This window comes from Bacillus sp. X1(2014), from assembly GCF_007678255.1.
The window spans coordinates 1-57,671 of record NZ_VEED01000005.1; the positions used below are offsets into that span (position 1 = coordinate 1).

A 57,671-nucleotide genomic window follows, 5' to 3' on the forward strand; every position below is an offset into this window, starting at 1 on the left:
GGTAGTTCAGTTGGTTAGAATGCCTGCCTGTCACGCAGGAGGTCGCGGGTTCGAGTCCCGTCCGGACCGCCATTTTTATCCCAGTAGGTAACCTACTGTTTTTTATATATTTTTTTTGGCTCAGTAGCTCAGTCGGTAGAGCAAAGGACTGAAAATCCTTGTGTCGGCGGTTCGATTCCGTCCTGAGCCACTTTTTATTTATATGGAGGGGTAGCGAAGTGGCTAAACGCGGCGGACTGTAAATCCGCTCCCTCAGGGTTCGGCGGTTCGAATCCGTCCCCCTCCACCATTATGGCGGTTGTGGCGAAGTGGTTAACGCATCGGATTGTGGTTCCGACATTCGTGGGTTCGATTCCCATCAGCCGCCCCATTAATTTTACTAGTTAGGCAGCATAGCCAAGTGGTAAGGCCGAGGTCTGCAAAACCTCTATCCCCGGTTCAAATCCGGGTGTTGCCTCCAAATTTTAAAATGCGGGTGTAGTTTAGTGGTAAAACCTCAGCCTTCCAAGCTGATGTTGTGAGTTCGATTCTCATCACCCGCTCCAAATTGGGCCTATAGCTCAGCTGGTTAGAGCGCACGCCTGATAAGCGTGAGGTCGATGGTTCGAGTCCATTTAGGCCCACTATATTTGTTTATTCCGCAGTAGCTCAGTGGTAGAGCTATCGGCTGTTAACCGATCGGTCGTAGGTTCGAGTCCTACCTGCGGAGCCATTTTTTTAAACTAATCGATATTCATTTTATAACAACCACCTTTAAAAAAGTAACCATTTTTTGAAGGTGGTTTTTTTGTGTTTTGATCTGTTATAACAGAATGTTGATTTCACTGTGTTTGAAAAAGAAACGGTAAAATTCCGTTTAAATTGGGAAATACCCATATTTCCTTTATAATAAAGGAAGTTTTTCCGTTTATATCATCCAAATCTCTGGATTTCGTCTTATTTAGAGCAGTTAATCGGAATATCTCCGCTTATATCCGCTTCTTAAGCTTCCTCGATATACATTAGCCGGAAATTCTTCGTCTATGAGTTCTCAAACCTACACGAAAATCAACAATGAATAATAACAAGAGCCTTGTGTTTAAACGGGCTCTTGGTGACGGTTCGATTTGCACTAGGAACCATTAGATGGCATCAAAATAATAGATATTTAGGTTCATATAAAAAAAAGCCAGCATATAAGCTGACTTTTTCAAACAAAATTAGATTAACTTCAGTCCACTTACAAAGATTAGTACAGCAACAACGGTCCGCAGCGGTCTCGTTGGAACCTTTGCAGAAATGCTGCTGCCAATCAATACTCCAGGAATGGAGCCCATAAGTAAATTTCCCACAAGCATATAGTTAACATTTCCATAACCGATATGAAGCATCCCTGCTACTGTAACCAAAAGAAACGCGTGAGTAATATCCGTACCGACCATCTCTGATGTCTTCATTCGATAAAGATAGATCATTGCCACAGCGAATAAAGAACCTGACCCTAAAGAAGTGAGTCCAACGATAAATCCAAAAATGCACCCAATTAAAATAGTTAGCATCTTTTTTTCACTCAAAGGTTTTAATTGCCAACGATTTGGTCTTAATTTTTTCTCTACAAACGTTCTAATAATGATAGCTAGTGAAACAAAGATCAGGATATAACCGAGGGAATGCCTAATAATCTGTTCTTGATTGTGGTAATACGATTCAAAATAATGAAGGGAACCAATTGCAATGACTGCACTTGGGATACTTCCCATTGCTAAATATTTAACCATCTGAACATTAACTGTTTTTTGTCGCCAATGTTGTACAAGTCCGAACAGTTTCGTGATTGAATTATAAACAAGGTCTGTACCTACAGCAATTGAAGGATTAACCCCAATTAAAATTAATACCGGGGTTAAGAGTGCTGCTCCGCCGACTCCAGTCAGCCCTACCAAAAAACCTACAAGTAAACCCATCAATGTAATCCCTATACTCATATCGCACGCCCTAACAATTCCTAGTATTTATATAGGATTATATACATTTATACGTATCTTGTAAATAACAAACTATTATTAGATTCAGATAATTCGAGGATTACTTTTTAGACCAATAACTAGGTGATTGAATACAAACAAAAAACCATGCTGTTGAATCAGCATAGTTTTAATAGTTTTGTATATTCCATGATAAATCCATGGGGGAGATTATTTAACACTTCTTATGAGAAGCCTCCGCCCATGATTAGAGCCACTCCTAATAAAATGACTAAGAGTAAGACAATATATCCGATGATACTAATAATCGTGATAATCCAACCGAGCACTTTTCGATTTGTTTTAATTAAGTAAATCCCTAACGCAATCGCACCAAAAAAGAATCCGAGAATTCCCCAAAGGACGGGGCTTTTCCCATGCTTACGAGAATCAATAATTAAATAAATGGTGATGACTATGTTTAAAAGCAATCCAAATGAACCTTCCAAAATACACGCTCCTTACTATGTTCAATATTTTACACTAAGAATAAATTATAACAGAAAAATTTAACTAGATTGGATTTTTTTATAAATGGAATAAGCCCAAAAGGTGGGTGTTTGTGTTCGGGAAGAGGACCATAGAAGAGTTCTCAAAGGTTGCACAAGAGAACCCTCCCTGTGGCTTAACGCATCGATGCTAAGATTTCTTGCATTTTTTGTGTTACGAGTGGGTAAAAATTATTTTTGGCATCTGTGGTGGAATTGCCACCGAAGAATCCAGTACCTGGACAGGTTTTAACTGGATGTCCCTCACTGTGATCTAACACGCGTTCTCCGGAATTAATATCCCACCAATGATGGTAGGTGATTGTGTCAACAGAAGGGGTTAATCCATATTTCAACATAAGTAGTGCCGCAACCGTAACAACTGTTTCTTGTTGTTCAGCTGTCATATGTTCTGCATCAAAGTTTCCAACGTTTTCAATGGCGATCGCATCTGCTTCAATTGTGTGCATTGCTTCTTTATTTAGTAATCCAAAGGAACCTTCGGGCGCTTTGTTAAAAGATCTGCCTACTACCACAGTGCCATCCGGAAAGGTGGTTAATTGTTGACTGATCTCACTCCATTTCATCCCCGAAATATGATACTCCTCCATCCCCTTCATCAATGCGAAATGGTTCGATCCATTGAATTGTTTGTAAGAGGGTTGATAGGTATGATGTTGCTGAATTTTGCCCACTTTTCTAGTGAATTTGTGGTTAAATATCCAATCTTTAAATTCCTCTCGGTTCATCCGAATGAACTTTCCATCCATGGTCAGTTGCTTAGGAGGAATTTTTAATTTTTGCCCGACATAAATCTGATCGGAGGAGAGTCCATTCGTAGTAGCTATCAAAGAAACGGATGAATTAAAGGCTTGTGAGAGTTTCCAAAGTGTATCGCCAGCAACTACTTCATACATAATCGGAACCCTTAGTTTTTGACCAACAAGGATTAAATCCGATTGTAAACCGTTGATTAGTTTTAGGTCTGAGGCAGTCGTCCCATAGGTTTTAGCAATTTTCCATAAATAATCGCCCGGCTTCACTTCATATAGATTTCGTGGATTATTAGCTGCAAGGGCCGAAGATAAATTAATTTGCAGAAGGAAGAACAAACTAAAGAGAAGTACAGATAGTTTTTTCATGGATGAATTCCTTTCATGATGTGGTCAAGAGTTACCTTAATAGTGTGTAAAACCCCAATTAATTTATGCAATGTAAGAACTTACTGTATGTAACAAAAAAACAGACCAGTTCAGTTCTGTCTGTTTTTAGTGGGTATGGGGGTTATCTGTAGATTGCGAGAAATAAATTGCTGATAGATGTAGCTAACAAGTGCAAAAGAAGTGGAGATGAAAAAAATGTGTTTTGGCTTAAAATTTACTAATTTGTATATCTTTAATTTTTGAGCCAACCAAGTGAAAGGAAAGGATAGGAAGGAATCCATCACTACATTAACCAAAGCAAAGAGGCCAAATTTTCCGAATGTCTTACGAAAATCCAAATCGTTCCAACAAAGAATGGTCCTAATATAAAGCTAAGGTCATTGAATGCTTTAGTTTTGAGCCCGCCTTTTGTAGTCCACCATTTAAATGGGACCGATAAAATGGTTACGATTAGTACTAAAAATGAAGCAAATGTTGCCACTGGCGTAAACTTTTTAAACTCATCTTTCGGTATAAAAGGAACGGTTAACCAGGGAATCAAGAAAAGCCCTAGTCTAAGAATCGTAGCCAACATTTGTTATCACCCTACCTGTTTTTTTATATGTTGCTTATTAAAGGAAGTTGTATACACTTTTTCTTCATAAAAATGGTTATTCATCTATGAAGGAATTTTGTAGAATAGTGGAATATTTCCTGCGAAATTTTCAAGCGAGGTTCGACACGCTTCATGCAAGTTTGGCTTAGGAAATTCATTTAATTCAAGACTTGTGCCTGTTTCAATCAAACGTTTGATGAGTATAGCATATTAGTTATTTAGTCGAATGAGTGTAAGTTTGGTGTAAGGACAAACCCAAAAAGATTTGTCCTTAGTAAGACGACCGACACTAAGTAAAATTTCAAAGACAGGAAGTTAATGACTGGTCTCGCTAATCCTAATTAACTTTTTCACTTTTTCCCGAGCCCCGCTGCGCCAACTTTTCACTGCTGATTGGGATACTTTTTCTAGTTCGGCGATTTCTTTGATCGATAGTTGATCACAGACGGTGTACAGGAGCCATTTCTTTTGGTTCGGTGTCAGCATTTCACAGTAGGATAGCAGGATTTCTTTCTGTAATGGATCATCAGAATAGGAATCTTCTACTAGCTCCCAGAATTGCTCATCTAGTTGCGCATTTCGTTCATGATCCTGGTGTGATTTTTTCAATTCCATGAGGAGGCAGCCTTTGATGTAGGTGTAGGCATAGTTGGTGAAGTTTCCTTTGTTAGGGTCGAAGCGTTGGCTTGCTTCCCAAAGGGCAATGAGACTGTGTTGATAGAATTCGTCATGGTTTTTGTAAAGGTGGAGCGAGTTCATGATTTTGTGGAGCATGGGTTCGTACTGGTCGACTAATTGTTCAAAGCTTTCCAAGGGAGAGTCCTTTCAGAAAGCGCGCTTTTCGTGTATTCCCGGGTATCTCTACCATAACGGGAAAGCTTGATTGTATCGAACGGAGGTTTTTCACATTTGGAGCGGTTTTTAGGCTAATAGAGGCTATTTTGGTTAGCAAATTTCATTTTTGGAGCCATTTTTTGTTGTTTCAGTGAGTTTTGGGGTGAATTGCAAAAAGATTAAAATTAGTAGTTTCGCCGAAGATTAGAGACAAAATTCCTAGATAATTATTGATGGTATTTTTAATTGGTATATAATAGAAATGGTAAAAATTATTCATAAATAGTAAAAAAACGGGGGCAAAAATACTATGAAAAAGGTACTAGCTGCATCGTTAGGGTTAATCTTTCTACTTGGAGGGTGCAGTTCGAAAACAGATGAAGTATATCAAAACTCGATACAAAACGGTCTAGATGCTATCGCAGAAGATAACTTTAATAAAGCTGAAGGTCTTTTCGAGGTAGCTTTAGATACGAAAAAGGATGATGTGAGGGCAAATGCATACGTTAACCAGGTACAATTGATATTAAAGGCAGATGATTTAGCCAAACAAAATAAAATCGAGGCTGCTATTCAATCACTTGATCAATCAACTAAAGTTAAAGAAGGCTCAAAAGTAATCTCTTCTAAATCAAAAGACATTAAAGTAAAATTAACAACTTTACAAGAAAAGCAAAAGAATTATAATACCCGTTTATCTGATGCAAAAAAACTAAATGAATCAGGGGACTACCAAAAATCGAATGAAAAACTAGATGCTTTGCTTAAAGAAGATTTGACTCAGTTTACAGCCCTTAAAGATGAAGCTGTAAGAATAAAAGATTCTAATGGTGAAGCAATTAAAAAGGCAGAGATAGCCCAAGCAAAAAAAGAGGCCGAAGCTAAAGCTGCGGCAGCTGAACCAGCCATTAATGGGATTACAGCAAAAGAAGCTATTAAGCTGTCAAAAAGGTTACCAAGCTACTCTGATTTAGTCGCGAATGGTGATAGATTCGATGCACCAGAAATATACGACGGTGTTTGGGTGATAAATATAGGTAGACCGAACGGATTAGCGGAAGGTTCGATTATTGTAGATAAAGATAGAACTGTTTCATTCATGTATCCTAACGGTGATGTGGATGAAGTGACACCCTATTAAATTCATAATTTAGGTTAAAAAAGGCGTTCCTACACTAATAGGAATCGCCTTTTTTTGAAATGTTTTTTTAAAATAGGGCTTCGGTTAACCATTTGTGAAGTGTGAGTGCGATTTCGTTACGTTTATCGGTATAGTTATGGTCTGTTTCAAAAACTTCACATTGAAGATGTTTCGCGCCATCTTTTTCAAGGATATTCATGAGCGGGTCATGAAAATATGATTTTGGTAGTTCCTCATCAAAAACAGCCGCAGTTAAGAGAACCTTTCGATCCTTTAGTAGAGGGGAGAGTAAAAAGGTATTCCATTCATGTTGATGGAAACGGACCTCTTCCATAATCGATTCAACAGAACCACCATTTAGGAAAAAGATACCTTGCCGTAAAACTTCCGTTATTTGAGCCTCGAAGGAAGGGTCTTGCTCGAGCATTTGTACAAATAAACTAAAGTTGGCTCCTGAAAGGGAAGCAACAGCTTTAATCGATGGCTCTAAAGAGGCTGCCTTTAGTGCTAAAAAGCCGCCGAAACTGTGTCCCACTAGCGCAATTCGCTCGACATCAATCCTATTTTCCTTGGCAATTTCCTTTTGTTTGATATACTGAAGCGCTGCACGAACATCTTCTAACGAATGGGTAAAAGAAAAGCTGCCTTGACTTCCCCAGGCGCCGCGATAATTAATAACCAAGACATTCCAGCCTTGCTGTTGAAGCTCGGAAGCCGTATCAAGATTCATCATAACCCCAGGAAAACCATGCAATAGTACGACTGTGGCATGCGGTCCTATCCCTTCCGCAATATACATTCGTCCAATGATAAGATCTTCTCCACTTGGAATTTTCAACAGATTTAGCATGCTTGGATTTTCTTTTCTTATCAATTCCATCCCTCAGTCTATAGGAAATTTTAAAAACTATGTATATTCTAAACTATTATGAACAATATCGCGAACGAATCTGACAACATCCTGTTATTGGGGACCTCGCGCCGCTTTTCGAGAATTATCGGCCAGTTATAAAATATATCGGCCACTTTCACCAATTTATCCGCCGCTTGCCTTTCTCCCCATTTTAAGCCCATGGCCAAATTTTCCTCCTTTGTCAGTATCTATTGTTTGACGAATGTCTTATATTAATATATTATGAGTTCGAGATAATAAAACTAAAGATATCGCAAAAGGAGATTTTAATAGATGAACATATTAGTAGTAAAAGCAAACAATCGTCCAGCCTCTGAAGCTGTTTCTAGTAAAATGTATGAAACTTTCATGGAGAACTTAGAAGGCGTAAATGTAACAACTTACGATGTATTTGCAGAGGATATGCCTTACTTTGGTCAAGATTTATTCAATGCGTTTGGTAAATTACAATCAGGCGAAGAGATGACAGATGTTGAACAACGTATTTTAGCAGCTAAACAAAAAGCAATGGATGCTTTATCTGCTGCAGATGTAGTCGTATTTGCGTTCCCGCTTTGGAACTTAACCATCCCTGCTAAATTACAAACGTTTATCGATTATGTATACGCAGCTGGTTTCACATTCAAATATAGCGAAACTGGTCAATTAATCAGCTTAATGACAGACAAGAAAGCTGTTATCCTTAGTGCACGCGGCGGCATCTACTCTTCACCTGAAGCTGCACCTATGGAAATGGCTGCTACTTACATTAAAAATGTTGTTGGCGGCGTGTTCGGAATGCAAATCGTCGATGAAGTAATTATCGAAGGTCATAATGCTGCTCCAGACAAGGCAGAGACGATTATTGCCGAAGGTCTTGCAAAAGTTGCAGAGGTTGCAAAGAATTTTTCAGCAGTAAAAGCCTAAGTCGAAAAAATAGATTATAATTTTTGCTCTTTCCATTTTATCGGAAAGAGCTTTTTGCAGTTAAGGTGCAAAAAAATAAGGCTAGTGCCAAAAGATTTGGCATATTGTTTCCAAAAAAGGTTAGCAAAATAGCGTTTTTAATTTTGGTACAGAAATTGCAAGTTTATAAGTTGAAAATAGTGATAAGCAAATTCGTACATTTTTTAGGGGATGAAAGGAGTGAATGCGGAACAAGAAAAAATAACAGAGGAAGCAACTTTTCTAGAAGGATTTTAACAAGTAAGAGAGAATAATCAATCTATTGTGTATAGGGCTAAAAAAATAGTCTAAAGCTCATTCTTAACGGTGAAAGCGCTTTAACATTTTCGAAAATTTAAAATATTCACATTGACATTGTTTATTCTGACCCGTATACTCGTGTTAGAAACATGTTCAGTGGGTTTTTGAAAGGTGGATAAGGGCATGCAAACACTGGAAACAGTGATTGTTACAGGTTATGCAAAAGCTCCACAGGGAACTTCCATGTATGAAATGTATAAGCATGCGGGAATTGTCCTTGAAGTAGATCTGAAAGATCATAAGATTATCGGAGCTGAATTCACATTCGTAACTGAACTAACAAAAAATTATTTTCAAAAACTGCTGATAGGCTACTGTCTAGAAGACGGTGTTGAGCAGTTGATTAAACGAATTCAAAGTTTTTATTTTGCTCCATCCCAGCAAGCGATCATTGTGGCTCTTCAAGCTGCAGTTCAACGTTACTGGGATAATGTGAAGCAAATTAATACATAACGTTTGGTTATAATAAAGTGGGAGGATGACCTCTTCCCATGGTCTTATTAAAACCGGGCAAACATGAACTCTTTGTAAGGAATGTTCTTTAGAACGACATTCTTTATAGAGATTTATGTTTTGCTCGGTTTTTTATTTTACCGAACTGTTAACATCCACAAAAGTCGATGGAGAGGCAGGGATTAAAAACATGAGCAAGCTGATTACATGCGAAGCAGCTGTAAAAATGGTTAAAAGCGGCTCACGAATTATGGTTGGTGGATTTGGACTTGTCGGAAGTCCGCTTAGTTTAATAGCCGCTTTGGCTCAGTCGGAATTGAAAGACTTAGAGATTATTAGTAATAACCTTGGTGAACCAGGTAGAGGTCTTGGAGTGTTAGTACGGCAAAAACAAGTAAAAAAAGCGATAGGATCTTATTTTACATCCAACCCGGAGGTGGTTAGATCCTATCAGGAAAAGGAAATGGAAGTGGAGCTTCTCCCTCAAGGGACGATGTCTGAAGCTATTCGAGCGGGGGGCGCAGGACTAGGCGGGTTTTATACGCCGGTCAGCGTAGGAACAAAAATCGCTGAAAACAAAGAGGAGCGTATCCTTAACGGTAAAAAATATGTGTTCCAAGAGCCTCTCAAAGCCCACTTTGCTTTCATTAAAGCGAAAAAAGCGGATCAATTAGGAAATCTCATCTACAACAAATCAGCAAGGAACTTCAATCCGATGATGGCAACAGCTGCGGATGTGGTTATTGCAGAGGTGGATGAGATTGTGGAGGCAGGGCAAATTTCTCCTGAAGAAATTGTGACCCCTCATTTATACGTTGATTTTATCGTAGTGAAGGGCGGGGAACTAGCTTGAACGTGAAACAATACATTGCTGCAAGAGCGGCAAAGGAATTGAAGGATGGCGATATCGTCAATTTAGGCATAGGAATTCCAACGCTGGTGGCTGATTACATTCCATCAGATGTTCAAGTTTTTTTACACTCGGAAAACGGCATCCTTGGAGTAGGTCCTACCCCTGATCCAGAACATATTGACCAAAATCTTGTCAATGCGGGGAAACTGCCTGTCACAGTATTGGAAGGGTCATCCTTTTTTGACAGCGCTTCCTCTTTTGCGATGATTCGCGGTGGACATGTAAGTGTTTCAATACTTGGTGTGCTGCAAATCGATGCAATTGGGCGGATCGCCAACTGGGCCGTGCCAGGAAAAAGTGTTCTTGGTGTAGGCGGGGCGATGGATTTATTGGAAGGCTCCAAAAAGGTAATCGTAACAACGATGCATACATCTAACCAGGGAGAGTCAAAAATCGTCAAGGAATTAACCTATCCGATCACATCGGAACGAATAGTGGATTTAATTATTACCGATTTAGCGGTTTTCGCTGTAAAGGAAGATGGACTCCATCTTATTGAGCTGTCACCTGGAGTTTCTCTTGAGGAAGTTCAACAGAAAACGGACGCACCTTTTCAAATTGCTGAATCTTTCAATAAAGGCAAAGAGGTGACCGCATAGTGGTTGTAATCGTAAATGCATTTCGGACTGCTATCGGAAGCTTCGGCGGATCATTGGCAGATACGCTTCCAGAGGAGCTTGTCTCTCTCATCATGAAAAATAATCTTTCTGCTTCCGGTTATGGCGCCAATATTGTCGATGAGGTCATTGTCGGCCAAACAAAGCAGAGTGCGCATGCACCGAATATTGCAAGAGTCTCAGCATTACAGGCCCATTTTCCAGAATCGATTCCTGCTTATACCGTTCATCGTCAATGCGGTTCAGGTATGCAGGCAGTCATTAACGGGGCGATGTCGATTATGACAGGTCAGGCGGACGTCGTTTTAGCAGGAGGTGTCGAAAGCATGTCACAAGCTCCTCATTATATGATCGGTACTCGATTCGGCCAGAAGATGGGAGATATAACGCTGTATGATTCAAATACGGAGAGTCAGCCAAAATCGCAGCCGGAGGAGATATATGGACGTTTCACGATGGGGCAAACAGCTGAGTGGCTGGCTGAAAAATATAAGATTAGCCGCCGTGAACAAGATGAATTTGCCTTCATGAGTCAGCAGAAAACGAAACGTGCAATTGAAATGGGCCATTTTGAAGAAGAAATCATTCCTGTTCCTGTAAAGGAAGGAAAAAAGGGAATCAGACATTTTGCAGTCGATGAGTACCCAAGATTGACGGACATTGAAAAGTTAGGAACACTGCGTCCTGTGTTTCAAAAGGATGGTACGGTAACAGCCGGAAACTCCTCCGGCAGAAATGATGGGGCCTCGATGCTGCTGTTGATGTCAGAAGAAAAAGCCAAACAACTTGGAGTGGTCCCATTGGCAAGGATTCGTTCCTTTGCTGCAGCGGGTGTATCACCAAAAGAAATGGGAATCGGTCCGGTTCCAGCATCCCAAATTGCGTTGAAAAAAGCAGGTCTTCGTTTGGAAGATATCGATTTAATTGAATTAAATGAAGCATTCGCTGCTCAAAGTCTTGCTTGTTTAAAAGAATGGGGCATAAAAGGAGACAACGTAAATGTCAACGGAGGGGCGATTGCCTTAGGCCATCCACTTGGGTCCTCCGGTGCAAGAATCGTTACTACATTATGTCATGAGCTTGAAAAACAAAAACGGCAATATGGCCTTGCGACAATTTGTGTGGCGGGGGGATTAGGATTGGCAATGGTGGTGGAAAGATGGATGGAATAAAAAATGACTACGTGTTTCATCGGGATTTAAAAAAGGAGTATCCGATTATTACCCACGGTGAAGGTGTCTATCTCATCGATGAGAACGGAAAAAAATATTTGGATGCTTGCTCTGGTGCGGTTGCAGCTAACTTAGGCCATGGGATTACTTCTATAGGGGAGGCCATGGCAGAACAAGCAAAAAAAGCAGCTTTCGTCCATACCATGCGCTTCGAGACGAAGGCATTGCATGAACTGGCCGAAACCATCGGAAAAATGGCCCCAGATTATTTAAATAAAGTGTATTTTACAACCGGAGGCTCAGAAGCAAATGAAAGTGCTTTGAAGCTGGCGCGGCAATATCATCGTGATGCCGGCAGAACCCAAAAACATATGGTAATTGGGCGATGGCAATCGTATCACGGTAACACCATTGGCTCTTTATCAGCCGGAGGAGACGTTAAAAGAAGACATGCATACACTCCTAATCTTTTAAACTATGCCCATGTCTATTCTCCGTACTGCCACCGATGTCCATACGATCGTCAAAAAGAGGATTGTCTCTCCAAACAAAACTGGACATGTGTGACGGATATTGAAAGAACCATTTTAGAGCTTGGTCCTGAGAACGTGTCGGCATTTATCGCCGAACCGATTGTTGGAAGCCAGCAAGGTGCTGTTCCACCGCCGCCGGGGTATTTTGAGAAAGTTCGAGAGCTGTGTGATCGTTACGAAATCATCTTAATCATCGATGAAGTGATGACTGGATTCGGCCGTACGGGTACCAACTTCGCGACAGAACAGATTGGAATCATGCCTGATATCATCACATTCGGAAAAGGGGTATCAGCGGGATATGCTCCGCTTGCTGGAATGATTGTTCATGATCGGTTAATTGATGGGCTCATACAAAACAGCGACGGGAAATTCATTCATGGTTACACATATAGCGGGCATCCTGTGGCTGTTGCTGCCGGTCTTGCTGCATTAGACGTATATGAGCGAGATATGGTGCTGGAAAACGTCAAAGAACAAAGTTACTACCTAGTCAAACGTCTTTTGGAAATGAAGCAAAAACATGCTTATATATCTGATGTTCGTGGAAGAGGGCTTTTAATCGGTATGGAGCTTGTGAAGGATTGTAGGCAGGATCTACTGTTCGATCCATCTGAAAAAGCTGCTGAAAGATTGAATGGAATTGCGATGGAACTCGGTGCGGTTTTTTATCCCGGTTCCGGTTCAATTGACGGCACAAAGGGGGAGCACCTCATCATCAGCCCTCCTTTAAATGTTACGAGAACAGAAATTGAAGAGATTGTAAGAATTTTAGATGAATCATTCACGATATTCACAGCTCAATTAAGAAAGGATGAGATGTATGAAATTACAAAATAAAACAGAAGAAATTCAAATAAAAGCACAAAAACATTTATCACCGGTTATGACCAGGGTAACGGAGCTTGTCATTGAAAAAGCACATGGCGCCAAATTTTGGACGACTGACGGAAAGGAATATATCGATTTCGTTTCAGGAGTAGCTGTCAACGCAGTCGGGCATACGAACGGAAAAATGGTGGAAGCCATTAAAAAGCAAGCTGAAGCCTTGATTCATCTAGGTTTGAACTATGGTTATTATGAAACGGCAGCGAATTTGGCGGAAAAGCTTGCTCATATCACACCAGGAAACCTAGACACGGTCTTTTTCTCCAATTCGGGAGCTGAGGCCATTGACGGTGCTCTTAAACTAGCAAAGGCGGCCACAGGCAGACCCGCCATCATTGCTTTTGAAGGATCGTTTCATGGCCGTACATTAGGAGCAACTGCTATTACGGCATCAAGCTCTAAATACCGCCGTTATTATGAACCGATTTTAGGCGAGGTGTACCACGTTCCCTATCCGTATCCCAGCCAGCTGAAAAACATTAGAGAAGAAGAAGCGGAAGAGTACTGCTTGAATCAGCTTCAAAAATTGTTCGATTTACGCGTGGATCCTTCACGTGTAGCGGCTATCATCATTGAACCGGTAATGGGTGAAGGCGGCTATTATCCAGCACCGCCAAGCTTTTTGAGGGAGTTAAGAAAGATTACAGAGGAACACGGAATTTTGCTTATCTTTGACGAAGTACAAACAGGATTTGGCCGCACAGGTAAAATGTTCGCGGCAGAGCATGCGAATGTGACGCCTGATATTTTAGTACTGGCAAAAGCCCTTTCCGGCGGTATGCCTCTTGGTGCCATTGTAGCAAGTCGTGAGCTTCATGAAAAATGGCCGACGGCCGGTCATGGTTCGACATTTGGAGGAAATCCAATTTCTTGTGCTGCGGCATTGGCAAACATTGAGGTTATTGAAGAAGAGAAGTTGGTAGAACGCAGTGCAAAACTTGGTGCCGAGATTGTCGGCCGACTTCATAACTCGGTCGGACATTTACCAGGCATAGTTGAAGTCCGAGGAGTCGGCATGATGATCGGTATTGAATTCGATTCGCAGTCTGCTGCAATATTTGTACCGAAAATCAAATCAAAAGCACTGGAAAATGGCTTGCTCATTATGAACTGCGGTGTAAGCGGACAAACCATCCGATTGATGCTGCCTCTTAATATTCAAGAAGATGTGCTTGATATAGGATTATCGATTTTAGAAGATGTGATAACCGAAACCATTTCAGGAAATTAATTTTCGTTTCCTCGAAATACCACCAAAAAGGAGGTCAAGTTTATGTCTAGTCAAATCAAAACAGAGATTCTTCAAGGAGATCTTTATATAAATGGAAAATGGGTTAGTGCCCCCGATCAGTCCTACTTTGAAAGCATAAATCCGGCAACGGGGGAACTAGTCGGGATATGTGCGGCCGCCACAACAGAGCAAGTGGATGAGGCTGTCACAAAAGCGAATGAAGCGTATTTAAAATGGAAGAACACCCCTATTCCAGAACGAGCGGCTTATTTAACAAAAGCAGCCCATTTGTTTGAAATACGTAAACAGGAACTTGCTAGAGTGATGACCATGGAGATGGGCAAAGTATTCCCTGAGTCTTTGGGCGAAGTTGGAGTGGTCATCGCGACTGCTCAATATATGGCAGGCGAAGGACGACGCCTTTTTGGAGAAACGGTCCCTGCGGGCTTCCCGGACCGGAATGTAAGAATGGTTCGTGAACCTCTTGGAGTCGCGGCGTGCATTACCCCCTGGAACTTCCCAGTTGCACTTGCTTCCTACAAAATCTTTTCAGCTCTGATTGCTGGTAATACCGTTGTATGGAAGCCAGCTTCAGAGGTTGCCCTATCGGCAAAGATTTTTGTGGAAGTGTTAGATGAAGCAGGATTGCCAGCAGGGGTAGTGAACTTAATTACCGGTTCAGGAAGAACAGTCGGTCAAACACTCGCAGAGCATTCGGATGTTAAAATCATTTCGTTTACGGGCTCAACAGAAGTCGGACAAAAGCTGGCTGAAATGAGCAGTAAAACGTTAAAACGTATTTCATTGGAATTGGGCGGGAAAAATGCCGTGATCGTCTTGAAGGATGCGGACTTGGACAAGGCGGCAGACGGAATCGTAAAGTCAGCGTTTACAACAACTGGTCAACGCTGTACAGCGGCAAGTCGAGTAATCGTCGAGCATCCAGTAAAGGAACTGCTCGTACAAAAAGTAGTAGATTTAACAAAGTCTATGAAAATAGGAAATGGACTTGAAGAAGGGAAACAAGTGGGCCCTCTCGTAAATGAAGACCAACTTCATACAGTCGAAAAATATGTAAAAACAGCGATTGAAGAAGGTGGGAAAATTGTGTCGGGTGGTCAGCGTGTCAAAGAATTGGGCGGCTATTATTATGAACCGACCATCATCGAGAAGGTAAAACCAAATGATACCATTGCACAGGAAGAAATATTTGGTCCGGTTCTTGCCATCATTGAAGTAGATTCATATGAAGAAGCCATGGAGGTAAATAACGGGACGATTTATGGGCTGTCGACTTCCATTTATACAGAGAGCCTTCATTATGCGAACCGTGCTGCAAAGGAAGCAGTAAGCGGACTTGTCTACATTAATAATGGAACGTCTAATGCCGAGATGGGAGTGGCGTTTGGGGGGATGAAGATGTCCGGAAACGGTCACCGTGAAGTTTCCCATCATGCATTTGATGTCATGACTGAATGGAAGTCCATTTATACGAACTATTAATGAACAGACCATTTCTTTTATAAGGTGGGGAAATATGAGAAAACATCGTATTGGTATTGCATTCTTTTACCATGAATCCCACAGTTTCAGCCCGATGAAAACTGAAATCGAACAGTTTCGAAATGAAGGTTACTTTATCGGCGATGAAATTTATGATGCCTATACAGGAACGAAAACAGAAGTGGGTGGGTTTCTGGATGTCTTGAAACAGGACGAGGATGTAGAAATCGTACCGCTGCTTTGTGCAGCAGCGGTCCCATCCGGCGTAGTATCAACAGAAGCGTACTCCATCATTGAAAAACAAATGCTGGAGTCCATCCAGCAGGCGGGAAGGCTGGACGGATTATTGCTTGCCCTCCATGGAGCGATGGTCGTCGAGCACCTCCATGATCCGGAAGAGCATTTACTGGGGAAAATTCGTGGGCTTATCGGTTCGAATGTTCCGATCGCAACGACCCTGGACATGCACGCCAATTTAAGTGAAAAAATGATTGATTATACACCACTTCATTTTGGATTTAAAACATATCCGCATATTGATATGTACGAACAAGGTGTTCATGCGGCAATCGCTTTGTTAAATCAATTAAAGGAAGGTGTGACTTACTACGCTTCTTTTGAAAAGTTGCCGATGATGCCTCCCTCTATCAATATGAGAACGGCAGAAGGGCCGATGCACAAAATGATAGAGTGGGCGAAACAAGCCGAAGAGGAAGCAGGTATTTATCATGTGTCCGTATTTGGTGGCTTTCCTTACTCGGATATTCCCATGGTCGGTGCAAGTGTACTTGTTGTTTCGCTCGATCCGCAAAAAGGAAAAGAGACTGCCCAAAAGATAGCTTCATTGTTCTGGAGCGTAAGAGAAGAATTTATCATGGATTTGCCCGGTGTAAAAGAAGGGCTCGCTTTGGCCATGTCGATTGAAGACGACAAACCGGTCGTGCTGGCGGACATCTCGGATAATCCTCTAAGCTGCGGAAGCGGGGATACAACAGAGCTGCTTCGGGAGATGGTGAAGATGAACATTCCCGACACGCTGTTTGGAGGACTTTACGATCCAGAATCTATTGAGGCTTGCCGCAAGAAGGGAGCCGGAAATAAGGTAATGCTGTCCCTTGGAGGGAAAGTATCGCCTGAATTTGGGGAGTCCGTACAGGTCGAAGCAACGGTAGTGGCTTTATCAGACGGTGTATTTCACAATTCTGGACCGTTCAACCAGCATTTAAGAGTCGATTTAAAGGGGGCGGCACACATTCGCGTTGGCAAGATGGATATCCTCCTCATAGGAAGACCGATGTCAGCGAATGATCCGGAAATGTTTCGTCATATTGGTCTTGAGCCGCAGGCAAAAAGAATTCTTGGGCTAAAGGCTAAAAATCATTTCCGGGCAGCGTTTGAGCCGATTGTTGGCCGTATCATTTATGTGGATGCACCGGGTGTTGCATCCAACCGTTTAACAACTTTTACGTATCGTTATATTCCTAAGCCAATTTGGCCGCTCGATGATATCCAATATGAGGGAGAACGGAGGGGGACAGAAAAATGGACACATTAAACAAAACCTATTATGTCGAAGTACCAGTTTCATTGAATCCAGAACAGCTAAATATGATGATGGAGCTTGAGCGAGATGCGTTTCCAGGATTAGGAGCAGTAGATGAACAAGCCCTTGTCCCGCTGACACGCTACGGGAAACTCATTCAATACCGGCAGCAAAACGATCCCAGGCCGATTGCGATTTGCGAAGTGATGAGAGCTTACAATGATATTCATAAAGCCTACATTTTTGGATTTTATGTCCGCTCTGACCAGCAGGGGAAAGGAATCGGAAAATTATTCTTGCAGGATATTTATCCGATTTTAAAACAAGATGGATTTCATAAGGTTTGCTTAACGGTCAACACTCAAAACAAGGCAGCCGTCAAGTTATATGAAAAATTAGGGTTTGTCATTAAAGAGACGAGATTCGATGAATTTGGTGAAGGGGAAAATCGTTATTATATGGAATACGCCATTTCTTAATAAACAGAGTATTCATTCAAGGGGTCATAAAAAATCAACCAATTTAGGGGGAGTTTAATCATGAGAAACACTTTATTCAAACCGAAAAGACATTGGAAAGAAATCGAGCTTTGGAAGGATGTAACGGATGAGCAATGGAACGATTGGGTTTGGCAGCTGACGAATACGATCAAAAATTTAGAAGACTTAAAGAAAGTAGTTAACTTAACACCAGAAGAAGAGGAAGGGGTTTTAATCTCAACAAAAACAATCCCATTAAACATCACGCCATATTATGCATCGCTAATGGATCCTGATGATTCAAGATGTCCGGTTCGAATGCAGTCTGTTCCGATTTCTGCGGAATTGCATAAAACAAGATATGACTTAGAAGATCCCCTTCACGAAGATGAAGATTCACCAGTACCTGGGTTAACCCATCGTTATCCGGATCGCGTGTTGTTCTTAGTAACGAACCAGTGCTCCATGTACTGCCGTTACTGTACAAGAAGACGCTTCTCCGGACAAATCGGAATGGGCGTACCAAAGAAACAGTTAGACACAGCCATTAATTATATCGCATCGAACCCACAGATCCGAGATGTGTTAATTTCCGGAGGAGACGGGCTCCTTATTAATGACAATATTTTAGAATATATTTTAAAGAATTTACGTGAGATTCCGCATGTAGAAATTATTCGTATCGGTACAAGAGCACCTGTCGTGTTCCCGCAGCGTATTACTGAAAATCTTTGTAATATCTTGAAAAAGTATCATCCAGTTTGGTTGAATACACATTTCAATACATCTATTGAAATTACGGAAGAATCGAAGCGTGCATGTGAAATGCTTGCAAATGTTGGTGTACCTGTTGGTAACCAGGCGGTTATTTTAGCAGGCATTAACGACAGTGTACCGATCATGAAACAGCTTATGCATGACCTTGTTAAAATTCGCGTTCGTCCATATTATATTTACCAATGCGATTTATCAGAAGGAATCGGCCATTTCCGTGCACCAATCAGCAAAGGATTGGAAATTATGGAAGGACTTCGCGGCCATACATCGGGTTATGCTGTTCCGACATTTATTGTTGATGCCCCGGGTGGAGGAGGCAAAATTCCATTGCAGCCGAACTATATCATTTCTCAAAGTGCTAATAAAGTCGTATTACGAAACTTTGAAGGTGTCATTACATCTTATCCAGAACCAACAAATTATCAGTCAGGCAGTGCAGAGGATTACTACAAAAAGGTATATCCTGAAGTGTTCGAAAAGTTTGAAAGTAATGGCGTCCTATCGATTATTGATGATACGAAGTTTAATCTTACACCTGAAGGGTTAAAACGGTTAGATCGCCGCAAGACGTATAACGAAAGCACTGAGCATAGTTCATTAAAAGATAAACGTGAAAAACGTGATGAGTTAAAAGAGAAAAAATTCCAATCACAAATGAAGAAATATGAAACAGTGGGAGCAAAGGAGGAATAATTTTGATTTGTCAATGGTGCGAATCTGACACAGCACGTGAATCGAGCAACAAAGTGTATTGGGAACTTCCAGATGGAACAAATGCGATTGAAATTCAGGACACACCAGCCATTCATTGCTTGGATTGCGGTATGACCTATCAAACCGATCAAACGGTGAAAGAAATTGAGGATCATCTATTTTTAATTGATTGCTCAAAGCTTGAAAAAAGTATGACGTATGAAACACTTATGACCGCTCCACGCTTATTGAAGCGAAACTACTTTGATTTTTCGAAATAATTGGCAAAGCCATCTCCCGTTTTTCAATCGTAAACGGGAGATGAATTTTATCTTAAGGACAAGTGATTACAAGATGAAATTCGAAGGGAAAATGAAATAGTTTTGTAGTTTTAGAATTAGAATTACTATTCCGTTATAACTTTAGGAGGGGCTAATGTGAAGAACCCTATTTTACTCGTAATGGCCTTATGTTTAATTTTTATGCTTGCTGCATGTGGAAGTAGTGAGAAAAGCACGAGTAATGGAGGAAAGGATGCGAACGAAGATTCAGGCAGCCTGGCGGCTATTAAGAAAAATGGCGTGATTGAAATTGGAATCGAGGGTGCGTATCCTCCATTTAACTATTTTGATAAGAGTAATAAGTTAATAGGATTTGATGTCGATATTGCGAATGAAATTACAAAAAGAATGGGAGTGAAGCCGAATTATGTAGCGACTCCTTGGGACACGATTATCGGGGGATTACAATCAAAAAAATATGACATTATTATTTCGAGTATGGCGATCACGGAAGAACGGAAACAAAAAGTAGACTTCACGGATCCCTACTATCATACCGGTGCCCAACTATTTGTAAATGAGGATTATTCAGAAATTAAAGATCCCAAAAAAGATATTAACGGTAAAAAAATCGGTGTAGCCATTGGTACGACATTTGAAAAGAAAGCCACTGAGCTTGGGGCCACGATTGTGAATTATAAAAGCGATCTTTTAACCTTCCAAGACTTGGCGAATAAACGTGTGGTAGGGGTCATTACAGATAAAGCAGTTGGTTCTAGAATGATAAAAGAAAAAGGATTTAAGGTTAAAGCTGTTGGAGACATGCTGTACAGGGATGCAGCTGGAATCACATTAAACAAGCATGAAGAAGCATTAAAAGCTGAAATCAATAAACATCTTAAGGATATGATGGAAGATGGAACATACGAAGAAATTAGTAAGAAATGGTTCGGTGAAGATATTCGCTAAGGAGAGATAGGATGCTTAATTTTAGTTTAGTTGGCGAGTTTATCCCGTTCTTGGTAAAGGCGGCAGTTGTAACGATTCAACTGTCGTTAGTATCCATAATCATAGGCATGGTTTTTGGTCTTCTCATTGCATTAATGAGGATTTCTAAAATAAAAATCTTGTCCTATGTTGCTCAATTTTATATTTGGATCATTCGTGGGACGCCCATGCTAGTTCAATTGTTTCTTGTTTATTTCGGATTACCGCAAATAGGAATTGAGCTAACCCCATTTATTTCTTCTGTCATTGCATTAGGGTTGAATGCGGCTGCCTACATTGCTGAAATATACCGTGGCGGCATTATGTCCGTTCCAATTGGACAAATGGAGGCTGCAGAATCATTAGGGATGAGATACCCTGCCATTATGAAAAAAATTATCCTGCCACAGGCTCTTCGAGTCAGTGTACCTTCCCTTGGAAACCAAGCTGTCATGATGCTGAAGGATTCATCGTTGGCTTCACTTGTAACAGTATCCGAATTAATGATGGTGTCGCAGCGATTTGCGGCTACGAATTATGCGTTTATTGAATTTTATATTGTCGCGGCTGGTTTCTATCTAGTAATGACAACCATTTTTACGTTTATTTTGAACAAGATTGAACAACGAATGTCCATAAGTGAACGCTAGGAGGAAATGAAGTGGAAGCTAGGAACATAGAAATGGCGAGCCCATTATCTCCCATTATTCATATTGAAAATCTCCATAAGAGCTTTGATCAATTAGAGGTATTAAAAGGGATTGACCTTCAAATCTATAAAGGGGAGGTCGTTGCATTAATTGGTGCAAGCGGTTCTGGGAAAAGCACCTTACTCCGCTGTATCAATCGACTCGAAACGGTAACTAGCGGAAATGTCATCGTCGACAATATCAAATTGGACAACTCTATAAAAAACATTAGTAAAGTTCGTCAGGAAGTGGGGATGGTGTTTCAGCAATTTAATTTATTTCCACATATGACCGTATTAGAAAACGTAACGGTTAGTCCCATTCAAGTATTGAATAAGGGTAAAGCTGAGGCAGAGATGGAAGCGATCAAGCTTTTGGAAAAAGTGGGCTTGAAGGATAAAAAGGATGTATATCCAAAAAAGTTATCAGGAGGGCAGCAGCAACGTGTCGCCATTGCAAGAGCACTAGCGATGAATCCGAAGATTATGCTTTTTGATGAGCCTACATCCGCATTAGACCCGGAATTGGTTGGGGAAGTCTTGCAAGTAATGAAGCAATTAGCTTTTGAAGGCATGACCATGGTCGTCGTCACTCATGAAATGGGCTTTGCAAAAGAGGTGGCTGACAGGGTCATCTTTATGGCCGACGGAGTTATCGAGGAACAAGGTGATCCCAAGGAAGTCTTAATCCAACCGAAGAGTGAGAGACTCATTTCATTTTTACGATTAGTCAGGTAAAAATTGAGGTCTCCAAAAAATATCTCAAAGGAAGTAAACCAATATGAAGGAAGAAATGGATCGTCTTAGTTTATTAAATCTTCACATAGACAATGAGACTAGTAAATTAGCTATTCAAGCTAAGGACACATATGATCAATTAAAAGAATTTCTTTCTGAACATCCCCATTTAAAACAGAAAAATAGGCATATCACCATTATTGGTGGTGGAATTGTTGGTCTAATGTCCGCCTTTTTTTTGCAAAAAAGTGGATTTACGATCACTATTTTAGAAAAAAAGTCATTTGGTGCAGCAGCTTCTGGAAGGAATGGAGGCGGAGTGCTGTCTTTAGGCAGAGAGTTATCCGAAATACCTTTCGCCAGATTGGCCACTGAGATTTGGAACTCGCTTCAACAAAAAAAGATTGACACGAAATATGTTTCATCTGGTCATGTAATGGTCGCGAGAAATGGAGTAGAACAAGAAAAACTCCTTGCGGCACATGAAATATACACTACAGCGGGGTTAAAAGTTAAGGTTCTTTCTCCAGATGAGCTGAAATGCATGGTTCCGGATCTAACATCCGAAACAAAGATGGGTTTATTTAGCAAATCTGATGGGCAAAGCTATCCTTTTACAACGATGACTAGTTTACTAAAGTATCTAAAAGAACATGGAGCTACTGTAATCAATCATTGTGAGGTCCTTGACTTTCAGACTAGTAATCGAACCATAGAGTATGCCATTACGGAAAAAGGAAAGTTTCAAGCGGATGCCTTTCTGCTTTGTTGTGGGCCTTGGACAACGGAAGTATGTAAAAAGTTAAACGAACAAGTCGTCGTCATTCCAAGACGTTCTCAAATTCTTGTCTCCGAGATTGTTAATAAAAGGAGGATTCACCCATTTGTTACAGGGAATTCTTTATATTTACGGCAAACTCACGCTGGCAATATTTTATTTGGCGGGGGAGGCTCTTGGGAAACGAATGGGTTCGATGTTTCGAATACGAACTATGCATTGGAGTTCCTTTCAAGTAGATTACTAGAACTTTTCCCTGCCTACAGTCATAAACAATTGATTCGGGCGTTTGCTGGGACAGTCGAACTGACAGAAGATCATCTTCCGTATTTTGGGAAATTAGATACATTCGACAATGCCTTTATCTCTGGAGGTTATAACGGTCATGGATATGGTATGTCTGCCGTCATGGGCAACCTCATGGCAAATAGCTTAACGTATCAACTTAATGGAAGAGTAAACCCAATTCACGACCCTATTCTTTCTCGTTTTTCAGTGGACCGGTCGAAAAAGAAGGCAGGGAAACTTAATGTGTAACCATTCTTTCATCATCTGTCGTTGTGAAGAAGTTTCAATAGAAGATATTCAAGATGCCATCGCTGCCGGAGCCTCAAATAGTCAGGAAATGAAAATGTCCACCCGTGCGGGGATGGGAATGTGCCAGGGGAGGTTATGCAGACCATTGTTGAAGGCATTGCTTCCAGACAATCATAAGGAAAGTGTTCATAGCCCAAGTCAACTAACCTTTCATCAGCCAGTACGTCCTGTTTCCTTAGCCAAAATAGTGCAAAAGGAGAATTCGATATGAGAATTCAGCATCCTATCCTTCCCTCACGCTCGACAAAAACCATCTCGTTTACTTTTAATCATAAAATGTTTCAAGCAAGAGAGGGAGATACAATAGCTATTGCTCTATGGGCCAATGGAGTTAAGACGTTAAGAAATAGTGAAAAGAATCATGAACCAAGAGGCATGTATTGTGGAATCGGCCAGTGTTATGAATGTAGAATCTATCATCCGAAAATAGGGTTACTCAAAGCCTGTACCACGCGCGTTCAAGAAGGGGCTCACTATTTTTCTAAAGAACCGTTTAATGAAATGGACTAAGGAAGGAAGGGGGGAGAAATGAAAGTAGATGTGGTAGTTGTAGGTGGAGGTCCTGCTGGTTTATCTGCAGCCATTGAAATTGGAACAAGAGGCGGTAAGGTCGTGGTTCTCGATGATCATCCAACACCAGGAGGAAAATTACTAGGACAGCTGCATCAAGAAGGGAATCATTCTAAATGGTGGAAAGGATTTGAATTGGCGCAAGAGTTAAAACAAAAGGCCCTAGCTGCCAACGTTCAAATTCTATCCGAGAGACAGGTTTGGGGATTGGAACCAGGATGGAAGGTGCACATTTCTGATCTGGTTCAGAATGAATCAGGAATGGAAATTCAAGCAGATTGTGTATTACTAGCTACGGGTGCTGTTGAAAAGCCAATACCTATCCCTGGTTGGACATTGCCAGGTGTGCTATCCATTGGTGCAGCCCAAGTTATGACAAATGTATATCAGGTATTGCCTGGAAAAAAAGTAATCGTTGTGGGAATTGATATTTTGTCACTATCGATTGCACGTTCTATGAAGCTAGCAGGCGCGGATGTAGAAGGAATTTACATGCTTCCACAAAGCCCATTCTCCAATTTTGCTTCTCCGCTTTTACATCTAGAAACTTTAAACGAGATGACCGATTTTGCTCCTTCTAAAATGATTAGACTTACAGGCAAGTTATTAAAATCTAAAACAGGGCGAAAGCTTGCTGCCCAATTTTATCCGCCTATGGGAATAAAGATGTGGGGGATTCCGATTCACTTAAGACACACAATTCTTTCGATTAATGGGAACCATGAGGTCGATAGTGCAACCATTACTAAGGTTGACGTTAATGGTAACCCAATTGGACAACAAAAGGATATCCAAGCAGATACAATCTGTATTTCTGGAGGACTTAGCCCTTTATATGAGCTGGCTGCTACGGCAGGGTGTAAGTTTGTTACTTTGGAAGGATTATCAGGTACGGTGCCATTACATAATAAAGAGCTCGAAACAACCGTTCCTAATCTCTTCGTTGCTGGCAATATTACTGGAATAGAAGGGGCAAAAGTAGCCATGGCACAGGGAACGTTAGCAGGTAAATCTATTTGTAATAAATTGAGGATTGGCAATCTTAAAATGGCTGATATGGAAGAAGCGCTTTCTTTTGTGGAACGTAGTAGAAAATTATCAGATATTCAGTTCCATCCCAAAGTTTCAGAAGCAAGAGAGCACCTGAATGATCTATGGAAAACATTAATTAAAGACGTGAGTCGGGAGGACAAGAATGGGAGCAATCAAAAGCTATACTAATGACCAAAATAATCAGAAATATCAGAATAACGAAGAAAGTAAAGGGCATATTCAACGCAAACTAAAGGCACGCCACATGACGATGATTGCTATTGGCGGGTCAATCGGGACAGGGTTATTTTTAGCGACAGGGGCGTCCATTCAAACAGCTGGACCAGGTGGAGCGCTAATCGCTTATGGAGCTATCGGCATCATGGTCTACTTTTTAATGACAAGTCTCGGAGAAATGGCTACCTTAATGCCGATTTCGGGATCGTTTTCAACTTATGGCAGCCGGTTTGTCGATCCGGCCTTTGGTTTTGCACTTGGTTGGAATTATTGGTTCAACTGGGCGGTTACATTAGCCGTTGAAATCGCTGCATCAGCTATTATTATGAAGTTCTGGTTGCCGGATGTACCGAGCATCGTGTGGAGTGCACTGTTTTTAGGACTGATCTTTTTATTGAATGCATTGTCTGTTAAAAGTTACGGAGAATCCGAGTATTGGTTCTCCTTAATAAAAGTAGTGACCGTCATTGTTTTCATTGGAGTCGGTTTGCTCACCATTTTCGGTATTCTGGGTGGACAGTTTATTGGCTTTAAAAACTTTACTTTAGGAGATGCTCCGGTTCATGGCGGCCTTATGTCCATTTTAAGTATTTTTTTCATTGCAGGTTTTTCCTTTCAAGGAACGGAACTCGTGGGGATCGCTGCAGGAGAAAGTGAAGAGCCGGAGAAAAACGTACCAAAGGCGATTCGACAAGTATTTTGGCGGATTCTTCTATTCTATATCGTTGCCATTGCTGTCATTGGCCTTATCATTCCTTATACAAGTCCAAACCTGTTAGGCAGGGATGTCGACAGCATCGCTGTCAGCCCTTTTACCCTTGTATTTAATAAAGTGGGCATTGCATTTGCGGCATCTGTGATGAATGCAGTTATTTTGACATCGGTCTTATCGGCAGGGAGTTCCGGTTTATATGCATCGACACGCATGCTTTGGTCCATGGCAAAGGATGGTCAGGCACCTAAGTTTTTACAAAATATAAATGATCGCGGGATTCCGATGAATGCCCTAGTCATGACGACGATTATCGGAGGTTTGGCCTTTTTAACGTCCATATTTGGAGATCAAGTGTATACATGGTTATTAAATGCGTCAGGCTTAACTGGATTTATAGCATGGGTTGGAATTGCAGTCAGCCACTACCGTTTTAGAAAAGCATATATGGCCCAGGGCAGGGACTTGAACGATTTGAAATTTAAAGCGAAATGGTTCCCATTCGGTCCAATTCTCGCTTTTGCAATGTGTGTCTTTGTGATTTTTGGCCAAAATTATCAAGCTTTTATAACTAGTGAGATTGATTGGTATGGAGTAGCCGTGTCTTATATTGGTTTACCGATCTTTTTGGCGTTATGGCTCGGGTATAAACTCGTTCATAAAACGAAGGTTGTTCCACTAAAGGAATGTTCTTTTGAAGAGATGCTAATATCTAATTTCGATCAAAAAATTGATTAACTTTAACTCTGCTAACAAAAAGGCTTCGCACTTAGTGAAGCCTTTTTGTCATGCTTAAGGTTCTTTTAATGATTACTTAAGATTAATAACGGAATTCAGTTTAACTTGAATTAGGACTTTTGAGGTTCACTGTAAAGGTTTGTAACATTTTTATCTATCGTGTAAGAATCTTAATATAATTAGCAAAAATGTTACCCATTCTTTAAATGTAATCCCAACCCTCTATGTTAAGATAATGCAAAGTCAATTTTTACGGGAAGTATTTTTTTTGATATTACATATAAGTGGAAAAACATTACCTATTCTTATATGAATAGTTGAATGTAAAAAAGGAGGTCTTTTTTTGAAACGAAAATTTCAGGCATTGTTTCTTGCCATTACGATGCTTTTCACTGTTCCTTCTGTCAGCTTTGCGGACGTAGCAGAAGGAGATGTCATTGTTACATTAGGGGAAGACCTAACCGAACAGCAAAAAAGTGAAATGGTAGCAGAGTTAGCGGCACCGGAAAACGCACAAATTATTACCGTATCCAATAAAGAAGAGCATGATTATTTAGGGGAGTCCATACCTAAGGCACAAATTGGTTCCATTGCTATTTCATCAGCAAGCATCACAACCGGTCCCAAAGATTCCGGGGTAGAGGTTCAAACGAGCAATATTACATGGGTTACAGATGAAATGTATACAAATGCCCTGACTACTGCGGGTGTAAAGGATGCAACGATTAAGATTGCCGCTCCGTTTTCTGTTACAGGTACAGCAGCTTTGACAGGAATTATGAAAGCTTATGAAACGAAAACTAATGAAGAAATTCCTGAAGAAATCAAAAAAGTGGCGAACGAAGAAATGGTGAAAACTGCACAGTTAGGTGATTCCATTGGAGCAGACAATGCTGCTGCTCTTATGGGAAAAGTTAAGGATGAAATCGCCAAGAATGAACCGAAAACAGAAGCTGACTTGCGTACATTAATTGAACAAGTTGCCACGGAGCAGGGGATTACTTTAACAGATGCAGAGTTAGATATGTTAGTAGACTTCTTCAACAAACTGAAGGCTATGGATATTGACTGGAACCAAGTAAAAGAACAATTAATGGTTACGACAGAAAAAGTCTCGACATTTTTGGAATCTGAAGAAGGGCAGTCATTTTTACAAAAGTTGCAAGATTTCTTAAATCACTTACTTGATCAGATTGACGTCCTCTTTGCTTAATGTGTACAGCGGCTTCTTTATTTGCAACGTTCAATCGGAATTTATTTGTGAAATCGAACGAGAATAAATATATATTTATAGCAAAAAACGACTCTCTATTTTATCTTTGAGAGTCGTTTTTTAATAACTCACCATATATTCCATTACAGTTAACTGTGCTGTAGGAGAATATAAATAGGAACATTAGTTCGTAAAAATGCAACTAAAGTAACTGTTTTAATAGATTCCGAATTGTTAAACTATTGGTAACTCCCAAGAATATACAGAAAACTAATTCTGTCAGGAGGGATACAAATGGAGCGAAAAGTACATTTAATTCCGTACCAAGTGAATGAAGAGGTTGAAGTGGTGTCTGAGGTGCCAAAAGGGATTGAGCTGATTGCGGCTCCAAAAATCTGGGAGAAATCGAAAGGTAAGGGGATCACGGTTGCAATCCTGGACACAGGCTGCGATGTCACCCATCCTGATCTGAGTGAGCGGATTATCGGCGGGAGGAATTTCACTGATGATGATAATGGAAATCCTGATGTATACACTGACTATAATGGCCATGGAACCCATGTAGCTGGCACAATCGCTGCCGTCCATAACGGTACAGGAGTCATTGGTGTTGCCCCTGAAGCAAGTTTATTGATTTTAAAAGTGCTTAATAAAAATGGATCAGGGCAATACGACTGGATCATAAAAGGAATTAACTATGCCGTTGAACAAAAGGCGGATATCATCTCGATGAGCCTCGGCGGTTCTGAGGATGTACCTGAGTTGCATCAAGCGATTCAAAACGCAATCGCTAAGCAAATCCTAGTCGTTTGTGCTGCTGGTAATGAGGGAGATGGACAGGAATCTTCCGATGAATTCGCCTATCCTGGCAGCTACAATGAAGTCATCAGCGTCGGAGCCATTAATCTGCAACGCCGTTCTTCTCAATTTTCAAATTCGAATAATGAAGTCGACTTAGTAGGTCCTGGTGAAGAAATCCTATCCACGTATTTAAACGGAAGTTATGCAATCTTGAGCGGAACTTCGATGGCCACACCGCATATATCCGGTGCACTTGCCCTAATAAAAGATATGGTCAACAAAAAATTTGAGCGAAATCTAACCGAGTTTGAGCTGTATGCCCAATTAATCAAGAGAACGGTTCCTCTAGGAAACTCACCAAAACTCGAAGGTAACGGTTTGCTGTACTTAATAGCAGAGGACTACTTATCGGATGTGTTCAGCCAAAAATTATCTGCTCAAGCGTTGAAAATATAATGGAAAAGCTAGATTTGCTTTACAGTGAATGGGAAACAGCCAAGTCAGCCTTTTTAAATTTTAAAGAAAATCGACCTTATTATGATGAAGAGAAAGATAAGGAAGTTAGAAATCAATACTATCAGAGCATTTCATTCACGGATGCTAATCTGTCAGACAGCCTTCATATATTGCTTGAAAAAACACATACAGATCAGTTAAACTACAGGCCGCACCGCTATGTGTACCCTTGGGTTGATTTGCAGGAAAACGGTTCATTAAAAAGCCTTTATTCTGGAAAAGGGATGAATCCACTTTCTGTTATAGAGGAAGACGTTCGACTCCATGAAATGCAAGCAAAAGGGTTAATTGGCAGCTTTTCTGAAGATCTATTAAACTGTGAACATGTAGTTCCTCAATCATGGTTCGATAAAAAAGAACCGATGAGAGGAGACTTGCACCATTTATTTGCCTGCGAACCCACCTGCAATAGCAGTCGCAGCAACCATCCTTACTATGATTTCCACGATTATGTCCCTGAAGGATGGCTTCTAGGAATCAAAGATGGCTGCGGCAAGGCGGAAGAAAGTAAATTCGAACCAGAATACGGCAAAGGAATCGTTGCCAGAGCAACACTTTATTTCCTAATTCGCTATCCAAACACAATAAAAAAAGAACTAGAGAATGTCTCTTTATTGCTAAAATGGCATCAAACCTTTCCGGTCTCCATCTATGAAAAGCATCGCAACCTAGCAATCCATGAACTTCAAGGCAATCGGAACCCATTTATTGATTTTCCAGAGATGGCAGAGAGTATTGTAACCATATAAAAAAGAAGTGATTGGTTGGAAACTCATTTGCAATATTGAATTGCAAATGAGTTTTTATTCTATTGTACTATTCTCTTCTTACTCTTTATATTTACTGAAACATCCGTGCGGGTTTCTTTAGCCAGAACAAACTATTTTTTCAATTTTTCAATCCAAGACGTTCAGTTATTCATTAAATCCTCGCAGTACTCCCGGATTAGTTTCGATGCTTTCGTCTGGCTTATATCAAGGTCTATTGCGACTTTCCTGGACGATTTGTGAGTTTGATAAGCTCGTCTGATTAAAAATCGTTTTGTTTCGTCAATCGCTTTATCCAGTGAAGTGGGGAGGGCGAGCTGGGTGACTTGTTCAACGTTGTCGGTGATCATATCCGGCAAGTCGGCTACCTGGATGATTGAGTCGCTAATGACGACTAACCGTTCAATCAAGTTTTCGAGTTGGCGTACATTTCCTGGCCAAGAATAATGGATTAATAGATTCAGGCATTCTTCCGAGATGACTTTGTTGTCCTGGTATTTTTTATTGAATTGGTGTAAAAAGTTATACGTGAGCGGAATGATATCTTCTTTGCGCTCACGCAGTGGCGGCAGGTGGATGTCGATCACATTCAGCCGGTAGAATAAATCTTCCCGGAATCGTTTGTCATTGACCATTTCAATTAGGTCCCGGTTTGTTGCGGCGATGATACGGATATCGACTTTTTTCATTTCGCTGCTGCCGATGGGAATGAACTGTTTATCCTGGATGACTTGTAAAAGCTTTGCCTGTAGGGCGAGTGGCATTTCCCCAATTTCATCAAGAAAAACTGTACCGCCGTTAGCAGCTTCGATCAATCCCGGTTTTCCTGTTTTGTTTGCGCCAGTAAATGCCCCTTTTGAATAGCCGAATAGTTCCGATTCGAGCAGCTCTTCCGGAATGGCCGCACAGTTAATTGTCAGGAACGCACCGCTTTTCCGCTTGCTGATCCGGTGGATGTACTGGGCTAGTACGCCTTTTCCTGTTCCTGATTCTCCCTGGATTAAAATCGTCGAATCAGTAGGCGCCACTTTTTCGCAGAAAGCTAGGATTCGGTTGATTTTGCTGCTATTCGTAATGAACTGGCCCGCTTTATCTTCCGTTTGAGTCGTTATTGACTCATCACTCATTCCACTTGCTTTTCCCATTTTATATGTCTGCAATTCGGTCGATGTGATGACGACTAGTTCGATTTCACCCTCGTCATTTAAGATTGGAATCGCCGACGTCATCAGTTCAGCCCCGATATACGTCTGCTGCCTCATGTAGCAAGGCTTTTTTCTTTTATACACTTCAGGCACAATGGAGGGTTTCCAGTAGCCTTTTTCAAATAATTCAACATTGTATTTGCCGATCACATCACTCGGCTTTAGCCCATAATGGCGCTCACAGACCTGGTTCACATATAGAATCCGCTTTTCGCCGTCTAGTACGAAAATTTCATCTTTGGAATGATCGAGAATTTTTAAAAGAGTTTGTAACGTCATCTCAATATTGCCTGTTGCATCAGGACTTTTCATAGCATGATCCTCTCTTTTCTAAAGGTGTGAGTTAATTTTGACAAAAATGTGACCATATTGAGTTAATTATAACTCAATATGAAAGCGTTTTTTATAAAAATCAAAATTTTTTGTGTGTTTGCACTGTTTTGAAAAGTTGGCACAATAATTGCATATGTAAAATTGTCAGGAAGCAAGGTAAGCATGTTGTTAATGTTGTTAATTGTTGTACTATTTTTAATCTTGAATAAGAGTCTTTGCCAGCAAGTACTTAATAATCAATTATTTATGAAGGAGAATGAATTATGGCTTATAACACAGTAGAAAATGCAACCAATCGGACATTTGAAAGAACATTGACTTATGACAAATACACAGATCCGAAGGTACTTGAAAAAGAAATGGATCTTGTTTTCTCTAAATCTTGGCAGCTTGTGGGGCATGTCAGTCAGTTAGAAAAAGTAGGTGCCTTCTTTACCACTGAAGTAGCTAATGAACCAATTATCGTGACTCGTGGCCAGGATGAAGTCATCCGCGCTTTTTATAACGTCTGCCCGCACCGTGCAACAAAGCTTGAAAAAAGTGAATCAGGTAAGAAGAAAATTTTACAATGCGCCTACCATGGCTGGACATTTAAATTAGATGGGAAATTAAACAAAGCACCTAACTTTAAAGGTGAAGATGCGGCTTGTGTACAAGACGCTTGTCTACGCTCAGTCCGCATGGAAATCTTGGAATCATTAATCTTTGTAAACTTGGACGATAACGCGAAGCCGCTTAGCGAATCTTACGGTGATTTCTTCGATCGCTTGAGTAAATATCCGTTTTTAAGTGAGTTAAAAAGAACAAACCAAACTTCACGGGTGATTAAAGCGAACTGGAAAGCGTTTATTGATAATTATTTAGAGTGTGACCACTGCCATGTTGCACATCCAAGCTTCGTTGCAGCGCTTGACATGGATGATTATCAAATCATTACCTGTGAAAATTATTCACTACAAGGATCCATTGTTAAACCGGATAAAAATTATGGAACTGTCGATTTAAATCAGGCGGAAATGAAAGGCGGATCTTTCTTCTGGCTGTGGCCAAATCTAATGTTGACCATTTATCCGGGTCCAGGCAATATGGCGACGATTCAATTGGTTCCGATTGATCATGAAACAACTTTGATTCTTTATACTTATTATTTCCGTGATGAGAATTTGACTCAAGAAGAAAAAGACTTAGTTGCTTTTGCTGAACAAGTTCGCCTGGAGGATGTTGAACTTGTCGAGTTAGAACAAATTGGTTTCCGCTCCCGTGCATTTAACAAAGGAAGATATTCGTCTTCAGAAAAAGCAATTGTTCAATTTCATGAAATGGTATTGGAGGCCCTCAATGAGTAATTTAGCGAATGAAGTAAAAGCGACAAAGCAGTTTCTGATGATCAATGGAGAAAAAGTGGAGACAGCGAAATATGCTCCTTTATATTCACCGTATTCTGGAGAAGAAATCGCCCAAATCGCGATGGCGGATAAACATCTGACAGTACAGGCGATTGCGGCGGCCTACGAAACGCGAGGAGTAATGGCAAAAATGCCTGCGTATCAGCGGGCAGAGATTTTAGAAAATGTGGTGGCGCTGTTAAAAGAGAAAGCAGCAGAAGCGGCAGAAGTCATTTCCCGTGAATCAGCGAAACCAATCATGTTTGCGAAAGCGGAAGTGGCGAGAACGATTGAAACGTATAAGTTTGCAGCAGAAGAGGCAAAAAGAATTCACGGAGAAACGATTCCATTTGACGCAGCTGCTGGAGGTGTCGGCCGAATTGGTTACACGTTAAGAGAACCTATTGGGGTCATTGGGGCGATTACTCCATTCAACTTCCCGATGAACCTTGTTGCGCATAAAGTCGGACCTGCAATTGCAGCTGGTAATACGATTGTCTTGAAGCCAGCATCACAGACTCCTCTGTCTGCCCTCTTTATTGCGGAAATTTTTGAGGAAGCCGGTCTTCCAGCAGGTGCTTTGAATGTAGTAACTGGTCCTGGCGGCACGGTTGGGGACGCGATTGTCGAAGATGACCGTGTAAGCATGGTTACATTCACAGGTAGTCCAAGCGTCGGCATCGGGATTCGGAACAAGGCCGGCTTGAAAAAGACTACGCTTGAACTGGGTTCAAACGCCGCCTTAATTATTGATAAGGATATTGACATCGATTCGATTATTGACCGCTGCATCATGGGCGCTTTCTCTAACCAAGGGCAAGTATGTATTTCCTTGCAGCGTGTGTATGCGCATGAAGAAGTATATGAAGAATTTGTTGCGAAGTTCACGGAAGCTGCAAAGAAGCTGAAAATCGGTGACCCGCTTGCTCCGGATACGTATATTTCAGCTTTAATCTCTAAAGGGGAAGCAGAACGTGTACTGGGCTGGATCGAAGAATCGAAAGGCAGCAATGCAACGATAGCAGCGGGCGGCAAATTGCAGGATGGCGTTCTTGAGCCAACCATTATTACCGATGCGGACCATTCATTAAAAATTTCTTGTCAGGAAGCCTTTGCTCCAGTTGTCGTTGTTAACAAAGTGCGTTCAGTTGAAGAGGCGATTGAGCAAGTGAATGATTCTCGCTTCGGTTTACAGGCAGGAATCTATACAAACAATGTGAAAAATGCATTGTTCGCTTCACAGGAATTGCATGTGGGCGGCGTCATTATTAATGACGTGCCGACCTATCGTGTCGACCAAATGCCATACGGCGGTGTGAAGGAAAGTGGGACAGGCCGTGAAGGAATCAAATACGCTGTGGAAGAAATGACTGAACTGAAATTGGTCGTTTGGAACCAGGGCTAAAAAACGAGGGAGATTATTGTGAAGCAATATAAAATAGCAGTTATCGCCGGAGACGGCATTGGCCCTGAAGTCATTAGTGAAGGTGTCAAAGTATTAAACAAAGTGGCCGAACTTGATTCGGGTTTCCAATTTGATTTCACTTACTTTCCATGGGGCTGCGAATTTTACGCAGAAAATGGAAAAATGATGGATGATGATGGTATCGAGCAGCTAAAAGAGTTTGATGCGATTTATTTGGGAGCAGTCGGGTTTCCCGGCGTCCCAGACCATATTTCTCTGTGGGACTTATTGTTAAAAATCCGAAAAAGCTTCGATCAGTATGTGAACATTCGGCCTGTAACCCTGTTAAAAGGGGCGCACTTACCGCTTGTCGATGTGAAACGCGAGGACATCGATATGCTATTCATTCGTGAAAATAGTGAAGGTGAGTATTCAGGCGCAGGTGACTGGCTGTTTAAAGGGCAGGAACACGAAGTCGTTATGCAAAACGGTGTCTTTTCCCGTAAAGGCACGGAGAGAATCATTCGTTACGCGTTTGAAACGGCGAAAAAAGAAGGCAGGTCGTTGACGAGCATTTCTAAAGCAAACGCACTTAATTACTCGATGGTTTTTTGGGATCAGGTATTTGAAGAAGTGAGAGCAGATTATCCGGAGGTCAAAACGGCTTCTTATCTTGTCGACGCGGCGGCGATGCTTATGATTAAAGATCCAAAACGCTTTGAAGTCGTTGTGACATCGAACTTGTTCGGCGATATTTTAACGGATTTGGGAGCTGCAATCGCAGGAGGGATCGGACTCGCTGCTGGAGCGAATATCAATCCGGAAAGGAACTTTCCTTCGATGTTTGAGCCGATTCACGGATCCGCTCCGGATATTGCTGGACAGCAGATTGCAAATCCACTTGCCTCCATTTGGTCCGCAAGCCAAATGCTCGACTTTTTCGGCTATGAAGCATACGGAAAACTCGTGTTGGATGCAATTGAACAACTTTTGGTAGAAAATGAGGTTATGACACCGGATATGAATGGCACTTCTTCTACATCTGATGTAGGAAACCGTGTCATAGACCTGATAAAATCTTTCGTTGATTCCCAAAAGGTGAAAAGTTGATAGACTGATAGATTCATCTACGGTATTATGTATTTCATAAAAGGCCTCACTTGGCCTTTTATGAAATACCCATTATATTTTTGCTTTTAAAATGTAAAGCGTTTTCAAATTTGATGCTAATATCACTTGTTTTTTAATAGTCTATAATCTACTCTATTAGAATTCGGAATAAGCAATGAGTATAAAGTCTGAAAATTCATACTAATTTTTCGTGAGGGGGAATTCTGAGTGAAAGTTTTAATTTGGATCCTTGCAATAATTCCTATCATTGGTGCGTTCACGGTCGTAAACCGGATCGAGCCTTATATATTTGGGTTACCCTTCATTGTTTTTTGGGCGACTGCCTGGCTCGTTTTAACTTCAGTATTTTTATTTATTACTAATATTTTATTAGATAGACAGGAGGAAACTAAATGATTAGCTCTATCATCATTCTCATAGGTACTTTTCTTCTGGCTTTCTATTTAGGGATTCGTGCCCGCAAAGGACAACAGCTCGAAGAATGGGCTGTAGGTGGCCGTAATTTTGGTCCTATCGTCATGTTTGTGTTAATGGCCGGTGAAATTTTTACAACGTATGTATTTCTTGGAGGAACAGGCGGAACTTACCGAATGGGAGGCCCCATCATCTATATCTTTAACGCCTTCTGTTATATTGTGCCGTTCTGGATTTTGCCTCCAATTTGGCGATATGCCAAAAAGCATCGAGTGATTACTCAATCAGACTTTTTTGCAAAGAAGTATGACAGTAAACCACTTGGGTTATTAGTCGCCATCGTCGGGGTCGTTTCGATGATTCCTTATATCGTTTTACAGTTAAAAGGACTTAAAATCATTGTGTCAGAGGCTTCCTATGGTGCGATTTCACCAAATTTAGCTGTGTGTATTGGGGTAGTTGCCGTCACGATCTTTGTGTCATTGTCCGGTATTCACGGTTCAGCCGCAACAGCCATTTTAAAAGATATTCTCCTTCTCTGTGTTATTCTATTTTTAGGTTTCTATCTGCCGTTTCATTATTATGGCGGAATTAAGCCGATGTTTGAGACATTGGATGCGGCAAAGCCGGAGTTCTTATTAATGCCTGACGAAGGCTACAGCATATCCTGGTATATTTCAACCTGTTTAACGATCGGATTAGGACAATATATGTGGCCTCAATGTTTCGGTGCCAGCTTATCATCGAAAAATGAAAGAACGTTGCGACAGAATGCAGCTATTTTGCCGCTTTACCAAATTATTTTGGTATTCATTTTATTCATTGGCTTCACGGCCCTTTTACAAATTCCAAATTTACAAGGTGCAGATACAGATTTATCTCTCTTTAAAATCGCTAAAGCAACATTCGACCCTTGGGTGGTCGGAGTCATAGGAGCCGCTGGTATCTTAACAGCTTTGGTCCCGTGTTCGATGTTATTACTAACGGCAGCGACGATTTTAACGAAAAATATTTATAAGTCGATTAAACCGAATACCACCGATGAGCAAATTGGACGCTACACGCGTATGTGTGTCCCTATCGTGGCTCTAATCGCCTTATTTTTCACTTTTTTCGGCGGAAACAGTATTATTGCATTGCTGATCATGGCTTACAGCTTTGTGCTGCAATTATTCCCACCACTGCTTTGCAGCTTATGGAGGAAAAACCCTGTTACTAAAACAGGCGCTGCTGCAGGGATTATATCCGGTGTCATCATGGTTGCTTATGTAACCCTAACCAGTTCGACTATGGCGACATTCTTTCCGACAGCCCCATCGTTTATAAAAGATCTCGATGTCGGTATAGCGGCCCTTGTCATTAACATTGTTTTCATGTTCGCGGTCAGTGCTATTACTAGAACATCAGTAAAAGTAGAAAGAGAGATGGATACAAAAGCGGTATAATCGCACTCGATTAGCCGGTCTTTTTCCGGCGGGTTGATTTTATAGTTGCAAACAAAATGTAAAAGGTTGAACAAGAAGTATTAAAAGTTTAGTTTTAAAAACCTAATCATTTATCCTCAACTAACCTACAAAGGATGTTTCTTTGTAGGTTTTTTCAATACCAAAGTAAAATCTATATTGATTATTATTGCTGAGAGGAAACGCAATTTTCCGTGTCTTTTTCTTTATAAATCGGTTGCTTGAGTTCGCCGTTGCGTATTTATTTTAAAATTTCTTCATTATTATAGTTTTTTAAAGCCCATACAACATTATCGTTTGCATAGAGAATGACTTCATCTAAACCTACTTCTACAAAATCCCCGTTTACAAAAGCAGCCCAATGTATATTTTTCTTCGGAATGGAGTTAATACCGTTTATGGATATAATATCACCCTTAGATTCTTCTAAGTCAAATGTCCTTTTCGTCACTTCGTATAATGTTTCTCCTTCTTGAAATGAAACTTCTTTTGAAACAATAGTCTCTTTTTTGTCGTTCATAATTCTGAAAGTGCCCGTCGTTTCTATAGCAAGTGTTGGGGAATAGATAAAAAAGAGAAATAATGGTAAAAGTATCGCTATCCTTTTTATAAACATTTTTTAATCTCCTTTAAGCATATTTTATTCGTATTGTTAGCAATTTGGCCGAAATTATTGATTTAAATTGTTAAATTTAAGGGGGCATTTTGAAAGCGCATATTTGCCATAATTGTGGTTATTCCTTTTCATCCTTATATGGGTAAAATTAATTTGCCTGATGAGGCCCGAGTTTTATTTAAGCTGATAGATTTAAGAATTATCAGGTAGCTGAGAAGGTAATTAGGGTGGTTGGAGATTTTTCGGATTAATTGCGGTGGCCCTTACCATAAGTAAATGAGGTTTTTTAGGTAATTCTAATATGATGATTAATTTTTGAATGATAAGCCATTTGTCTGAAAAACCTAAAATAAACATAAATAATGCAGTTTTATTTGTGTCTTAAAAAAGAAGATGCCCAAAGTAACTTTGGTTAAGTAAGTTAGACACTGTTTTTTAAAGATATTTCTCTTATTTCTATTTCAATAGTAAGAGAAATATCTTTTGAAATTTCAAATCTAAGAATACAATTCAAACTATTTATTAACAATTTCAATGCCCTTTTTTAGGTACTTATTTAAAACGTCCTTTTCTAGTTTAGAGTCGGTTATAATTAAATTCACTTCATGAATATCCGTAACTTTAATTAAGGAGATGTTATCTATTTTACTGCTATCTGCCAAGATAATACTTTCTTGGGAGATTTGCATTAACTTTTTCATAACCTCCACTTCACCTAACACATAATCTGTAACCCCTCGAGTTAGGGATACCCCACTTACACTAATAAATGCTTTATCAACTATAAAATTAGAAAGTATACTTTCCGTAAACTCCCCATAAAATGCGTATTCCTTATTATCCAGAATTCCACCCGCTAAAATAACTGTATAACCTTCCATTCTTGCCAGCTCGTTGGCAATTATAAGGGAATTTGTTATAATAGTTAATTTAGTAAAGTTCTTTTTCAGTTCCTTTGCAATTTCAATATTTGTAGTACTGTTATTCAAGGCAATTGCTTGCTCTTCCTCTATATATCTCATAACAATAGAAGCAATTTCCCTCTTTTGTTCTATATATTCTTCTCCTCTTTTTAGGTAGCTTGATTGCTGGTTCTTTTTTTTCAATACTGCCCCGCCATATACCCGTGTTAATGCACCCTCCTTTTCCAAGGTTTCAAGGTCTCTTCTAATAGTTTCAATGGATACATTAAATAGTTTGATTAGTTTAGAAACCTTAACACTACCATCTTCATTAATCATCTGCAAAATACTGTCTTTTCTATCTTCTGCTAACACAAATTTCCCCCCTAATTTGATTCAGTGTTATTAACTTTAGAAAAGGGTTATTAATTACAGCAAAATACCAAATGAAGTTGATCACTTAATTTTGGCTATGCCGCCTTGTCCCCTGGCGTGAGGGAAAGATTAAATCTATCTTCCCCTGTTAGCCATGCGGTGGAATTGAAATTCATTCCTATTGTGTCGGGTTAATTAAGCATTTCCAAGTTCATTTACCTTTTTAATTCTTTTCACCAAAATCGAACTAACAAATACTCCAAGCAAACACAAGACAGCCATTGTTGTAAATACTAATTTATACCCTGTTAAGCCAGGATTCGAGTCTAAAATCGATCCATATATAGTAGCCATAAAAGCACCAGGCAAATAACCAATAAAGGAACCCAAAGCCATTGCTGAACCTGTAATTTCACGAGGTACTTTTACTTCTTCCATAGAAGCAAAATAAACAGCTCTCATACAAAAAATACTAGAAGCAATGGATATGGAAATGACAAAGGCTATATACACACTTATTTTTCCATGCGGCAAAAGTATATTAATGGAAAGGAAAATAAATGTGATTATCAACATTATTCTGATAAACTTTGCAGCGGATTTAGTTACTTTATCCGATATATATCCTCCTATTGGTCCACCTACCATTTTTAATACATAGCCGTTAATTATCCCATATGCAGAAGCAAGGGCTATTGGTATTGAATAAATATCCTCTAGAAAGGGAACAAAATATCTAATTCCAATGTAAACAGTGTATACAGAGAATATATTAAAAGCAACTATCCATATACCGATGTTTTTAAACGCTTTCATCATACCCTCAAAGGCAATTTTGTTTCTCTCGGAGCTCTTTGCGACTTTGCTAATTTCGTCATCTTCAATTGCAAAATAAGAGAATATTCCAAGAACAATAGCAAGTCCTGCGAAGAATATAATAGCGCCTTTAAAACCTAATGCTCCGCTTCCTAACATTGTAAAAATCCCTAGCCCGGCAAATGCAATAATTGTATCTATTAATCCCCTGCCCGATTCAAGAAACCCAAACATTCTTCCTTGATCCGTTTCAGATCCCATTAAACGAATTGTTTTTAACATTGTTGGCCAAAAAAGCATATCTGAGCATATCGCAAAGCAGCAATAAAGAATTAATAATGTTGGGAATGAGGGAAAAGTCGCCATACCTAAACCTGCTAAACCATTAACTATTAGTGCGAACGGTATCATTTTTTTCTTCGAGAATCTGTCGGTTATAAATATAGCCGTTAAAAAGCCTATAGTGGTTACTATACCTGCAATACTATATAACAATCCTATTTGGGTATGCGACAGACCCATAAACTTTTGCATTTGAATATAAAAAACAGAATCAATAAAATACAGTTTATAAATAGCACCTCCACCAAGCATTAACGCAACAAATGACAGCTGCTTCTGATTTAAAAGCTTCTTTTTCTCCATAATAATCCTCCCTTTTTCCAAATAAGTTTTATATTCTGATAATAGCACGACCTGTGTGCGATTGGAAGTATTATTATGTATTTATGTGTATTTTAACCATTAATCCTTGTATTTAAGTTGTTGTAATTGATTATAATCTGCAAATATATTGTGATTTCTCGTCCTAATAGGGTTTAATACATAATTTTTTTACTCGAACTCAACATTAATACACAAAAATGCAATTAAATCATTGTAACTCCAATATAACTGGGATATAATTATGAAAACATTACAAGCAAAATACTATAAATATTGAAAGGGTGAAGGGTTTTATGAAAATAGGATTAGAAACAGAAAGCTATCACTTGTTATTTGTTACGGGAAGAATGGATGTATTTAGTTTTATTAAAAAAGCAGCTGACTTAGGTTTGGATGGCGTTATGCTAAATATTATTCCTTGGCCGGAACGTGAAGAAATATGTGTGTTGGAATCATTTGATCCCGAATACTTAGCTAGAGTTAAGAAAGAAATTGATAAATATAACTTATATGCAGAAATTGATACAAATGGAACAGATCCTGAACATCTAAGCAAGGTTATTGAAACAGCACATAGAATAGGTGCTGATGTAATTCGCACATATGTATGTATGGGTGAGTATGATGCACAATTGTTAAAAAAAGCACCTAGCGAAATTAAAAAAGTTGTGCCGCTACTAGAGAAATATCGGATAAAGTTGGCAGTAGAAAACCATGAGGAGGAGACCTCAAGTGAAGTAATAAACATTATAAATCAGATAAATTCCCCATGGGTTGGAGCCCATTGTGATGTTGGAAATGGCATGATGGCCTGGGAAGATCCAGTTGAAGCAGTTAAAATGTTAGCACCCTATGCATATACAACCCATTTTAAGGATCATATCATTATAAAGGATGAGGACGAATATAAAGTATGCGGGGTGCCGATCGGGGAAGGAAATATTGACCTGGAGGAATGTTTTAAAATATTAATGAAGGGCTCAACTTTAACTAGAATAAATATTGAAATGTGCTTTCCGTATGCCGTTTCCTTTAAAAGGGCTGCAGGAACTGGAGGCGTATATGAAGTTGGAGAAGGTGCATTTAAGGTTGATGAAGCACCATATGACCCAAATTTAATTAAACCGAAAGATTATTATTATCCTCCCGATTCCCTCTTGGAAAAGATGATAGAAGACCAGAAACTTGGTGTTGAAAAAAGTGTAAAGTTTGTACTAAATTTAAGGGATAAGTATTGTAGATAGTAGGTGTGCTCTCAGATAAATGGATATTCCACCAAAACTGCATCCAGTAAAAGTGGATATTCCCCCTTTGTATATGAACAGAATGATATTAAAGGAATTAAGAGAATAGGAAAAAATAGTTTTAGAGGGTATGCATAAAGTAGATGAAATAATTGGAAAAGGCATCCAGGAAGCTAAAATCAACTAAAAACTATGAAGGAGGATAAAAAATGTTAAAAATAGTTAATACAGAAAACGCTCCAGCAGCAATCGGGCCATACTCTCAGGCAATCTTGTTTGATAATCTATTATTTACATCAGGCCAAATTCCATTAGACCCTGAGACTGGAGAAATCGCGGGTGATACGATTGAAATGCAGGCTGAGCAAGTAATGAAAAATATTGCAGCAATTTTAGAAGACCAAGGCACACAGTTCACTAAAGTAATCAAAACAACATGCTTTTTGGCGGATATGAGTGACTTTAATAAATTTAATGAAGTGTATTCAAAATACTTTACAGGTAATCCTGCCCGTTCTTGCGTTGCAGTTAAAACTTTACCAAGGAATGTACTATGCGAAGTTGAAGTTATTGCATGTAAATAGCATTGAGTACAGTATCTACGTGTCAATCTCGTAATGATTCAAACAGATAAACCTTGGGTAGTCAGTAGTCCTGTTCATTGATATTTACCCAGGAATACGATCGCCCAGTGATAAGTGCAGTAGAAAGAAATATTAACATAAAAATTTAAATAAAAAGAGGATGCCTGAAATTAAAGGGCATTCTCTTTTCAATGTTTAAAAACCGCCGCTTAAATAGATGCGGTGAACCATATCATAAATAGGTAGGCAATCGAATAATTTAATAAAGTTAATTTACAAAAAAACTGCAACCCTCATTCAAAGCCAAAAGCCAGGTAGATCCCTATTATTTATATTTCTATAAATTACACGATTCTATCTCCTTCATTCCCTGGCGTTCTATTCCATAAAAACATTGTTTCAGGATTCATTAAAAAGCTGTAATATACAAAGGTTTGAATCATATTTGTATGTTACAGCAAGTTTTTAACACTCCATTTAGGTATAATGGATAAACAAGCCATGGTGTAAGACTAGCAATAAATAAATGGCAAGTTCGCCAAAGAAAGGTATCCTATTATGTCAAAACGTAAAAAATCCATCTTGAAACCACTAATTTTGTCAATCCTCTCTTTCCTTATTGTTCTAGTTGTTGTTATTTATGTTTTTGATAAGGACAGGGACGGGAAACAGTCCACAACGGAGAACCCTCAACAATCCGTTGAACCTTCACCCAATACACCAGCAGAAATAGGTGAAAGCAAAAATCAGAAACTGCATGACTATATTAATGAACTTTTTTCCTTGGCAAAGGAAGGAAAAGTGGGCGGTATCCCTTTCGATTCGGGTAAGGCTAAGAAGCAGGAAGTGCATAATAAATGGGGAGAACCGAACCAAACAACAGAAACTGCAAGTGGTAGATACGAAGAATATGAGAAACGACATGCCGTCATTGGATATCTGGGTGAAGTTGTCTCGGATATCAGATCATATGATCCTAAATTACAAAAAATCCGGCAAAATGACATCAAGAAGGCAGGCGGCGAACCTGACCAGATTCGCTACTATAAAGATGAAACACAAGACCAAATTATTCTTGTTTATCAGGTTAACCCTTTAACAGAGTTAAAGTGGATCTTACCAAAACCAACTGAGCAGGAGCCGAATCCAAAAGTGGATCATATTTCAGTCTATACACAACTAAAAAATCAAGCCGAGCAATCTACTCCACCTGACCAGCAAAAGACTATAGCTGACATGAGTTTAGATGAGAAAATTGGGCAAATGATCTTCGCAGGTATAACTGGCGCCACCATGGATACAAATACAAAAAGTTTAATAACGAAATACAAGGTTGGCGGGATTATTTTTTACAAGGATAATTTAATAGACCCGACACAAGCCGTGCAGCTTTTGAATCAAATGAAGTCTGAAAATGACCAGAAGGTGCCGCTTCTATTAGGAGTGGATCAAGAAGGTGGGCGTGTTACCAGGCTCCCTGGTGGATTAATTAATTTTCCAACCAATAAAGAAATTGGGGCAATTAATAATTCTCAGTTTTCCTATCAGGTGGGGACGATGTTAGGGAAGGAGTTAAAAGAATTTGGTTTCAATCTTGATTTTGCTCCTGTGCTGGACATCAACAGCAATCCTAAAAACCCGGTTATTGGGGATCGATCATACGGGAATAATTCTGAAATTGTTAGTAAGCTTGGTATTCAAACCTTTAAAGGTATACAGTCGCAAAACATTATCCCAACCATTAAGCATTTTCCAGGTCATGGAGATACGTCTGTTGACTCCCATCTGGAGCTGCCAATTGTGAATAAAAGCCTTCAGCAACTAAAAGAGCTCGAATTAATCCCGTTTGAGCAGGCAATCAATAGCGGTGCTGATGTAGTTATGGTTGCCCATATCTTACTGCCCAAACTGGATGCTGTTTTTCCATCTTCTATGTCCAAAAATATAATAACAGGGATCTTGAGGCAACAGTTGGACTATAGCGGTGTTGTCATAACGGATGACATGACAATGAAGGCGATTATCGACCATTATACGATTGGCAGGGCTGCAGTTGAATCGGTCAAGGCTGGCAGCGATATTATTCTAGTTGGACATGGTTATAACGATATAGTGGAAGCCATTTCTTCTTTAAAAATTGCTGTCCAAAAAGGGGAAATTACTGAACAAAGAATAAATGAAAGTGTAAGTAGAATTTTGAAGTTAAAAAAGAAATATGAAATAAATAATACGAAAGTGAAAAATGTGAATATAGAGGAAGTAAACCAATCAATAAAAAAACTCCTGGATGAGTATTCAAGATAATTCTTAATATTTTTCAACCAGGAAAAAAACACCGTTTGGACTATAGGTCCAAACGGTGTAACTACATTAAAAGTGTTTAATTTAAGGAGCAATTATTTATGCGCCTTTTTTTAGTTTTGAGTGTATAGATTTTGCCGGATTAAACAGATACTCTTTAATCGAATTGGTTTGATGCTTCGCTTTTGCCACAAAAAAAGGATTCAAAATAACAATCGTTAATAAGTTTGCTGTTAATCCCCAAAATCCTTCGTAAATTCCATGTGCGCTGTTTGTTGCGTACACGGTAAAGGTTGTTGCCAATCCGACGAGCAATCCAATCGTTGTAGCTTGTTTCGTTTGATTTTTCCAGAATAAACTAACAACAATGGCTGGGAAAATTTGAACCATACCTGACACACCTAAAAGCTGCAAGGATACGAGTGCGGTAGGGAATAGTAAGCCAAATAATAAGGCAAGACCAATGACAACGAAGACCATTGACCGTGTGATGAGTGTTAATTTGGCGCCTTTTACGTTCGGGTTGATTAAATCACGATAGATATTGTTGGCAAATAAGTTGGACGCACCGATGGCCATAATTGAGCATGGAATTAACGATGCTAAGGCAATCGTCGAATAAGCTAACCCTTGTCCGATACCACCGTATGAAACTTGAATCAGATTTAAAAAGGCAAACCGTGGATTGCTTCCTTCTGGTAACACATGGAAAGCGACGAAGCCAAGGAAAATAACTAGGATTAATACCACGTTATACAATGGCAGGAACATGGCATTTTTTCGAACCGCATCGGCACTTTTTGCTGTGAATACACCTGTTGCCCCGTGGGCCCACATAAATAATGCCAAGGCTGAAACAAGTGATGCGGTCATGAACCATGGAATGCCTTTCGGGCCGGATGTTGGAATCGTCAATAGTTGTGGTGATTCCTTGACGAAGGTATCAATCATCGGACTCCAGCCGCCAAAATGGATAATTGGCAGAGAAACGACCAGGAATAACATAATTGCCCAGACGAGAACATCTTTAATTATAGCTGTATAGGTAGGGCCTTTAATTCCACTAAAGAACGTAAACAGAGCGACAAGCAGGAAGGACGTAATCACGACTACCTTGACATTGATATAGCCTGTTCCAGCTACTTGAAGCGTATCTTGAATGCCAGCTAACTGCAAATCAATATATGGGATCAACATTAGTACACCGACAATAGCAATTATTGAAGATAGAAGTTTACTGCCAAAACGTTCTCTCGCATAATCTGCTAGTGTGGTCAGCTTGAATTTATTCGCTACCTTCCATAGTTTAGGAAGATAAAAATAGGAAACAAAATAAGCGATGATACAATAAGGAATTGCAAAGAAGGCAAGACTTCCACCTGCATAAGCTGTACTTGTTAGTCCTAAAAAGGTATAGGCCGTATATAAATCTGCTCCTACTAAAAACCAAACTAGCAGTCCCCCAAAGCGTCTGCCGCCAACCGACCATTCCTCTACTGAACTTCGCGACGATTTATTTCGTCCTGCTATAAATCCAATTAAAACAACGGTTAAGACAATGAATGCTGTGATTAACAAAGCTGTTAAATTTCCCTGTTGCATTAGTCAAGACTCCCTTCCGATTTATCTAGTTGATAAATCCCTAGTGTGCATAACGGTGTTAGGATGATCCATAAAAACAGCCAAAATTGAAGAAAAGGTAGTCCTAAAATAATAGGGTCGATTCGATTGACGAAAGGTAGTACCACTAATTGCGAAAGTAATGGGAGTATGATTAGTAATGATTTCATGAATTTTTTGCCCATGTAAGAACCTCCTGTTTGATCATAATTGAGCAATATTAAAATAGTAATATTGTCATGCCGATAGTATTGTTGAATAATTTTTTATGTTCGTAATAGTAACAAATTTGGTAGGAGATTACAAGGGAATTGTTTAATAATTTTTAAAATTCAAATTAACAAACTATTATCCTTCCTACTAGATTTTTTTGAAATAACCATTAAAAGAAAAGGCTTAATGGAAATGTTGTCAGGTTAACGACATTTCCATTAAGCTTTTCCGATTTAGGTTTTTGTGCGATGAACGGCCCAGATGATTAGTGCGATGACAATCATTAAGCCCCCAGTTAAACAAACGCCTTGCCATTTCCACCAGCTCCATGCATAGCCGCTAAGGGTTGAACCAAGTGAACCGCCTAGAAAATAACTGACCATGTACACGGTATTTAAACGACTCCGTGCCTCTGGGATTAAACTGTAGATTCTGGTTTGATTGGAGACTTGGGCACCCTGGACACCTAAATCTAACAGAACCACTCCGACAAATATTGCCCATAAGGAGGTTCCCAAAAAACCGAAGAATAGATAGGATAATAGGCTAATCCCAGTTAACAGGCCCACCATTGTTTTGGCATTGAATCGGTCTGCCAAACGGCCGACGACGGGTGCACCTGCTACGCCGACGATTCCCACTAAGCCAAATAATCCGGCTACCTCACTTCCATAATGATAGGGTTCTCCTTCGAGAAAAAACGAGAGGGACGTCCAAAATACGCTAAAACTGCCGAACAGCATTGCACCGATTAATGAGGCTTCTCTTAAAATCGGCTGGTTCACAATTAAATGCCCAATGGATTTATAAAGCCCGGGATAGGATAAACGTGATTCTGGATAGCTTTTTGGAAGAAATGTCCGCAATATGATTGCTAAAGCCAACATCATTGCCGCAGCGATCCAGTACATGGTGCGCCAGCCAAGGCTTCCACCGATCAGTCCTGAGACGGTTCTCGCTAATAGAATCCCGATGAATAACCCACCCATGATATTGCCTATCACTTTTCCTCTTTCCATGGGGGCGGCCAATTGTGCTGCGAGGGGAAGGATGATTTGTGGTGCTACCGTGGTCACTCCCACTGCCAAACTCGCAAGGTTTATCCAGAGAAGATTTTGTGCAGTGGCAATCCCTATAAGGGAAATCGTTACGGCAATCAATAAACTGGCAATCAACTGCCGGCGTTCCTTCATATCTCCCATTGGGACAAATAAAAACATCCCGACAGCATAGCCAATTTGTGTAAACATGGCGATGTTTGAGACTTGGTGGGCAGTCGCATGAAAGGTTCGCCCCATATCGGCAAGGAGCGGTTGATTATAATAAAGATTTGCCACCGCCATCCCGCAGGCGAGCGACATTAATAAAATTAACTTTTTAGACATGGCGGCATGATCCGTCCTCGCGCTGTCATCAGTCGTTGTGATCAATCTATAATTCCCCCTTTTAATAACACCCGGAGTTTAATTGATTCTACAAAAGGAAAGAAAAACCTTCCCAAATATAGGGATTGGTCCTTCAAAATATTTACTTTCAACCATTACCATACTACATTTAATTGCAAAACGAATTCTTCTTCATGACAGGAGTAGTAGAAATGTTTATAGTTGATTTTATAGTTGATGTAATTGGTGATTTGATTGGCGGTCTAATAGAGGCACTAATCCCTACTCAAAAGTCAAAATTAGAAAAACATATCGATGAATTAAAGGAAGAAGAATGGTTTGCCGATTTGGATAAAGATGTTCGATATAATTACATCATTTGGCACAACAATAAAGTAAAACGTTTTTTGAAAAAGCCTGAAAATGTTAAGATTCTTAAAAGTAGTGAATGGGAGAGGGAAAAATTTATTGCGCTTGTTATTAAGGAGCATAAACGATTTGTGGGGATACGCTGAATTTAATTCTAGGCTGTCATACTTAGCTGCTAGAGATAATTAAATATCATTGAATTAATAAATATGGTCGTCTTTATTGGTTACAATGCCAATAAGATATGAAGAACATAGGTATATTTGAGAAATTTAAATCTATGGGATAGGAAGGAGTACAGAATGGAAGAAAAGAAAGTTACCTGGTTAGAGCTTTTTTATGATTTGTTATTTGTGGCTGCTGTTGCGGCTGCAACCCATGTTTTACTTCATGTTGAAGATGGATATATCCATACAGAGTTTTTATTTAAGTTTGTGTTAATTTTTATTCCTATCTGGTGGGCGTGGGTAGGGCAAACATTGTTTGTAAACCGGTTTGGACAAGATTTATTTCATCAGCGATTATTTTTGATCGTACAGATGTTCTTTGTCCTAATTATGACATCAAGCTTATCAGTCGATTTTGATCAATATTATCTTTCTTTTTTAATTGGATATATTGGCTTAAGAGCAGTGACAGCGACCCAATATCTTATTGTCGAGCGTATAGAAGAGGGATTCCGAAAAATAGCAGCCCGATATTTGGGAAGGTATTTTTGGATTGGAATCATTATATCGCTTATTTCCCTCTTTTTTGATTCTTGGCTTCGTTATGCTGTGTTATATGCGGGTATCATTATCGATATTATGGTTCCAATATCTGGACGGAAGTATTTAGTAAAGGTACCCACAAATACGGCGCACTTATTAGAGCGATTTGGTCTTTTTACCATTATTCTCTTTGGTGAAGCACTTGTCAGCACCCTTGCGGTAATTCAACCTAAACAAGGAAATTGGAATTCAATAGGCTTTTCGGCTATATCATTTTTCCTATTAATTGCGATGTGGTGGCAGTATTTCGATAATGTGGAGAAGAAAGTTGACAAATCGATACAAACGATCGGCCAAACCATTATTTACGGTCACCTGTTTATTTTAATGTCTTTGAGCATGATAGCAGCGTCGATCAGACTATTGTTTTTACAAGAAGTCCATTATTCATTTATTCTGTATTTCGTTTTTTGCTCTGTTTTGCTCTATTTCTTGTCAACTACTTTTGTTTTCCACCAATATAGACATAAACACCACAGATTGAAAATTTATCATTTAGGGTTATTTTTGGGGATTTTAGTAGTCTTTTTTATTATTAATTTAATAGTAGTAGTGCCGTATATTGTGGTAATAGGGGAATTAACCCTGTTCTTTATTATCTATGCCAAATTAACAACCACTTAAATTAATTAATTCCATTGGTTGGGGAATTATGTTAAGCACCCGATCAGATAAATAAACGGAAAAATTCCGCTTAATTAGTAATTATGATTAAAAATAGCATAAAATAGACGGAGAAATTCCGTCTATTTACTCGAAAAACTTGAAAAAGGGGGATTTTGCACTGCATAGTCGGAAAAACTTCCCTTATTTACCCCGAAACGAGCTCCATTCTGCATTTAACCGGAAAATCTCCGCTTATGTTACTTACACAAAAACCTCCCTGATCAATAACACAATTAGGAAGGTTTTTTACTATGGATTAATAATGTTGCGTGTTTCGCTTATTGCCTCTTTGTAATTCAACTTCATTTTTTAAGCCTGTTAGCAATGAGTAGCACATCGCGAGCATGATAATGGCAAATGGGAGTGCGGCGGCGATGGAAGCGGTCTGCAATACCTCCAAACCACCGGCGATCAGCAAAACAGCCGATAAGGCAGATTGGATGACACCCCATGTCATTTTTATTTTGTTAGAAGGATTAAGCGTTCCTCCTTCACTAAGCATCCCCAATACAAAGGTCGCGGTATCGGCAACAGTAATATAATAAATAGCAATCACGGCAAAACCTAAAATGCTTAACAGGGTGCTTAATGGAAGGTGGTCGAAGAATATAAATATAGACAAGTTTATATTGTCGGCGATATGTTTTGCCAAATCGCGGTTTCCGGGATTTTGAACAAGGTCAAGTGCTGAACCCCCAAACACAGACATCCAAAGACAGGTTCCAAGTGTGGGAACAATCAATACACCAACCACAAACTCCTTAATTGTTCTCCCTCTTGAAACCCGGGCAATGAACATGCCGACGAATGGCGCCCATGCAATCCACCAAGCCCAGTAAAACAAAGTCCAGGAAGCAATCCATTTCTCTCCCTTTCCAAAAGGGCTTATTCGTAAACTCATGTGTAAAAAGTCACTTAGATACAATCCTGTTGTATTGAAAAACACTTTAATAACGGTTAACGCCGGACCGACAATCATAATCAGTACAAGGATTGCCACTGAAAAGATGATTGCTGCGTTGGATAAGTACTTTATTCCTCTTTCCAAGCCTGTATTAAGGGAAATAATAAAAAGGACTGTTGCGACCACAATGACAATCAACTGGATAAATAACGTATTAGGAATGCCGAATATGTCATGCATACCTGCAGTAACCTGCATGGCCCCAAGCCCCAAAGAGGTGGCAATACCGAAGACTGTTGCGAAAATGGACAGAATATCAATCGTTTTGCCAATCGGTCCGTAAATCCTGTCGCCCAAAATGGGATGGAACGCGGAACTGATCGCTGCAGGAAGCCGTTTGTTATATTGAAAAAAAGCAAGGGCTAACCCTATTACAGTGTAGATTGCCCATGGGTGCAGGCCCCAATGGAAAAATGTATATTTCATTGCGGTGTTAGCTGCATCAATGGTATAAGCTTTTCCGTACGGTGGGGCTGTATAATGGGTTACTGGTTCGGCGACGCTCCAATACACAATCCCAACACCCATACCTGCACCAAACAGCATGGCCAGCCAAGAAGCAGTGGAGAAATCAGGTGTGTCAGTTTTCCTGCCGAGTCGGATATTTCCATATTTTGAGAACAATAAGTATATCGAAAAAAAGACGAAGAATAGAGTAGTACCGAGGTAAACCCAACCGAGATAATCAATGGAACCATTATAAACGGCATTGGTGACTTTGGTAAGATTCTCTGTAAAAAAAACACCCCAGACAATAAATATGAGGGTCAGTAATAGAGAGATAATGAATACACTATTTTCTTTAATTTTATCCATGGAAACCTCCTGGGTACTGGAAAAATACTAATGTTAGTTATTAAATGGATTGTATTGAAATTCCCACTTACTCGCATCCATCAACTCTTCATGCGGCACCTCTAGACCGCCTCCAAGAAAAATAGTTTGTCCTTTAATGGCAACCACCATAGCTTCGATTAACACATCACTATCCTTCTTTTTATAAATGTCTCCAAGCTGCGTAGATAACTCTCCGTATGGATGGACAATTTGCCCAGCATCATCATCGTTTTCTTCAATATTTACCATGTCTTTATAATCGATAGGATGACTGTCAGGAGCACGGCCAGGTACCATCAATAAATATTCGGTATGCTTGATACCATCTAAATCGCTTGTAATGACCCCTTTTTTATCAACTGTTTCAACCACTTCAATTTCATTTAAGGAATAGTGGTCCAGGGTATCGGGTGCCGGATTGTTAATGAAAATCAAATCTCCCGCTACTGGTTTTTGATTATTCCTAAGCGTATATACCTTATGATTATAAATAAAGCTGTCATTTTCCCTTGGAATGTATTTTTCCACACTCGCTGCATTGGTAATATTCTGTGTTGAATCCCTTAGCTTGATCAGATGAACGGAGAGTTTATACATTGGTTTAACTCCATACACCTTGTGTAACTCATTGTTATAGTAAACAAATTGTCCTTTTCTGACTTGATACAGCTTCATTACTAATTCTCCCTTCAATCATAGGTGGAGTAGTATTCATATCAACTTGAAAATTGGATGCACCGCTGTCATCTTTAGGATGTCTTTTTTCTGGAAAAACATGAAGTTAAAGTTTTTAGTTAGATATAAATCACGATATGTCTCTTTAGGAGTGAACTCGCCAATGCCCTTTAATTCATAATCAAAAAATTTCAGAATTAATTTATTTTCAGTTTCAATAGCGTAATATGGATCAATGTCGGCTTTTCCGCCTTGGAGCATATTTGCAAGTATAGGAGAAAACAGCGGTAATTCGGTCAAGCTTAAATGTTTTGCCCCTTTGAAATGAGTAGTGAACCGACGTAAAATTTTTACATTTTTCCACACCGATTTTAACAAAATTTCAATTTTTAAAAATAATTCTGCAAAAATAATATGAAATATATATTATTGGGTTTTTTTTAGATATTTGGAAAATATTAAATTTAAATTTTGTTCAATTGTTATTTAACATTTGTTCATGATATATGTTATATTAGTAAAGTAATTTTAGGTTAGTGAAAGCGCTCACGAAGAATTAGTCGTGTTAGAAACTAGAGAAGATAATGCCGTGAATAGGTTAAGGAGGGGAATGTTGTGAAAAATACTTTTCACAGCAATTAATATGAGTAATGTTGGTTTATTTCTTTCAGGTGCGGTTTTATTTCTAAACAGTTTTATGCTATTAGGAAAAGCAGACGCCAAGAGTGTTGGTATCTTTAATATTTTCGTAGGAAGCCTTCAAATAATTATCCCATTTTATTTAATCATCGTTTCGGGCCAAGACCATTGGGAGCTTTATAATTATGCATCTATTTTCTTATTTGGGTTAACTTATTTATATGTTGGATTCACCTCATGGAAGGGGCTTGAAGGAAGCGGACTTGGTTGGTTTAGTTTATGGGTTGCTATTATTGGGGTGGTATATACCTTAACATCGATTATTCACTTTCAAAATGTTGTCAATGCACTAACATGGGCCATGTGGGCATTCTTATGGTTCCTATTCTTTTTATCAAGTGCGCTTAATAAGAAAATTGACCATTATATTGGATTGGTTGCATTTGTTCAGTCATGGGTAACGCTGACCATACCGGCGCTCCTTTATTTTTTAGGAGTTTGGAATACACCAATTGTTGAACAAGTCTGGACCTATGTATTAATTCTAGCTATCGTCTATTTTATTATAAGTTTTTTCAGATTGAAGCTTTCCAATAAAAAAGAGAAAAACAGTCAAGCAATTCAAGTAATCAATGCTTTGGAGGTAAAATAATATGTCCATTATAATTGGAATTGTTGGAATCCTTGTCCTAATAGGTATTTCATGGTTAATGTCAAACGATAAGAAAAACGTCAACTATCGTGCCGTTGGTATTATGGCAGCCGTTCAGTTGTTAATAGCTTGGTTTATGCTCAATACTACAATCGGTCAGAAGGTTCTGCACAAGGTGGTAGATGGCTTTAACAAAGTTCTTTCTTTCGGGAATGACGGAATCTCATTCGTATTCGGTGATCTTGCAGGAAAGAATTTATTCTTTGTCAATGTTCTAATGATGATTGTATTCGTAACCGCTTTACTAGGTATTTTAACTTATTCAAGAATATTGCCATTGGCTATTAAATACATTGGTGGTGCAGTAAGTAAAATAACAGGTCTTCCAAAGGTTGAATCATTTGTTGCGGTAAATTCTATGGTATTTGGTGATACGTCCGCAATCCTTTCTGTTAAGTCATTCATACCTAGTCTTTCTGGAAACCGCTTGTTTGTTGTTGTTACTTCTTCGCTTGTTGCGGTAAGTTGTTCAATCCTAGGTGCTTACATGCAAATGATTCCTGCAGAGTATGTATTGGTTGCGTTACCAATTAACGTATTCTCTGGACTTATCCTATCAACAATTGTCTGTCCTGTAAGGAAAGAGGAAGATGAAGAAATCGATATTAAGGGAATGATTCCTGAGAAATCTCTTTTTGAAGCAATCGGCAACTGGACATTGCTTGGCGGAAAGACCGCCTTAATCGTAGGCGCAATGCTGATTACTTATGTAGGATTGATCGCGGCTGTTAACTGGATTTTTACTTCAATCTTCGGTATCTCTTTCACTGGCGTACTTGGTTATGTATTCGCGCCAATCGCTTGGATTATGGGTATTCCTTCAAATGAGATTGTTAGAGCTGGCTCAGTCATGGGTACGAAGGTAGCGGCTAACGAGTTCGTCGCTATGTTAGACTTTATGAAAATGATCCCTAATATGTCTCATAAGACGGTAGGTATCGTATCAGCATTTTTGGTATCGTTTGCTAACTTCTCTTCAATTGGAATTATCTTAGGAACCGTACAGGCTATCAACAATGAAAAGGCAAGTGAGTTAGCTAAGGTTGGTTTAAAGGTTTTATTAGTAGCAACAATGGGATCGGTCTTAACTGGAACTATTGTAGGATTGTTCTTATAATCTAACGTATACTGTCAAACCCCGCATCATTTTGCGGGGTTTTTGTCATTATGTGCATGTTGATGCCATTTCTTCTTCAATCTTGCTGGAGATTGGTCATCATTGGCTTGATGATGACTATATCTTCTACCATATTGCAGAGTTATGGTCATCATGGGCTTGATGATGACTATATCTTCTACCATATTGCAGGGTTATGGTCATCATGGGCTGCATGATGACCATTTCTACTTCTATCTTCAGGAGTTTTGGTCATTATCAGGTAACCTAAGCAGCCTTTGCCTTTAAAAGCTTTTGATTTTGTTTTTTCACTTCGGAAAAGTAGGATAAAACCAATACTAGAATGGTTACTCCTAATGTTATCAACAATTGAGAGATCATTTTCCCATGGAAAACACTATTGAAAAAAACTCCACCCAGGCAACCGCCCAAAAGCGGTCCTACTACTGGTATCCAGGCATATGTCCAGTTTGAGTCACCTTTCCCTGAGATAGGTAAGAGGAAATGCATGATTCTTGGTCCTACAAAGGAGAATTTTTCAAAAAGTATTGACAGTAAATTACATCCAAATTATTATCATTATTAAGAATGATAATAATTAAGTTAACGGATATAAAAAAAGGGGAGATTTAAATGGTAAGTACGGCAACGATTATTTCGATGTTTGTCCCTATTGTGGTTTCAATTAGTTTATTTGTCGGATTAATGTTGGTTTATAGAAAGAAAACGGGGATTGCTGTAAAGCCGTTGATCATTGGTGCTATTGGGTTTGTTGTCGTAACACAGATTTTAGAAAAAGTATTGCATGTAGTTGTCATCACAAACTTTCCAAATTATGCGGACCATCCATGGTTATTTGGATTATACGGCGGCATGGCAGCAGGTTTATTTGAGGAGCTGGGACGGTTTCTATTATTTATTTGGCTCCTGAAAAAATTCCATGATTACAAAGGAGGAATCTCGTTTGGGATCGGCTGGGGCGGTACTGAAGCGGTATTGTTGGTGCTGTTGACGGTTGTGCAAAACATGATCTTCGCTTTTATGATTAATTCGGGAACATTTGAGTCATCCTTAGGGGGAAGTATTCCAGCTGATCAGTTGGCAGGGATGAAAGAAACGATAGTAAATCAAGGAGTTTCCTTTTATTTATTAGGCAGTTTGGAGCGATTTTTTGCTGTATTCCTGCAAATTGCTTTTAGTTTATTGGTATTAATAGCAGTCGTCAAAAAGAAATTTTCCTATGTGATCTATGCGATTCTCATTCATGCAGCAATTGACTTCCCACTTGTATTCTTCCAAACAGGACATTTTAAAAACCTATGGGTCATTGAGTTATATTTGGCAATTATCGGGCTATTATCATTTATCTTTATTAAAAAAGCAAGGAATATACTGCCTAATACGACAAGATAGTTTGATAGATTTTTCAAAAGGAAAGGGAATTGGACTCAGCCAATTCCCTTCGTTTAAAAAATTAATTACGGATAAGGTAATCGAATGCACCTAAAGCTGCAGTAGCACCTGATCCCATCGAAATGATGATTTGTTTATAGGCACTATCCGTACAATCGCCGGCTGCAAACACACCGGGAATGGTGGTTGCTCCATGCTTATCAACGATGATCTCACCAAAGCGAGTCCGTTCAACGGTTTCGCCTAGCCAATCTGTATTCGGTACAAGACCAATCTGTACAAACACACCTTGCAGTTCAACATGATGCTCTTCTCCTGTTTCACGGTCAATATAAGAAATTCCGTTTACCTTGTCAGTACCGGTAATTTCTTTTGTTTGAGCATTCTTAATAACCGTTACATTAGGCAGGCTGTAAAGACGGTCTTGCAGGACAGAATCAGCTTTCAGCTCTGGCGCAAACTCAAGAACAGTTACATGATTGACAATGCCTGCGAGGTCAATGGCTGCTTCAATACCAGAATTGCCGCCGCCAATAACAGCGACGTCTTTTCCTGCAAACAATGGACCATCACAATGTGGACAGTAGGCGACACCTTTGTTCTTGAACTCGGTTTCACCAGGAACACCAATATTACGCCAGCGGGCACCGGTTGATAGAATGACTGTTTTACTCCTTAAAATAGCTCCGTTTTCGAGTTCGACAGCAATGAAATCCTTCTTCTCTAAACGCTTTGCACGCTGTAAATTCATCACATCAACATTGTACTCTTTGACATGTTCTTCAAGACTTGCTGCTAGTTTAGGACCTTCTGTATATTTCGTACCGATAAAGTTCTCAATACCCATGGTGTCCATAACCTGGCCGCCAAATCGTTCCGCCACAATACCTGTGCGGATGCCTTTACGTGCTGCATAAATGGCCGCACTGGCACCAGCAGGGCCGCCCCCGATCACAAGTACATCAAATGGTTCCTTATCAGAAAGCTCTGATGCATCTGTTCCGCTGCCCATCTTGGCAAGGATTTCTTCAAGTGTCATACGGCCGCTGCCGAACGATTCCCCATTAAGGAAAACAGTTGGTACCGCCATGATGTTTTTGCTTTCCACTTCTTCTTTGTAGGCCGCGCCGTCAATCATGGAGTGAGAAATACCTGGATTTAAAATGCTCATAATGTTCAATGCTTGAACCACGTCAGGGCAATTGTGGCAAGTTAAACTGATATAAGATTCAAAGTGATAGTCACCTTTAATTGCTTGGATTTGATCAATGACTTTTTGATCAATCTTTGGAGCTCTACCGCTTACTTGCAATAGAGCCAACACTAACGAAGTAAATTCGTGTCCTAGAGGAATACCAGCAAAAGTTATGCCTGTATCTTCGCCGATACGATTTACACTAAAGCTAGGTGTTCTCTCTAGTTCTGTTTTTTCAACCTTAATGTGAGAGGACATCGCAGCCAATTCTTCTACTAAAAGCAACATGTCCCGAGATACTTCATCGGATCCAGCGCTAACTTTAATGAGGATGTCACCCTCCATCATATTAAGATATTGGGATAACTGTGCTTTAATATCTGCATCTAGTAACATGAACATCGTACTCCTTAAATT

At 39.7% G+C, this 57,671-nt stretch carries 56 protein-coding genes and 8 tRNA genes (1 of these 64 running past the window's edge); 46 read left to right on the forward strand and 18 right to left on the reverse strand.

Annotation, left to right across the window (positions count from 1 at the left end):
• Nucleotide 1: 1 nt before the first annotated feature.
• The 8 genes from FS608_RS11585 (at nt 2) to FS608_RS11620 (ending at nt 712) form a co-directional block, all read left to right on the forward strand.
• Nucleotides 2-72, forward strand: a tRNA-Asp gene (locus tag FS608_RS11585).
• Between the two features lie 45 nt (nt 73-117).
• A tRNA-Phe gene (locus FS608_RS11590) sits at nt 118-190 on the forward strand.
• A 14-nt stretch (nt 191-204) separates the two neighbouring features.
• Nucleotides 205-289, forward strand: a tRNA-Tyr gene (locus FS608_RS11595).
• A gap of 5 nt (nt 290-294) precedes the next feature.
• Nucleotides 295-370, forward strand: a tRNA-His gene (locus FS608_RS11600).
• A 16-nt stretch (nt 371-386) separates the two neighbouring features.
• Nucleotides 387-460 (forward strand) — tRNA-Cys (locus tag FS608_RS11605).
• 11 nt (nt 461-471) lie between these two features.
• Nucleotides 472-545: transfer RNA gene (locus FS608_RS11610), tRNA-Gly, on the forward strand.
• Nucleotides 546-549: 4 nt separating this feature from the next.
• Nucleotides 550-623 (forward strand) — tRNA-Ile (locus FS608_RS11615).
• A 14-nt stretch (nt 624-637) separates the two neighbouring features.
• A tRNA-Asn gene (locus FS608_RS11620) sits at nt 638-712 on the forward strand.
• A 487-nt stretch (nt 713-1,199) separates the two neighbouring features.
• Here FS608_RS11620 and FS608_RS11625 read toward each other — a convergent pair.
• From FS608_RS11625 to FS608_RS11645, 5 genes are all read right to left on the reverse strand, one after another.
• Nucleotides 1,200-1,964, reverse strand: a complete 765-nt coding sequence (locus tag FS608_RS11625) for a sulfite exporter TauE/SafE family protein (protein ID WP_144550103.1) — start codon at nt 1,962-1,964, stop codon at nt 1,200-1,202.
• Between the two features lie 224 nt (nt 1,965-2,188).
• Entirely contained in the window at nt 2,189-2,452 is a 264-nt protein-coding gene (locus FS608_RS11630) for a hypothetical protein (RefSeq protein WP_144550106.1), read from the reverse strand.
• A 176-nt stretch (nt 2,453-2,628) separates the two neighbouring features.
• Complete coding sequence (locus FS608_RS11635) at nt 2,629-3,633, reverse strand: peptidoglycan recognition protein family protein (protein ID WP_144550108.1); 1,005 nt, start codon at nt 3,631-3,633, stop codon at nt 2,629-2,631.
• A gap of 304 nt (nt 3,634-3,937) precedes the next feature.
• Nucleotides 3,938-4,228, reverse strand: coding sequence for a hypothetical protein (locus FS608_RS31235; RefSeq protein WP_260871653.1), 291 nt, complete (start codon nt 4,226-4,228; stop codon nt 3,938-3,940).
• 336 nt (nt 4,229-4,564) lie between these two features.
• Nucleotides 4,565-5,062, reverse strand: a complete 498-nt coding sequence (locus FS608_RS11645) for a sigma-70 family RNA polymerase sigma factor (RefSeq protein WP_144550110.1) — start codon at nt 5,060-5,062, stop codon at nt 4,565-4,567.
• A gap of 331 nt (nt 5,063-5,393) precedes the next feature.
• Between FS608_RS11645 and FS608_RS11650 the strand changes: the two genes are divergently transcribed.
• A complete protein-coding gene (locus FS608_RS11650) occupies nt 5,394-6,224 on the forward strand; it encodes an outer membrane protein assembly factor BamD (protein WP_144550112.1) in 831 nt (276 codons plus the stop codon).
• Nucleotides 6,225-6,291: 67 nt separating this feature from the next.
• Here the strand turns inward: FS608_RS11650 and FS608_RS11655 are convergent, their stop codons facing one another.
• Complete coding sequence (locus tag FS608_RS11655) at nt 6,292-7,104, reverse strand: alpha/beta hydrolase family protein (RefSeq protein ID WP_144550114.1); 813 nt, start codon at nt 7,102-7,104, stop codon at nt 6,292-6,294.
• Nucleotides 7,105-7,410: 306 nt separating this feature from the next.
• On the opposite strand from FS608_RS11655, the gene FS608_RS11660 reads away from it, so the two are divergent.
• The 23 genes from FS608_RS11660 to FS608_RS11770 all read left to right on the forward strand — a co-directional run bounded on the left by FS608_RS11660 (nt 7,411) and on the right by FS608_RS11770 (nt 29,821).
• Nucleotides 7,411-8,043 (forward strand): FMN-dependent NADH-azoreductase, encoded by a 633-nt coding sequence (locus FS608_RS11660; protein ID WP_144550116.1) that lies wholly within the window; start codon nt 7,411-7,413, stop codon nt 8,041-8,043.
• 462 nt (nt 8,044-8,505) lie between these two features.
• Nucleotides 8,506-8,835: a DUF3870 domain-containing protein gene (locus FS608_RS11665; RefSeq protein WP_144550118.1), complete on the forward strand. Its 330-nt coding sequence runs from the start codon at nt 8,506-8,508 to the stop codon at nt 8,833-8,835.
• A gap of 190 nt (nt 8,836-9,025) precedes the next feature.
• Nucleotides 9,026-9,688 (forward strand): CoA transferase subunit A, encoded by a 663-nt coding sequence (locus FS608_RS11670; RefSeq protein WP_144550639.1) that lies wholly within the window; start codon nt 9,026-9,028, stop codon nt 9,686-9,688.
• Entirely contained in the window at nt 9,685-10,347 is a 663-nt protein-coding gene (locus FS608_RS11675) for a 3-oxoacid CoA-transferase subunit B (RefSeq protein ID WP_026564324.1), read from the forward strand. Before FS608_RS11670 ends, FS608_RS11675 begins: the two co-directional genes overlap by 4 nt.
• The gene (locus FS608_RS11680) at nt 10,347-11,537 is read left to right on the forward strand and encodes a thiolase family protein (RefSeq protein ID WP_144550120.1); all 1,191 of its coding nucleotides are present in this window, start codon (nt 10,347-10,349) and stop codon (nt 11,535-11,537) included. Before FS608_RS11675 ends, FS608_RS11680 begins: the two co-directional genes overlap by 1 nt.
• Nucleotides 11,525-12,910: an aminotransferase family protein gene (locus FS608_RS11685; RefSeq protein ID WP_144550122.1), complete on the forward strand. Its 1,386-nt coding sequence runs from the start codon at nt 11,525-11,527 to the stop codon at nt 12,908-12,910. The genes FS608_RS11680 and FS608_RS11685 overlap by 13 nt, the downstream gene beginning before the upstream one ends.
• Nucleotides 12,894-14,189, forward strand: a complete 1,296-nt coding sequence (locus tag FS608_RS11690; RefSeq protein ID WP_144550124.1) for an aspartate aminotransferase family protein — start codon at nt 12,894-12,896, stop codon at nt 14,187-14,189. Before FS608_RS11685 ends, FS608_RS11690 begins: the two co-directional genes overlap by 17 nt.
• A 42-nt stretch (nt 14,190-14,231) precedes the next feature.
• Nucleotides 14,232-15,692, forward strand: coding sequence for an aldehyde dehydrogenase family protein (locus FS608_RS11695; protein WP_144550126.1), 1,461 nt, complete (start codon nt 14,232-14,234; stop codon nt 15,690-15,692).
• Between the two features lie 34 nt (nt 15,693-15,726).
• Nucleotides 15,727-17,247 (forward strand): M81 family metallopeptidase, encoded by a 1,521-nt coding sequence (locus tag FS608_RS11700; RefSeq protein ID WP_144550130.1) that lies wholly within the window; start codon nt 15,727-15,729, stop codon nt 17,245-17,247.
• Complete coding sequence (locus FS608_RS11705; RefSeq protein ID WP_144550132.1) at nt 17,235-17,714, forward strand: GNAT family N-acetyltransferase; 480 nt, start codon at nt 17,235-17,237, stop codon at nt 17,712-17,714. The genes FS608_RS11700 and FS608_RS11705 overlap by 13 nt, the downstream gene beginning before the upstream one ends.
• 60 nt (nt 17,715-17,774) lie before the next feature.
• On the forward strand, nt 17,775-19,184 hold the full coding sequence (gene kamA / locus FS608_RS11710) for a lysine 2,3-aminomutase (protein WP_144550134.1): 1,410 nt from the start codon (nt 17,775-17,777) through the stop codon (nt 19,182-19,184).
• 2 nt (nt 19,185-19,186) lie between these two features.
• On the forward strand, nt 19,187-19,465 hold the full coding sequence (locus tag FS608_RS11715; protein ID WP_144550137.1) for a YokU family protein: 279 nt from the start codon (nt 19,187-19,189) through the stop codon (nt 19,463-19,465).
• Nucleotides 19,466-19,621: 156 nt separating this feature from the next.
• Nucleotides 19,622-20,434 carry a transporter substrate-binding domain-containing protein gene (locus FS608_RS11720; RefSeq protein ID WP_144550139.1) on the forward strand — a complete coding sequence of 271 codons (813 nt, stop codon included), beginning with the start codon at nt 19,622-19,624 and terminating at the stop codon, nt 20,432-20,434.
• 11 nt (nt 20,435-20,445) lie between these two features.
• Entirely contained in the window at nt 20,446-21,102 is a 657-nt protein-coding gene (locus FS608_RS11725; RefSeq protein WP_144550141.1) for an amino acid ABC transporter permease, read from the forward strand.
• A gap of 53 nt (nt 21,103-21,155) precedes the next feature.
• On the forward strand, nt 21,156-21,878 hold the full coding sequence (locus tag FS608_RS11730) for an amino acid ABC transporter ATP-binding protein (RefSeq protein ID WP_260871667.1): 723 nt from the start codon (nt 21,156-21,158) through the stop codon (nt 21,876-21,878).
• A 43-nt stretch (nt 21,879-21,921) separates the two neighbouring features.
• Nucleotides 21,922-23,193 carry an NAD(P)/FAD-dependent oxidoreductase gene (locus tag FS608_RS11735; RefSeq protein ID WP_144550143.1) on the forward strand — a complete coding sequence of 424 codons (1,272 nt, stop codon included), beginning with the start codon at nt 21,922-21,924 and terminating at the stop codon, nt 23,191-23,193.
• Nucleotides 23,186-23,464, forward strand: a complete 279-nt coding sequence (locus tag FS608_RS11740; RefSeq protein WP_144550145.1) for a (2Fe-2S)-binding protein — start codon at nt 23,186-23,188, stop codon at nt 23,462-23,464. The genes FS608_RS11735 and FS608_RS11740 overlap by 8 nt, the downstream gene beginning before the upstream one ends.
• Nucleotides 23,461-23,763, forward strand: coding sequence for a (2Fe-2S)-binding protein (locus tag FS608_RS11745; protein ID WP_144550147.1), 303 nt, complete (start codon nt 23,461-23,463; stop codon nt 23,761-23,763). Before FS608_RS11740 ends, FS608_RS11745 begins: the two co-directional genes overlap by 4 nt.
• Nucleotides 23,764-23,781: 18 nt before the next feature.
• Nucleotides 23,782-25,044: an NAD(P)/FAD-dependent oxidoreductase gene (locus FS608_RS11750; RefSeq protein ID WP_144550149.1), complete on the forward strand. Its 1,263-nt coding sequence runs from the start codon at nt 23,782-23,784 to the stop codon at nt 25,042-25,044.
• Nucleotides 25,019-26,542, forward strand: a complete 1,524-nt coding sequence (locus tag FS608_RS11755; protein ID WP_144550151.1) for an amino acid permease — start codon at nt 25,019-25,021, stop codon at nt 26,540-26,542. The genes FS608_RS11750 and FS608_RS11755 overlap by 26 nt, the downstream gene beginning before the upstream one ends.
• A gap of 343 nt (nt 26,543-26,885) precedes the next feature.
• Nucleotides 26,886-27,755 (forward strand): DUF1002 domain-containing protein, encoded by an 870-nt coding sequence (locus tag FS608_RS11760; RefSeq protein ID WP_395947775.1) that lies wholly within the window; start codon nt 26,886-26,888, stop codon nt 27,753-27,755.
• A 294-nt stretch (nt 27,756-28,049) separates the two neighbouring features.
• Nucleotides 28,050-29,012, forward strand: a complete 963-nt coding sequence (locus FS608_RS11765; protein WP_144550153.1) for a S8 family peptidase — start codon at nt 28,050-28,052, stop codon at nt 29,010-29,012.
• Nucleotides 29,012-29,821, forward strand: a complete 810-nt coding sequence (locus FS608_RS11770) for an endonuclease I family protein (RefSeq protein WP_144550155.1) — start codon at nt 29,012-29,014, stop codon at nt 29,819-29,821. Before FS608_RS11765 ends, FS608_RS11770 begins: the two co-directional genes overlap by 1 nt.
• Nucleotides 29,822-29,982: 161 nt before the next feature.
• Here FS608_RS11770 and FS608_RS11775 read toward each other — a convergent pair whose 3' ends face one another.
• Complete coding sequence (locus FS608_RS11775; RefSeq protein WP_026564299.1) at nt 29,983-31,356, reverse strand: sigma-54 interaction domain-containing protein; 1,374 nt, start codon at nt 31,354-31,356, stop codon at nt 29,983-29,985.
• Between the two features lie 284 nt (nt 31,357-31,640).
• Between FS608_RS11775 and FS608_RS11780 the strand changes: the two genes are divergently transcribed.
• From FS608_RS11780 to FS608_RS11800, 5 genes are all read left to right on the forward strand, one after another.
• Nucleotides 31,641-32,723 (forward strand): aromatic ring-hydroxylating oxygenase subunit alpha, encoded by a 1,083-nt coding sequence (locus FS608_RS11780; protein ID WP_144550157.1) that lies wholly within the window; start codon nt 31,641-31,643, stop codon nt 32,721-32,723.
• Nucleotides 32,716-34,167 carry an aldehyde dehydrogenase family protein gene (locus FS608_RS11785; protein WP_144550159.1) on the forward strand — a complete coding sequence of 484 codons (1,452 nt, stop codon included), beginning with the start codon at nt 32,716-32,718 and terminating at the stop codon, nt 34,165-34,167. Before FS608_RS11780 ends, FS608_RS11785 begins: the two co-directional genes overlap by 8 nt.
• 18 nt (nt 34,168-34,185) lie before the next feature.
• Nucleotides 34,186-35,277 (forward strand): tartrate dehydrogenase, encoded by a 1,092-nt coding sequence (locus tag FS608_RS11790; RefSeq protein ID WP_144550162.1) that lies wholly within the window; start codon nt 34,186-34,188, stop codon nt 35,275-35,277.
• Between the two features lie 228 nt (nt 35,278-35,505).
• Nucleotides 35,506-35,694, forward strand: coding sequence for a DUF3311 domain-containing protein (locus tag FS608_RS11795; RefSeq protein ID WP_144550164.1), 189 nt, complete (start codon nt 35,506-35,508; stop codon nt 35,692-35,694).
• The gene (locus tag FS608_RS11800) at nt 35,691-37,157 is read left to right on the forward strand and encodes a sodium:solute symporter family protein (RefSeq protein ID WP_144550166.1); all 1,467 of its coding nucleotides are present in this window, start codon (nt 35,691-35,693) and stop codon (nt 37,155-37,157) included. Before FS608_RS11795 ends, FS608_RS11800 begins: the two co-directional genes overlap by 4 nt.
• Nucleotides 37,158-37,416: 259 nt before the next feature.
• On the opposite strand, the gene FS608_RS11805 is transcribed toward FS608_RS11800, so the two are convergent.
• The 3 genes from FS608_RS11805 to FS608_RS11815 all read right to left on the reverse strand — a co-directional run bounded on the left by FS608_RS11805 (nt 37,417) and on the right by FS608_RS11815 (nt 40,529).
• Nucleotides 37,417-37,791 (reverse strand): DUF4430 domain-containing protein, encoded by a 375-nt coding sequence (locus FS608_RS11805; protein WP_144550168.1) that lies wholly within the window; start codon nt 37,789-37,791, stop codon nt 37,417-37,419.
• A 515-nt stretch (nt 37,792-38,306) separates the two neighbouring features.
• Nucleotides 38,307-39,068 (reverse strand): DeoR/GlpR family DNA-binding transcription regulator, encoded by a 762-nt coding sequence (locus FS608_RS11810; protein WP_144550169.1) that lies wholly within the window; start codon nt 39,066-39,068, stop codon nt 38,307-38,309.
• 195 nt (nt 39,069-39,263) lie between these two features.
• Complete coding sequence (locus tag FS608_RS11815) at nt 39,264-40,529, reverse strand: MFS transporter (RefSeq protein ID WP_144550171.1); 1,266 nt, start codon at nt 40,527-40,529, stop codon at nt 39,264-39,266.
• A gap of 314 nt (nt 40,530-40,843) precedes the next feature.
• Here FS608_RS11815 and FS608_RS11820 point away from each other — a divergent pair, with 314 nt between their 5' ends.
• The 3 genes from FS608_RS11820 to nagZ all read left to right on the forward strand — a co-directional run bounded on the left by FS608_RS11820 (nt 40,844) and on the right by nagZ (nt 44,682).
• Nucleotides 40,844-41,794 (forward strand): sugar phosphate isomerase/epimerase family protein, encoded by a 951-nt coding sequence (locus FS608_RS11820; protein WP_144550173.1) that lies wholly within the window; start codon nt 40,844-40,846, stop codon nt 41,792-41,794.
• 209 nt (nt 41,795-42,003) lie between these two features.
• Complete coding sequence (locus tag FS608_RS11825; protein ID WP_144550175.1) at nt 42,004-42,378, forward strand: RidA family protein; 375 nt, start codon at nt 42,004-42,006, stop codon at nt 42,376-42,378.
• A 558-nt stretch (nt 42,379-42,936) separates the two neighbouring features.
• Entirely contained in the window at nt 42,937-44,682 is a 1,746-nt protein-coding gene (nagZ, locus tag FS608_RS11830; protein WP_144550177.1) for a beta-N-acetylhexosaminidase, read from the forward strand.
• Nucleotides 44,683-44,778: 96 nt separating this feature from the next.
• Here nagZ and FS608_RS11835 read toward each other — a convergent pair whose 3' ends face one another.
• The 3 genes from FS608_RS11835 to FS608_RS11845 all read right to left on the reverse strand — a co-directional run bounded on the left by FS608_RS11835 (nt 44,779) and on the right by FS608_RS11845 (nt 47,942).
• Complete coding sequence (locus FS608_RS11835) at nt 44,779-46,281, reverse strand: sodium:solute symporter family protein (RefSeq protein WP_144550179.1); 1,503 nt, start codon at nt 46,279-46,281, stop codon at nt 44,779-44,781.
• Nucleotides 46,281-46,484 carry a DUF3311 domain-containing protein gene (locus FS608_RS11840; protein ID WP_144550181.1) on the reverse strand — a complete coding sequence of 68 codons (204 nt, stop codon included), beginning with the start codon at nt 46,482-46,484 and terminating at the stop codon, nt 46,281-46,283. Before FS608_RS11840 ends, FS608_RS11835 begins: the two co-directional genes overlap by 1 nt.
• Nucleotides 46,485-46,745: 261 nt before the next feature.
• Nucleotides 46,746-47,942, reverse strand: a complete 1,197-nt coding sequence (locus FS608_RS11845) for an MFS transporter (RefSeq protein ID WP_260871654.1) — start codon at nt 47,940-47,942, stop codon at nt 46,746-46,748.
• Nucleotides 47,943-48,109: 167 nt separating this feature from the next.
• Here FS608_RS11845 and FS608_RS11850 point away from each other — a divergent pair, with 167 nt between their 5' ends.
• Nucleotides 48,110-48,412 (forward strand): hypothetical protein, encoded by a 303-nt coding sequence (locus FS608_RS11850; RefSeq protein WP_144550183.1) that lies wholly within the window; start codon nt 48,110-48,112, stop codon nt 48,410-48,412.
• 156 nt (nt 48,413-48,568) lie between these two features.
• Nucleotides 48,569-49,660 carry a low temperature requirement protein A gene (locus FS608_RS11855; RefSeq protein WP_144550185.1) on the forward strand — a complete coding sequence of 364 codons (1,092 nt, stop codon included), beginning with the start codon at nt 48,569-48,571 and terminating at the stop codon, nt 49,658-49,660.
• 298 nt (nt 49,661-49,958) lie between these two features.
• On the opposite strand, the gene FS608_RS11860 is transcribed toward FS608_RS11855, so the two are convergent.
• The 3 genes from FS608_RS11860 to FS608_RS31240 are packed head-to-tail and all read right to left on the reverse strand — an operon-like array spanning nt 49,959 to nt 52,544.
• Nucleotides 49,959-51,482 carry a glycine betaine uptake BCCT transporter gene (locus FS608_RS11860; RefSeq protein ID WP_144550187.1) on the reverse strand — a complete coding sequence of 508 codons (1,524 nt, stop codon included), beginning with the start codon at nt 51,480-51,482 and terminating at the stop codon, nt 49,959-49,961.
• A 33-nt stretch (nt 51,483-51,515) separates the two neighbouring features.
• Nucleotides 51,516-52,178, reverse strand: coding sequence for a hypothetical protein (locus tag FS608_RS11865; RefSeq protein WP_144550189.1), 663 nt, complete (start codon nt 52,176-52,178; stop codon nt 51,516-51,518).
• 36 nt (nt 52,179-52,214) lie between these two features.
• Nucleotides 52,215-52,544 carry a hypothetical protein gene (locus FS608_RS31240; RefSeq protein WP_260871655.1) on the reverse strand — a complete coding sequence of 110 codons (330 nt, stop codon included), beginning with the start codon at nt 52,542-52,544 and terminating at the stop codon, nt 52,215-52,217.
• Nucleotides 52,545-52,821: 277 nt separating this feature from the next.
• On the opposite strand from FS608_RS31240, the gene FS608_RS11875 reads away from it, so the two are divergent.
• The 4 genes from FS608_RS11875 (at nt 52,822) to FS608_RS11890 (ending at nt 56,059) form a co-directional block, all read left to right on the forward strand.
• Entirely contained in the window at nt 52,822-53,469 is a 648-nt protein-coding gene (locus FS608_RS11875; protein WP_144550191.1) for an AmiS/UreI family transporter, read from the forward strand.
• Nucleotide 53,470: 1 nt separating this feature from the next.
• Nucleotides 53,471-54,646, forward strand: coding sequence for a NupC/NupG family nucleoside CNT transporter (locus FS608_RS11880; protein ID WP_144550193.1), 1,176 nt, complete (start codon nt 53,471-53,473; stop codon nt 54,644-54,646).
• Between the two features lie 62 nt (nt 54,647-54,708).
• Nucleotides 54,709-54,864, forward strand: coding sequence for a hypothetical protein (locus tag FS608_RS30205; protein ID WP_222127338.1), 156 nt, complete (start codon nt 54,709-54,711; stop codon nt 54,862-54,864).
• Nucleotides 54,865-55,279: 415 nt separating this feature from the next.
• A complete protein-coding gene (locus tag FS608_RS11890) occupies nt 55,280-56,059 on the forward strand; it encodes a YhfC family intramembrane metalloprotease (protein ID WP_144550195.1) in 780 nt (259 codons plus the stop codon).
• 61 nt (nt 56,060-56,120) lie between these two features.
• On the opposite strand, the gene ahpF is transcribed toward FS608_RS11890, so the two are convergent.
• Complete coding sequence (ahpF, locus tag FS608_RS11895; protein ID WP_144550197.1) at nt 56,121-57,650, reverse strand: alkyl hydroperoxide reductase subunit F; 1,530 nt, start codon at nt 57,648-57,650, stop codon at nt 56,121-56,123.
• Nucleotides 57,651-57,664: 14 nt separating this feature from the next.
• On the reverse strand, nt 57,665-57,671 hold the 3' portion of the coding sequence (ahpC, locus tag FS608_RS11900; protein ID WP_144550199.1) for an alkyl hydroperoxide reductase subunit C. It continues 557 nt past the right edge of the window; 7 of the gene's 564 nt are visible here — the last part of the coding sequence; the start codon falls outside the window, past its right edge — the gene reads right to left on this strand; it ends in the stop codon at nt 57,665-57,667.

Excerpts from the sequence above, each read along its gene's own strand:
- ahpF (WP_144550197.1), bottom strand. The coding sequence starts at position 57,650 with ATGTTACTAGATGCAGATATTAAAGCACAGTTATCCCAATATCTTAAT.
- FS608_RS11655 (WP_144550114.1), bottom strand. The coding sequence starts at position 7,104 with ATGGAATTGATAAGAAAAGAAAATCCAAGCATGCTAAATCTGTTGAAA.
- FS608_RS11860 (WP_144550187.1), bottom strand. The coding sequence starts at position 51,482 with ATGGATAAAATTAAAGAAAATAGTGTATTCATTATCTCTCTATTACTG.
- FS608_RS11735 (WP_144550143.1), top strand. The coding sequence starts at position 21,922 with ATGAAGGAAGAAATGGATCGTCTTAGTTTATTAAATCTTCACATAGAC.
- FS608_RS11740 (WP_144550145.1), top strand. The coding sequence starts at position 23,186 with ATGTGTAACCATTCTTTCATCATCTGTCGTTGTGAAGAAGTTTCAATA.
- FS608_RS11700 (WP_144550130.1), top strand. The coding sequence starts at position 15,727 with ATGAGAAAACATCGTATTGGTATTGCATTCTTTTACCATGAATCCCAC.
- FS608_RS11745 (WP_144550147.1), top strand. The coding sequence starts at position 23,461 with ATGAGAATTCAGCATCCTATCCTTCCCTCACGCTCGACAAAAACCATC.
- FS608_RS11780 (WP_144550157.1), top strand. The coding sequence starts at position 31,641 with ATGGCTTATAACACAGTAGAAAATGCAACCAATCGGACATTTGAAAGA.
- FS608_RS11770 (WP_144550155.1), top strand. The coding sequence starts at position 29,012 with ATGGAAAAGCTAGATTTGCTTTACAGTGAATGGGAAACAGCCAAGTCA.
- FS608_RS11855 (WP_144550185.1), top strand. The coding sequence starts at position 48,569 with ATGGAAGAAAAGAAAGTTACCTGGTTAGAGCTTTTTTATGATTTGTTA.
- FS608_RS11835 (WP_144550179.1), bottom strand. The coding sequence starts at position 46,281 with ATGCAACAGGGAAATTTAACAGCTTTGTTAATCACAGCATTCATTGTC.
- FS608_RS11635 (WP_144550108.1), bottom strand. The coding sequence starts at position 3,633 with ATGAAAAAACTATCTGTACTTCTCTTTAGTTTGTTCTTCCTTCTGCAA.
- FS608_RS11785 (WP_144550159.1), top strand. The coding sequence starts at position 32,716 with ATGAGTAATTTAGCGAATGAAGTAAAAGCGACAAAGCAGTTTCTGATG.
- FS608_RS11625 (WP_144550103.1), bottom strand. The coding sequence starts at position 1,964 with ATGAGTATAGGGATTACATTGATGGGTTTACTTGTAGGTTTTTTGGTA.
- FS608_RS11775 (WP_026564299.1), bottom strand. The coding sequence starts at position 31,356 with ATGAAAAGTCCTGATGCAACAGGCAATATTGAGATGACGTTACAAACT.
- FS608_RS11800 (WP_144550166.1), top strand. The coding sequence starts at position 35,691 with ATGATTAGCTCTATCATCATTCTCATAGGTACTTTTCTTCTGGCTTTC.
- FS608_RS11840 (WP_144550181.1), bottom strand. The coding sequence starts at position 46,484 with ATGGGCAAAAAATTCATGAAATCATTACTAATCATACTCCCATTACTT.
- nagZ (WP_144550177.1), top strand. The coding sequence starts at position 42,937 with ATGTCAAAACGTAAAAAATCCATCTTGAAACCACTAATTTTGTCAATC.
- FS608_RS11880 (WP_144550193.1), top strand. The coding sequence starts at position 53,471 with ATGTCCATTATAATTGGAATTGTTGGAATCCTTGTCCTAATAGGTATT.
- FS608_RS11875 (WP_144550191.1), top strand. The coding sequence starts at position 52,822 with ATGAGTAATGTTGGTTTATTTCTTTCAGGTGCGGTTTTATTTCTAAAC.
- FS608_RS11825 (WP_144550175.1), top strand. The coding sequence starts at position 42,004 with ATGTTAAAAATAGTTAATACAGAAAACGCTCCAGCAGCAATCGGGCCA.
- FS608_RS11665 (WP_144550118.1), top strand. The coding sequence starts at position 8,506 with ATGCAAACACTGGAAACAGTGATTGTTACAGGTTATGCAAAAGCTCCA.
- FS608_RS11815 (WP_144550171.1), bottom strand. The coding sequence starts at position 40,529 with ATGGAGAAAAAGAAGCTTTTAAATCAGAAGCAGCTGTCATTTGTTGCG.
- FS608_RS30205 (WP_222127338.1), top strand. The coding sequence starts at position 54,709 with ATGCCATTTCTTCTTCAATCTTGCTGGAGATTGGTCATCATTGGCTTG.
- FS608_RS11695 (WP_144550126.1), top strand. The coding sequence starts at position 14,232 with ATGTCTAGTCAAATCAAAACAGAGATTCTTCAAGGAGATCTTTATATA.
- FS608_RS11705 (WP_144550132.1), top strand. The coding sequence starts at position 17,235 with ATGGACACATTAAACAAAACCTATTATGTCGAAGTACCAGTTTCATTG.
- kamA (WP_144550134.1), top strand. The coding sequence starts at position 17,775 with ATGAGAAACACTTTATTCAAACCGAAAAGACATTGGAAAGAAATCGAG.
- FS608_RS11685 (WP_144550122.1), top strand. The coding sequence starts at position 11,525 with ATGGATGGAATAAAAAATGACTACGTGTTTCATCGGGATTTAAAAAAG.
- FS608_RS11865 (WP_144550189.1), bottom strand. The coding sequence starts at position 52,178 with ATGAAGCTGTATCAAGTCAGAAAAGGACAATTTGTTTACTATAACAAT.
- FS608_RS11820 (WP_144550173.1), top strand. The coding sequence starts at position 40,844 with ATGAAAATAGGATTAGAAACAGAAAGCTATCACTTGTTATTTGTTACG.
- FS608_RS11750 (WP_144550149.1), top strand. The coding sequence starts at position 23,782 with ATGAAAGTAGATGTGGTAGTTGTAGGTGGAGGTCCTGCTGGTTTATCT.
- FS608_RS11850 (WP_144550183.1), top strand. The coding sequence starts at position 48,110 with ATGTTTATAGTTGATTTTATAGTTGATGTAATTGGTGATTTGATTGGC.
- FS608_RS31235 (WP_260871653.1), bottom strand. The coding sequence starts at position 4,228 with ATGTTGGCTACGATTCTTAGACTAGGGCTTTTCTTGATTCCCTGGTTA.
- FS608_RS11670 (WP_144550639.1), top strand. The coding sequence starts at position 9,026 with ATGAGCAAGCTGATTACATGCGAAGCAGCTGTAAAAATGGTTAAAAGC.
- FS608_RS11690 (WP_144550124.1), top strand. The coding sequence starts at position 12,894 with ATGAAATTACAAAATAAAACAGAAGAAATTCAAATAAAAGCACAAAAA.
- FS608_RS11765 (WP_144550153.1), top strand. The coding sequence starts at position 28,050 with ATGGAGCGAAAAGTACATTTAATTCCGTACCAAGTGAATGAAGAGGTT.
- FS608_RS11755 (WP_144550151.1), top strand. The coding sequence starts at position 25,019 with ATGGGAGCAATCAAAAGCTATACTAATGACCAAAATAATCAGAAATAT.
- FS608_RS11650 (WP_144550112.1), top strand. The coding sequence starts at position 5,394 with ATGAAAAAGGTACTAGCTGCATCGTTAGGGTTAATCTTTCTACTTGGA.
- FS608_RS11890 (WP_144550195.1), top strand. The coding sequence starts at position 55,280 with ATGGTAAGTACGGCAACGATTATTTCGATGTTTGTCCCTATTGTGGTT.
- FS608_RS11660 (WP_144550116.1), top strand. The coding sequence starts at position 7,411 with ATGAACATATTAGTAGTAAAAGCAAACAATCGTCCAGCCTCTGAAGCT.
- FS608_RS11725 (WP_144550141.1), top strand. The coding sequence starts at position 20,446 with ATGCTTAATTTTAGTTTAGTTGGCGAGTTTATCCCGTTCTTGGTAAAG.
- FS608_RS11805 (WP_144550168.1), bottom strand. The coding sequence starts at position 37,791 with ATGTTTATAAAAAGGATAGCGATACTTTTACCATTATTTCTCTTTTTT.